This window comes from Streptomyces sp. JNUCC 63, from assembly GCF_054366325.1.
Window position 1 is genome coordinate 4324916 of sequence record NZ_CM135963.1, and the last position, 57671, is coordinate 4382586.

Here is a 57671-nt window from a genome sequence, read left to right on the forward strand (position 1 = left end):
GCGGAGTCAGGTGGTACGACGTGGCGGTCCTGGCCGACGTCCCCTGCCGTGGTGTTGCCCATTGGTTCTCTCTCAGAGGTGTGGAAGTGACTTGGAGGCGGTCCGTCCCACTGAGGCGATGCTGAGCAGGCCGATCAGTGCGACCAGGATGATCCAACCCGCGGGGCTGGTGTCGTGCCCGGTGCTCTGCACGAGGGTCTCGGCGATGAACGGCGCGGTTCCGCCGGCAATGATCGCCCCGAGGTTGTATCCCAGCGCGATGCCGGTGAAGCGGACCTTCGTCGGGAAGAGTTCGGCGACCAGCGCCCAGGTGGGCACCTGCACCCATCCGCTGATGAACATGAAGACGAAGTAGACGAGGCCGATCGCCAGCAGGCTGCTCGTGTGGGACAGGACGAGGAATGCGGGCCAGGCGATCACCATGAAAGCGAGGTAAGCGGTGATCAGGACGGGCTTTCGGTCGAACCTGTCCGAGAGCAGGCCGGGCAAGGGGAAGGTCATTGCCGCGAGCGCGATGCCTGCGGCAGCGGTCCACGAAACCGCGGTGGGCGAGACATTGCCCTTCAACTCAAGGAAGATCCCGAAGTAGGTGAGCCCGATGTAGACGGTTCCGTTCAGGGCGATCGAGAGACCGAGCACGCGCAGGACCGGAACCGGGTAGTCCCGAACCACCGACGCCAGCGGGCGCTTCTCCACGGCCGCTCCGTCGAGACGCTCCTCGAGTTCCTTGAACTTCGGGCTGTCCTCGATGCGCAGCCGCGCCCACAGGGCCAGGGCGGCGAGGACAGCCGACAGCAGGAACGGAACCCGCCAGCCCCAGGTCGCCATCTGCTCGGGACTCAAACCGAGGCGGACCGCTCCCACCACGGCCGCGGCCACGGCAAAGCCGAGAGTCGCCCCGATCGCGGTCGAGCTGCCGTACAGGCCGCGGCGGCCGGGAGGCGCGAGTTCGGCGACATAGGTAGCCGCGCCTCCGATCTCGCCGCCGGCAGCGAATCCCTGCACCAGACGGACCAGGACGATCGCCACCGTGGCCGCGATGCCGATGCCGGCGTGCGTGGGCAGCAAGCCCATGGCGACGCAGGCGGCGGACATGAGCAGGACGGTTGCCACGAGCGAGAAGCGCCGGCCCCGCTTGTCGCCGAGGATGCCGAAGAACCATCCACCGACCGGCCGCACCACGTAGGACGAGGCGAACAACGCCAGCGCCGACAACGTCGCTGTGGCCGGATCCTGCTGGGGGAAGAACAGCGGCGCCAAGGTCAGCGCGAGGAAGCCGTACACGCTGAAGTCGTAGTACTCGATGATCGTGCCGACGCCGCCGGCGACGGCGGCCCTCCGTGCCATGACCGGATCGCCGGCTTCGGTTCTGTGCTGTTCCTCGAGGGCTGAGGTGGTGGCCATGAGCTCTCCTCGTCAGTCAGTGCTGACCGCTAGATAGTTCGCTTCAATCACCTGACGGTTTTGTGGTGTGCATCACGGATGCAAGCATGCGGTCACTGATCGAGTCAATCCATTGAGCGGTTTACTTGTGCCACCTGGTGGACCTACAGTGGCAGCATGACATTGCCCTCAGCAGCCGCTGCAGCGGACGGCGGCGTGCGTAGCGTGACTCGTGCCTTCGACCTTCTGAGAGCGTTCGACGCCGAGCACAAGGTCCGCTCACTGCGTGAGCTTGTCCAGCTCACCGGGCTGCCCAAGTCGACGGTCGTCCGGCTGCTCGGCACGCTCGGCAATCACGGGATCATCACCAGCCCGAGCGAATCGACCTACAGCATCGGCCCCTCGTTCCTGCGGTGGGTCAAGCTGGCCGAGGCGATGTGGGAGGTGGGCGCCGAGGCTCGGCAGGTGATGACGGCCCTGCGCGACGACTGCGGCGAAACGGTGAACATCTACATTCGCCAGGATCTGCATCGCATCTGCGTGGCCCAGGTCGAGGGCACCACGACCGTACGGAGCGTGGTGCGGGTCGGTGAGCCCTACTCCATGACCGGGGGTGCCGCGGCCAGGGTGCTTCTCGGCGGTTGTCCGGACACCGTGCTGGAAGCCCTGTCCGCACAGGACCCGCACGTCGACGGGGCGGCCCTGCGCACCAGTGCCGCCGGCGCCCGCGAGGCAGGCTTCGCCATCACACACGGCGATCGCGAACTGGGTGCCTCCGCGGTGGCGGTTCCGATCGTGGCTGCCGACGGCCGTGTCCTCGCCGCGCTCTCCCTCAGCGGCCCCACCTCACGGTTCACCGCTGACCGATGCGCCCAGTACGTCGAAGCCGTAACCAAAGCAGCCCGGCAGATCAGCGCTGTCGGGCTCGGCACCGTGGAGGCGTTCCTGTGACCGCAGACCTGCTCAAGGGCGTTCGAGTCCTGGACATGACCAATGTGCTCGCCGGGCCGTTCGCCGGTTATCAACTCGCCCTGCTCGGCGCCGATGTGATCAAGGTGGAGACGCCCGGGAGCGGTGACCTGGCACGCCAGCTCGGCGCCGATCCCGAACTGAGCGCCGCGCGGATGGGCGTCTCCTTCCTCGCCCAGAACTCCGGGAAGCGGTCGGTGACGGTCAACCTCAAGACCGACGGCGGCCAGAAGGTGTTCGAACAGTTGCTTGTCGACGCCGACGTGCTCCTGGAGAACTTCCGTCCAGGAGTTCTCCAGCGCCTCGGCTTCGGCTGGGAGCGACTGCGGGAACTGAACCCCCGCCTGGTCTACTGCGCCGTCTCCGGATTCGGCGCCACCGGACCGATGCGTGGTCGCCCGGCCTACGACCAGGTGATCCAGGGGCTCTCCGGCATCATGAGCGTGACCGGTGACACCCAGTCCGCACCTTTGCGCGTCGGCTACCCGGTGTGCGACAGCTTCGGTGGTCTCGCCGCCGCCATGGCCGTGTGCGCTGCCGTCGTCAGGCAGCGGCAGACGGGGCAGGGCGCCTGTCTCGACACCTCCATGCTGGACGCGGCCATCACTTCCATGGGCTGGGTTGTCTCCAACCATCTGGTGACCGGCCGGGAGCCCGTACCCATGGGCAACGAGAACATGACCTCGGCGCCGTCGGGCAGTTTCAACACCGCTGACGGAATGCTCAACATCGCGGCCAACAAGCAAGAACAGTTCGAGACGTTGTGCAAGGTCCTCCACCGCGAGGAACTCATCACCGATCCGCGCTTCGTCACCCGTGAGGACCGCAAGCGCAACCGCGAACTCCTGCGCGACGAGCTCGAGATCTCGCTCAAGGAGAAGACCGCCGCCGAATGGGACGAGGTCCTGCTCGACACGGGTGTTCCGGCCGCTCCGGTGATATCGGTCCCCGAAACGCTCACCTCGGCACAGGTCGAGCACCGCGAACTGATCTCCGAGGTGCAGATGCCCGTCGCACCAGCCGGAACCGTCCAGGTCCTGGGACTGCCGACCCATGTCGACGGCCAAGCGGTGAAACCCTCCTCGCCGCCCCCCGCGCTCGGCGAGCACACCGAGGAGATCCTGCGCGAGATCGGGTTCACCCCCGAGCAGATCGAGGACTTCCGCGAGGAGGGAGCCGTATGAGAACCCGAACGGACAACACCGACAACCCGGATGCGGGACGGAACGAGCCCATGGACCACACCTCGCCGGCACGCGCCGCCGCACTTGACTCCGTGACCTCCCGCACGGTGGCCGACTGGTGGAGCACCGAGGTGTCGGACATCGAGCCCGGCGTCATTCGATTCCGCGGGTACCCGGTCCAGGACCTCATCCGCCGGGCCAGCTTCGTGGAGACCATCTGGACCATGGTCCGCGGCCGGATGCCGTCCCCTGCCCAGGCCGCTCTTCTGGAGAAGGCACTCGTGGCCGCGGTGGACCACGGACCACAAGCGCCCTCCATCGCGGCGGCCCGCATGGCCGCCACGTGCGGTGTGGGGTTGCACGGTGCGATGTCCACCGGTGTCGGGCTGCTCGGGGACGTCCACGGCGGTGCCGGACAGCAATGCGCCGAACTCCTGCAGCGACTGGTCACCGCAAGCGGAGGCGACGAGGACGCCGACAGCATCGCCTCCCCCGCCGCGGTCTCCCTGAAGGAGGCTGTTGCCGCCGAGATCGCCGCCCACCGCGAACGCCGGGCCTACATCCCCGGGTTCGGCCACCGGTTCCACTCCCACGACCCGCGCCGGGACCCACTCCTCGAGGCCGTCCAGGAAGCCGTCGACGCCGGGGTCGTCGCCGGTCGTCACCTCGCCGCAGCCCAGGAGCTGGAGGCCCAACTGTCGGTCGGCCGGGCGCGCCCCATCCCGATGAACATCGACGGCGCCACCGCGGTGATCTACGCCGAGCTCGGCTTCACCCCCGAACTCGCCCGTGGACTCTTCATCCTGTCGAGGTCCGTCGGCGTGCTGGCACACAGCTGGGAGGAGTCCCAGAGCGGCCGGCGCATCAAGGGGCCGATGCCTCCGCCGCTCCTCCCCACCTATGTCGGGCAGGCGGAACGGGCATGGACCGCCGAGACCGCGGAGACGCCATGAGTACGCCGTTCACCGCGCCGGACTCGTTCGGGTGCCTCAGGACGCTGCCGGTCGAGGGCGCGCCCGGGGTTCCCCTGCAGTACTACAGCCTGGCTGACGCCGAGGCCAACGGCGCCGGGCCCATCAGTGACCTGCCATGGTCGCTGAGGACGTTGGTGGAAGGTGTCCTGCGCCACCAGGGGCATCCGCAGGTGCTCCGCGAGCATGTACGTGCGATCACCCGACGTGACGAATCCGCGGCGGTTCCGTTCTTCCCCGGACGCGTCCTCCTGCAGGACGCGTCCGGCATTCCGGTACTGGCGGACCTGATCACCCTGCTCGAGCGTGCCGCCGCCGACGGCCTGGACAGCTCGGCGCTCGAGCCGGTGCTTCCGCTCGATCTGGTCGTGGACCACGCCCTGGAGGTGGACGAGTACGCGAGCGGGACCGCGGCGCCACGGAACATCGACCTGGAGTACGCGCGGCACCATGATCGCTACCGGTTCCTGCGCTGGGCCCAGGAACGGCTCCCCGGACTTCGGGTCGTGCCCCCTGGCGTGGGCATCTGCCATCAGCTGAACCTTGAGGTCCTCGCCCCGGTCGTGACCACCGAGGAGTCCAACGGCACGCGGATCGCCGCGCTCGATTCACTGGTCGGAACCGACTCGCACACCACGATGATCAACGCCCTGGGCGTCACCGGGTGGGGAGTGGGAGGGATCGAGGCCACCGCCGCCGCGCTCGGTCAGGCCATCATGATCCGTGTGCCGCACGTCGTCGGTGTGGAGCTCACCGGAAGGCTCGCCCCGGGTGTCTTCGCCTCCGACCTGGCACTGACCCTGGCCGAACGACTGCGCGAGTTGAATGTCGTGGGGTCCATTGTGGAGTTCCACGGCCCGGGCCTCGCCTCGTTGTCGGTGCCCGATCGCGCGACGGTCGCCAACATGGCTCCTGAGTACGGCGCGACCATGGCGTGGTTCCCGGCCGACCGCCGCACCCTCACATATCTGGCGACCACCGGTCGTCCCCCCGAGCAGGTCCACCTGGTCGAGCAGTACTTGAAGGCACAGGGCCTGCTGTACGGTTCGGCCGGCCCGGTCCCGCGCTTCGACACCGAAGTGACCGTCGAACTGGACTCGATCTCGACCACTCTCGCGGGTCCCGCGAGGCCGCACGAAGCGCTCAGTCCGGACGAGGTCCCCGCATCCCGTGGCGCCGCCCGGCCTCAGGACGGCGACGTGGCCATTGCGGCGATCACGAGTTGCACCAACACCTCCAACCCGCGCTCCCTGATCGCCGCAGGCCTCTTGGCGCGCAACGCGGTCGAGGCGGGTCTCCGACCGCCGGCGTGGACCAAGACCTCACTGACGCCGGGCTCCAGGGCGGCGGCGGACCTCCTGGCCTCGGCCGGTCTGCAGAAGTACCTCGACGACCTCGGCTTCCACGTCGCGGGATTCGGGTGCGGCACCTGTATGGGCAACTCCGGGCCCTTGAGCCCGGCACTCGACGCGACCGCGCGGGCCAAGGACACCGCCCTGGCCGCGGTCATCTCCGGAAACCGCAACTTCACCGGTCGCATCCACCCCGAGGTCGCGCACGCGTACCTCGCCTCGCCGGCCATGGTCGTGGCCTATGCGTTGGCGGGCAATGTCCGGACGAACCTGGAGGCCGAACCCCTTGGTCATGCCGCCGACGGCTCACCGGTTGTGCTCGCCGACCTCTGGCCGGACGAGCGTGAGATCGACGATCTGCTGTCCGCCCATGAGGCTGCGTCGCTCGGCCGCGGAGCCCGCCAGTCCTTGACCACTCCGCGATGGCTGGCGCTCGACCACCCACGTGACGACACATACCCGTGGGACGGCGAAGCCGGCAGCATTCGACGGCCGCCGTTCACTGACGCGGACCTGACCAGACCAGCAGTCGACGGAGAGCTGCTCGGCGCCCGTCCGTTGCTGGTGCTCGGTGACGCGGTGACCACCGACCACATCTCGCCGGTCGCACGGATTCTGCCCGACTCCGCCGCGGGCCGATGGCTGGTCGAGCGAGGAGTCGATGAGCGGGCACTGGGCACCTTCAGTTCCCGCCGCCTCAACCACGACGTCATGGTCAGGGGTGGCTTCGCGAACCCGCGCCTGTCCAACCACCTGGCTCCCGACAAGGAAGGCGGCTGGACCCGCACCGCGCCCGACCAGGTGCCTGTGCCGATCCACGTTGCGGCCGAGTACCACCGCCGCCGGGGCACCCCGCTCGTCGTCGTGGCGGGCGACATGTACGGAGCGGGCTCCGCACGCGACTGGGCGGCCAAGGTCACTCGGCTCCTCGGCGTGCGTGCGGTGCTGGCAAGGAGCTTCGAACGCATCCACCGCACCAACCTGGTCGCCCTCGGCGTCCTGCCGATCCAATGGGAGGGCCCGTCACCCGACCTGTTCGACGGAACCGAGGAGATCGACCTCCTCGGTATCGATGACCTCGCATCCTCGACGAACGCCACCGTCCGGGTCCGTCGCGACGACCACGTGCTGTGGACCGGTGCCGCCAAGTGCCGCATCGACACTCCGTTGGAACTGGATTGGCTGCGGGCCGGTGGGCTGTTCGGACACCTGCTGTCCGCCCGGGCGGACGACCAGGGCCTCTCCAGGCCCGCGGAGTGCGCGACCGACTCGAGGTGATGGGCCCGTCGGCGTACCCCCCGACCGGGTCGGCCGGGCCTCGTCGCGCCCACGATCGCCTGGCCGGGGCGTAGGTGAAGCCGATGCGGCAGCGCACCGCTGGAGTCAAGCCCAGGACGTAGGGCTGCACCACGTCGTCGGCCTGCCGGAGCGGAACGCGCGAGGGGCGGTTACAGCTTCTCGATCACGTAGTCGACGCACTTCGTCAGGGCCTCGACGTCCGCCGGGTCGATGGCCGGGAACATGGCGACGCGGAGCTGGTTGCGGCCGAGCTTGCGGTAGGGCTCGGTGTCGACGATGCCGTTGGCGCGCAGGACCTTGGCGACGGCGGCGGCGTCGATCTCGTCGGCGAAGTCGATGGTGCCGATGACCTGGGAGCGCTTGGCCGGGTCGGTGACGAACGGGGTCGCGAACTTCACGTCCTCGGCCCAGCCGTACAGGGTGCGCGCGGAGGTGGCGGTGCGGCGGACCGCCCAGTCCAGGCCGCCCTGGTCGTTGATCCACTCCAGCTGCTGGTCGAGGAGGAAGAGGGTGGCCAGCGCCGGGGTGTTGTACGTCTGGTTCTTGCGGGAGTTGTCGATCGCCGTGGGGAGCGAGAAGAACTCCGGGATGTGGCGGCCGCTCGCGTGGACGCGCTCGGCGCGCTCGAGCGCGGCCGGGGAGAACACGGCGATCCACAGGCCGCCGTCGGCGGCGAAGGACTTCTGCGGGGCGAAGTAGTAGACGTCGGTCTCGGCGATGTCGACCGGGAGGCCGCCGGCGCCGGAGGTGGCGTCGACCAGGACCAGGGCGCCCTCGTCGGCTCCCTCGACCCGTTTGATGGGCATGGCCACACCGGTCGAGGTCTCGTTGTGCGTGAAGGCGTAGACGTCGACGCCCGCCTCGGCCTGCGGCTCCGGGTGCGTGCCCGGGTCGGTGGAGATGACGGTGGGCTCGGCGAGCCACGGGGCGAGCTTGGCGGCCTTGGCGAACTTCGAGCTGAACTCGCCGAAGCTGAGGTGCTGCGACTTGTTCTGGATCAGACCGTGGGTCGCGATGTCCCAGAACGCCGTGGAGCCGCCGTTGCCGAGCACGACCTCGTAGCCGTCGGGGAGCTGGAACAGCTCACTGATGCCCTCGCGCACCTTGCCGACCAGGTTCTTGACCGGGGCCTGGCGGTGAGAGGTGCCCATGAGGGACGCGCCGGTGGCGGCGAGGGCGTCCAGCGCCTCCGTCCGCACCTTGGAGGGACCCGCGCCGAAACGTCCGTCCGCGGGCTTGATGTCAGAGGGAATCTGGATCTCAGCCACGGACGGGAGCGTAGCGGGTCGGGGAAATCCGGGTGAAACGCATTCCGTCGGATGAGACGGACTGAGACGGACTGGGACGGACCGGCACGGCCGTCCCAGCGGTCGTGGGCATGCTGGACACATGACCGATCTTTCCGGGCTTCAGGCGGAGCTGCGCCGGGCCGTGCGCGGTGACGTGGGGTTCGACGTCACCTCGCGGGCGCTGGTCACCATGGACGCGTCCAACTACCGGCGGGTCCCCCTGGGCGTGGTGGCTCCGTGGGACGCCGACGACGTGGCGGCGGTGCTGGAGATCTGCCGGGCGCACGGCGTGCCGGTGGTGGCGAGGGGCGGCGGGACGTCGATCGCGGGACAGGCGACCGGGACGGGCGTGGTGCTGGACTTCACCCGGTACATGAACCGGCTGCCGGAGATCGATGCCGAGGCGCGTACGGCCGTCGTCCAGCCGGGGCTGGTCCTCGACCGGCTGCAGGAGGCCGCCGCGCCGCACGGGCTGCGCTTCGGGCCGGACCCCTCCACGCACAGCCGGTGCACGCTCGGCGGGATGATCGGCAACAACGCGTGCGGTTCCCACTCGGTGGCCTGGGGCACGACCGCGGACAACGTGCGGGAGCTGTCGGTGGTCACCGCGCGCGGGCGGCGGCTGCGGCTCGGACAGGGATGGGCCGGGGCCCCGGAGGGGCTGCGGGAGCTGGTGGACGGCGAACTGGCCCGGCTGCGCACCGGCTTCCCGGAGCTGCCCCGCCGTATCTCCGGGTACGCGCTGGACGCCCTGCTGCCGGAGAAGGGCGCGGACGTGGCGCGGTCCTTCTGCGGCTCGGAGGGCACCCTGGGCGTGCTGACCGAGGCGGTCGTACGGCTGGTGGAGGCACCCCGCGCGCGGGCACTGGCCGTGCTGGGGTACGCCGACGAGGGCGCCGCCGCCGAGGCCGCTGCCGGGCTGTTGCCGTACCGGCCGCTGACGGTGGAGGGGATGGCGCGGGACCTGGTGCCGTCGGCGGGGGCCGGGCTGCCGCGGGGGGACGCCTGGCTGTTCGTGGAGACGGGCGGGGAGTCGGAGGCGGAGGCACGCGCGCGTGCGGAGGCGGTCGTGCGCGCGGCCGATGTCGTGGACGCGCTGGTGGTGACGGACCCGGCCGCACAGCGCACGCTGTGGCGGGTCCGGGAGGACGCGAGTGGTACGGCGACCCGGATGCCCGACGGCACCGAGGCGTGGCCGGGCTGGGAGGACTGCGCGGTGCCGCCGGCCCGGCTGGGCCCGTATCTGCGCGACTTCCGGGCCCTGCTGGCCGCCCACGGGCTGCGCGGCACGCCGTACGGGCACTTCGGGGACGGCTGCATCCACGTCCGCATCGACTTCGACCTGCTGACGGAGGCCGGGATCGGCCGCTTCCGGCGGTTCTCGGAGGAGCTGGCCGAGTTGGTGGTGGCACACGGCGGTTCGCTGTCCGGGGAGCACGGGGACGGGCAGGCGCGGGCCGAGCTGCTGCCGAGGATGTACGGCGACGAAACGGTGGCCCTGTTCGAGCGGGCCAAGGGCGTCTGGGACCCCGACGACCTGCTCAACCCCGGGATGCTGGTCCGTCCGGCCCCGCTGGACGCCGACCTCCGCTTCTCCGTGCTGCCGCGCCGCCCGGTCGACGTGGCCTTCGGCTACACGGGCGACGGCGGTGACTTCTCGGCGGCGGTGCGCCGGTGCGTGGGCGTCGCCAAGTGCCGTACGACGGCGGTGTCGGGTTCGGCGGTGATGTGCCCCTCCTTCCGGGTCACGGGCGAGGAGCGGCACTCCACGCGCGGGCGTGCCCGGCTGCTGCACGAGATGCTCGCGGGCGAGCTGGTGACCGACGGCTGGCGGTCGGCGGAGGTCCGGGACGCGCTCGATCTGTGCCTGTCGTGCAAGGGCTGCCGATCCGACTGCCCGGTCGAGGTCGACATGGCCACGTACAAGGCGGAGTTCCTGCACCACCACTACGCCGGGCGGCGCCGCCCCGCCGCCCACTACTCCATGGGGTGGCTTCCGGTGTGGCTGCGCTGGGCGGCCCGGACGCGCGCCGCGCCGCTCCTGAACGCGCTCGCCGCCGTACGCCCGCTGGCCTCGGCGGCGAAACGGCTGGGCGGAATCGCACCCGAACGGGGGATCCCGCGGGTGGCGGGGGAGCCGTTCACCCGGTGGTGGCGGAGGCGGGAAGGTGGCGAAAAGGGGCTGGGTGATCTCGTCGTCCTGTGGCCGGACACCTTCACCGAGCACCTGTCGCCCTCCGTCGGCCGCGCGGCCGTACGCGTGCTGGAGGCGGCCGGGCTGCGGGTGGCGCTCCCGCCGACGCTGTGCCTGCGCCGGCCTCCGGTGGGCGACGGACGGTCGGTGACCGTGAACCCGGTGTCCGTTCTGCGCGGCCGGAGCCGGGTGTGCTGCGGGCTGACGTACGTCTCCACCGGCCAGCTCGACCGCGCCCGCACCGTGTTGCGCCGCACCCTCGACCTGATGGAACCGGTGCTCGAGACCTCCGCCCCGGTCGTCGTCCTGGAACCGAGCTGCGCCGCCGCCCTGCGCACCGACCTGCCGGAACTGCTGCCCGACGACCCGCGCGCCCGCCGCCTGGCCGACCGCGTGCTGACCTTCGCCGAAACCCTCCGGCGCCACGCCCCCGGCTGGACCCCGCCCCGCCTGGACCGCCCGGTCGCCGGCCAGACCCACTGCCACCAGCACGCGGTCCTCGGCGACACGGCCGACCGGGACCTGCGTACGGCGGCGGGGCTGACCGGCGAGCTGTCCGGCGGCTGCTGCGGCCTGGCCGGGAACTTCGGCTTCGAGAAGGGCCACTGGGAGGTGTCGGCCGCCTGCGCCGAGGAACAGCTCCTGCCGTCGGTACGGCGGGCGCCGGACGGGACGGTGATCCTGGCGGACGGCTTCTCGTGCCGTACGCAGCTGGAGCAGCTGGCCGGGGTACGGGGGCGGCACCTTGCGGAGGTGCTGGCGGAAGGGCTGGAGGAGAAGCCGGGGGAGGGCCCGGCGGAAGGGCTGCAGGAGAGGCCTGCGGAAGGCGTGTAGGGCTGTGGGCCGAGAGCCGGTGGAGGGGACGTAGGGCTGCGGGCGAGGCGTGGTGGCCAGTGGTGTGCAGGTACACACTCCCGACTGGGTCCATTACCCTGGACCGAGTAGTACATCGCGATGCACAAACCCCGAGCTCAGCCCTGGAACCGCCCCGTGACCACCCCCAGCCCCGCCCCCTCGTCCTCGTCGGCCCCGGTCGCCCCCGCGCCGGCCGACGCGCCCGCGCCCGGAGGGCCGGGCCGTTTCGGCCCGCTCGGGCCGGTCGGCCTGGTGCTCGGCGGCTGTGTCTCGGTGCAGTTCGGCGGCGCGCTGGCCGTGACGCTGATGCCGAGGGCGGGTGCGCTCGGCGTGGTGACCCTGCGGCTGCTGGTGGCCGCGATCGTGCTGCTGGTGGTCTGCCGGCCGCGGCTGCGTGGGCACTCGCGCACCGACTGGGGCACGGTCGTCGCCTTCGGTATCGCGATGGCGGGCATGAACGGCCTCTTCTACCAGGCCGTCGCCCGTATCCCGCTCGGTCCGGCGGTCACTCTGGAGGTTCTCGGCCCGCTCGCCCTGTCGGTACTGGCCACACGCCGGGTGATCAACTTCGTATGGGCGGGCCTCGCCCTGGCCGGTGTCTTCCTGCTCGGGGGCGGTGGCTTCGGCAGTCTGGACCTCGTCGGTGTCGCCTTCGCGCTGGCGGCGGGCGGCATGTGGGCGGCGTACATCATCTTCAGCGCCCGTACGGGCCGCCGCTTCCCACAGGCCGACGGGCTGGCCCTGGCGATGACGGTGGGTGCGGTGCTGTTCCTGCCGCTGGGGATCGCCGAGTCGGGCGCGAAGCTGGTCGATCCGACGACGTTCGCGCTGGGCGCGGCGGTCGCGCTGCTGTCCTCGGTCATGCCCTACACCCTCGAACTGCTCGCCCTGCGCCGCCTGCCCGCCTCCACCTTCGCGATCCTCATGAGCCTGGAACCGGCCCTCGCCGCCACGGCCGGCTTCCTCGTCCTCGGCCAGTCCCTCACCGCGCCCCAGGCCATCGCGATCGCCCTGGTCATCGCGGCGAGCATGGGGGCGGTGCGGACGCAGGTGGGCCGGGGGAAGGCGCCGGCGCCGCGGGTGGACTCCTGACGGCGGGCTCGCCTTCGCGGTGATGGCCAGGGGGAAATCATGCAGGAAAAAATCATGCAGGCATGCTTGATTGTTTTTGCGGGCGCTGCCATGCTCCCCCCATGGCCGATCCGACGCCCGTGTTCGACGATCTGCGTGAGGAAAGCGAAGAACTCGACCGGCTGGTCGCCGGGCTGAGTGCCGGGCAGTGGGGCCTCGCCACCCCCGCGGCCGGATGGACTGTCGCCCACCAGATCGCCCATCTCGCCTGGACCGATCGGTCCGCCCTTCTCGCCGTCACCGACCCGGACGGCTTTCACGCGCTGGTCGAGCAGGCGCTCGCCGCGCCCGGGTCGTTCGTCGACCAGGGGGCGGAGGAGGGCGCCCGGTTGCCGCCGGGTGAGTTGCTGGCGCGGTGGCGGAAGGGGCGCGCGGCCCTCGACTCCGCGTTGCGTGCGGCGCCGCCCGGCGCCCGGTTCCCCTGGTACGGGCCGCCCATGTCGGGCGCGTCCATGGCGACCGGGCGGCTGATGGAGACCTGGGCGCACGGGCAGGACGTGGCGGACGCGCTGGGTGTGGTGCGCACACCCACGGACCGGCTCAAGCATGTGGTGCGCATCGGGGTGCGGGCGCGGGACTTCGCCTTCGGAGCGCGGGGGCTGCCCGTGCCCGGCGAGGAGTTCCGGGTGGAGGTGCGCGGTCCCTCCGGTGAGCTGTGGGCGTACGGCCCCGAGGGCGCCCCTCAGCGTGTCACCGGGCCCGCTCTCGACTTCTGCCTGCTGGTCACCCAGCGTGCCCACCGTGCCGACCTCGTCGTGCGCGCCGAGGGACCGGACGCCGACCGCTGGCTGGACATCGCCCAGGCCTTCGCCGGGCCCCCCGGCGCCGGGCGGGCGCCCAAAGGGGTGGCCGGGTGACGCCGCGGGCCCTGCGGATCGGCAACGCCTCCGGCTTCTACGGCGACCGTTTCGACGCCATGCGCGAGATGCTCACCGGCGGTGAGCTGGACGTCCTCACAGGGGACTACCTCGCCGAACTGACCATGCTGATCCTGGGCCGGGACCGGCTGAAGGACCCGGCGGCCGGGTACGCCCGCACCTTCCTGCGGCAGCTGGAGGAGTGCCTCGGGCTCGCGCACGAGCGGGGCGTGCGGATCGTCACCAACGCCGGCGGGCTCAATCCGGCCGGGCTCGCCGAGCGGGTGCGGGAGCTGGCCGAGCGGCTCGGTGTTGCGGTGCGGGTCGCCCACGTCGAGGGCGACGACCTCACCGCCGGCCTCCCCCAAGCTCTCGGCTCCGCTCGAGCAGGGGGAACCCCCACCGGCAGCCTCGCCGCCCACGCCTATCTCGGCGGCTTCGGGATCGCCGCGTGCCTGCGCGCGGGCGCCGACGTGGTCGTCACCGGCCGGGTCACCGACGCGGCCCTGGTGACCGGGCCCGCCGCCGCCCACTTCGGCTGGCGGCCGCAGGAGTACGACCGGCTCGCGGGCGCCGTCGTCGCCGGGCACGTGCTGGAGTGCGGCGCCCAGGCCACCGGCGGCAACTACGCGTTCTTCACCGACCACGCCCTCGAACGGCTGCGCCGCCCCGGCTTCCCGGTCGCCGAGATCCACGAGGACGGCAGCTGTGTCATCACCAAGCACCCCGGCACCGGTGGTGTCGTGGAGGTGGGCACGGTGACCGCCCAGCTGCTGTACGAGACGAGCGGTGCGCGGTATGCCGGGCCCGACGTCACGGCGCGGCTGGACACCGTACGGCTCAGCCAGGACGGGCCCGACCGGGTGCGTATCGAGGGCGTGCGCGGGGAGGCCCCGCCGCCCACCCTCAAGGTCGGGCTCAACCGCCTCGGCGGCTTCCGCAACGAGGTCACCTTCGTGCTCACCGGACTCGACATCGAGCGCAAGGCCGAGCTGGTCAGGCGGCAGACGGAGGACGCCCTCGGGGCCGCCACGTCACCTCCGGAAGAGGTGCGCTGGGATCTCGTGCGCACCGACCGGGCCGACGCCTGCACCCAGGAGACGGCGAGCGCGCTGCTCCGGCTGGTCGTACGGGACCGGGACCCCCAGGCCGTGGGCCGGGCGTTCAGCGGGGCCGCCGTGGAGCTGGCGCTCGCCGGGTATCCCGGCTTCCATGTGCTCGCGCCTCCCGGGAAGGGCGCGCCCTACGGCGTCTTCGAGGCCGCGTACATCCCCCCGGGCGCCGTCGATCATGTGGCCGTCCTCCACGACGGCCGCCGTATCGCCGTGCCGCCGGCCCAGGACACGCGCGTGCTCGAGGACGTACCGGAGCCGCCCCTGCCCGAGCCCCTTCCGGACGGTCCCACGCGGCGTGTCCCGCTCGGACTCGTCGCCGGGGCCCGCAGCGGGGACAAGGGCGGGGACGCCAACGTCGGGGTGTGGGTGCGGTCGGAGGACGGCTGGCGGTGGCTCGTGCACGAGCTGACCGTCGACCGGTTCCGGCAGCTGATCCCCGAGAGCCGTGCGCTGCCCGTCACCCGGCACGTCCTGCCCCGTCTGCGCGCCCTGAACTTCGTCGTCGAGCAGATCCTCGGCGAGGGAGTCGCCGCCCGGCACCGGTTCGACCCGCAGGCCAAGGCGCTCGGCGAATGGCTGCGCTCCCGCCACCTGGACATCCCGGAGGCCCTGCTGTGACGGTCCTTTCCTCCGCCCTGGACACCGGCTCCCCCGACTACCGGGCCAACCGCGAGGCCATGCTCGCCAAGCTCGCCGATCTGGAGGCCGAGCACGCCAAGGCGCTCGCGGGCGGCGGCGTGAAGTACGTCGAGCGGCACCGGCGGCGCGGCAAGCTGCTCGCGCGGGAGCGGATCGAGCTGCTGCTCGACCCCGACACGCCGTTCCTGGAGCTGTCGCCGCTGGCCGCCTGGGGCAGCGACCACACGGTGGGCGCCTCGCTCGTGACCGGGATCGGCGTGGTGGAGGGCGTGGAGTGCCTGATCACCGCCAACGACCCGACCGTGCGCGGCGGCGCCAGCAACCCGTGGAGCCTGAAGAAGGCGCTGCGGGCCAACGACATCGCGCTCGCCAACCGGCTGCCCTGCGTCAGCCTCGTCGAGTCGGGCGGCGCCGACCTGCCCTCCCAGAAGGAGATCTTCATCCCCGGGGGCGCCGTCTTCCGGGACCTGACCCGGCTGTCGGCGGCCGGCATCCCGACCGTCGCCGTCGTCTTCGGCAACTCCACCGCCGGGGGCGCCTACATCCCCGGCATGTCCGACCACGTGATCATGGTCAAGGAGCGCGCCAAGGTGTTCCTCGGCGGGCCGCCCCTGGTGAGGATGGCGACCGGCGAGGAGAGCGACGACGAGTCGCTGGGCGGCGCCGAGATGCACGCACGCGTGTCCGGTCTCGCCGACTACTTCGCCGTCGACGAGCGCGACGCCCTCAGGCAGGCACGCCGCGTCGTCGCCCGCCTCAACCACCGGAAAGCCCACCCCGATCCCCCCGTCGCAGAACCGCCCGAATACGACAACGAGGAGCTTCTCGGCGTCGTTCCCGGCGATCTGAAGATCCCCTTCGACCCCCGCGAGGTCATCGCCCGGATCGTCGACGCCTCCGACTTCGACGAGTTCAAGCCGCTGTACGGGACGAGCCTCGCCACCGGCTGGGCCACCCTGCACGGCTACCCCGTCGGCATCCTCGCCAACGCCCGGGGCGTGCTGTTCAGCGAGGAGTCGCAGAAGGCGGCCCAGTTCATCCAGCTCGCCAACCAGCGCGACATCCCGCTGATCTTCCTGCACAACACCACCGGCTACATGGTCGGCCGCGAATACGAGCAGGGCGGCATCATCAAGCACGGTGCCATGATGATCAACGCGGTGTCCAACTCGCGGGTGCCGCACCTCTCCGTCCTCATGGGCGCCTCCTACGGCGCCGGGCACTACGGCATGTGCGGACGGGCCTACGATCCGCGCTTCCTGTTCGCCTGGCCCAGCGCCAAGTCCGCCGTCATGGGCCCGCAGCAGCTCGCGGGCGTGCTGTCGATAGTCGCCCGGCAGTCGGCGGCGGCGAAGGGGCGGCCGTACGACGAGGAGGCCGACACGGCACTGCGGACGATGGTGGAACAGCAGATCGAGTCCGAGTCGCTGCCGATGTTCCTGTCCGGGCGGCTCTACGACGACGGCGTCATCGACCCGCGCGACACCCGCACCGTCCTCGGCCTGTGCCTCTCCGCCGTCCACACCGCACCCTACGAGGGCGCGCGCGGCGGCTTCGGCGTCTTCCGGATGTGAGGGCTCACGTGATTTCGACGGTACTTGTCGCCAACCGGGGCGAGATCGCCTGCCGCGTCTTCCGCACCTGCGGCGAACTGGGCATCCGCACGGTCGCCGTGCACTCGGACGCCGACGAGGGCGCCCTGCACGCGCGCGTGGCCGACGCGGCGGTACGACTGCCGGGGGTGACGCCCGCCGAGACGTATCTGCGCGACGACCTGATCGTGAAGGCGGCGATCGCGGCCGGCGCGGACGCCGTCCACCCCGGCTACGGCTTCCTGTCCGAGAACGCCGACTTCGCCCGTGCCGTCCTGGACGCGGGCCTGGTCTGGATCGGGCCGCCTCCGGAGGCCATCGAGGCGATGGCGTCCAAGACCCGCGCCAAGGAGCTCATGGGCATCCGGCCCCTGCGGGACGTCACCGAGGCCGACCTGCCGGTGCTGGTGAAGGCGTCCGCGGGTGGCGGCGGGCGCGGGATGCGGATCGTACGGCGCCTCGCGGACCTGGACGGCGAGCTGGCCGCCGCGCGCGCGGAGGCGACGAGCGCCTTCGGGGACGGCGAGGTCTTCGTCGAGCCGTACGTGGAGGGCGGGCGGCACGTCGAAGTTCAGATCCTCGCCGACACCCACGGCACCGTGTGGACGCTCGGCACCCGCGACTGCTCCCTCCAGCGCCGCCACCAGAAGGTCATCGAGGAGGCCCCGGCACCCGGACTCTCCGGGGAGCTCGACCGGGAGCTGCGGGAGCTGGCCGTACGGGCCGCGCGCGCCGTCGACTACATCGGGGCCGGCACCGTCGAGTTCCTGGTGGCCGACGGCCGGGCGCACTTCCTGGAGACGAACACCCGCCTCCAGGTCGAACACCCCGTGACAGAGGCCGTGTTCGGTGTCGATCTGGTCGCCCTGCAGATCCGTGTCGCCGAGGGCCACGCCCTGGACACCGATCCGCCACGCGCGCGTGGGCACGCCATCGAGGCCCGCCTGTACGCCGAGGACCCGGCCCGCGACTGGGCCCCGCAGACCGGCACCCTGCACCGCCTCGCCGTCCCCGCCGGCGTACGTCTGGACACGGGCTGCACCGACGGCGACACGATCGGCGTCCACTACGACCCGATGCTGGCCAAGGTCGTCGCCCACGCACGCACGCGCGCGGAGGCGGTCCGCAAGCTGGCCGGTGCGCTGGAGCGGGCGGCCGTGCACGGTCCGGTCACCAACCGGGACCTGCTCGTCCGCTCCCTGCGGCACCAGGAGTTCGCAAGCGGCCGTATGGACACCGGCTTCTACGACCGCCACCTCGCCGAACTCACCCGGCCCGCCCCCGACCCGTACGCCCCGCTGGCCGCCGCGCTCGCCGACGCACACGGCCGCTCCCGGTTCGGCGGGTGGCGCAACGTGCCCTCGCAGCCGCAGGTCAAGCGGTACCTGATGGCGGGCGAGGAGCACGAGGTGCGCTACCGGCACACGCGCGCGGGTCTCGCCGCCGACGCCGACGGGGTGCGCGTGGTGCACGCGGACGCGTGCCGGGTCGTACTCGAAGCGGACGGCGTGCGGCGGAAGTTCGAGGTGGCCCGCTACGGCGACCAGGTGTACGTGGGCGGCTCCGCCCTCACCGCCCTGCCCCGCTTCCCCGACCCCGCCGCCCAGCGCGCCCCCGGCTCGCTGCTCGCCCCCATGCCCGGCACCGTCGTCCGCGTCGCCGACGGGCTGGCCGTAGGAGCCGCCGTACGGGCCGGAGAGCCGCTGCTGTGGCTGGAGGCGATGAAGATGGAACACCGGATCTCCGCGCCCGTCACAGGGACGCTCAGCGCCCTGCACGCCGCCCCCGGCCGCCAGGTCGAGGTCGGTGCCCTGCTCGCCGTCGTAGAGGCACACCAGGAGGATCAGTGAGCGCCACGCTGGAAACCGACGAACACAAGGCCCTGCGCGCCGCCGTCGCCGCGCTCGGCAGGCGCTACGGGCGCGAGTACCTCACCCGGACCGTCGCCGAGGGCCGCCACCCCGCCGAACTGTGGGCCGAGGCGGGCAAACTCGGCTACCTCGGCGTCAACCTCCCCGAGGAGTACGGAGGCGGAGGCGGCGGCATCGCCGAACTCGCGATCGTCCTCGAAGAACTCGGCGCCGCCGGCTGCCCGCTGATGATGCTGGTCGTCTCACCCGCCATCTGCGGCACCGTCATCGCCCGCTTCGGCACCGAGGAGCAAAAACGCGCCTGGCTGCCCGGACTCGCCGACGGCACCCGCACCATGGCCTTCGGCATCACCGAGCCCGACGCCGGCTCCAACTCCCACCGCATCACCACCACCGCCCGCCGCGACGGCGAGAACTGGCTGCTCACCGGCCGCAAGGTGTTCATATCCGGTGTCGACATCGCCGACGCCGTACTGATCGTCGGCCGCACGGAGGACACACGCACCGGCCGCCTCAAGCCCTGCCTGTTCATCGTCCCGCCGGACGCCGAGGGCTTCCAGCGGCGGCCCATCGACATGGAACTGAACGCCGCCGAGAAGCAGTTCGAGCTCGTCCTGGACGACGTACGGCTGCCCGCCGACGCGCTCGTCGGTGGGGGTCCCTCCCCCGCTTTCGGCAGTGGGGGAGAGGACGCGGGCCTGCTGCACCTGTTCGCCGGGCTCAACCCCGAGCGCGTCATGACGGCCGCCTTCGCGATCGGCATGGGCCGCTACGCGCTCGCCCGGGCCGTGGAGTACGCGCGTGAACGCACCGTCTGGAAGACCCCCATCGGCGCCCACCAGGCCATCGCCCACCCGCTCGCCCAGGCCCACATCGACCTCGAACTCGCCCGCCTGATGACGCAGAAGGCCGCCCACCTGTACGACACCGGGGACGACGTGGGCGCGGGCGAGGCCGCCAACATGGCCAAGTACGCGGCCGGGGAGGCCTGCGTGAGGGCCGTCGACCAGGCCGTGCACACCCTGGGCGGCAACGGCCTCACGCGCGAATTCGGGCTCGCCTCGTTGATAACGGCCGCGCGCGTGACTCGTATTGCTCCGGTGAGCCGGGAGATGATTCTCAACTACGTCTCCCACCAGAGCCTGGGCCTGCCCAAGTCGTACTGAGACGCCCGCCGGCGTGCGAGGAGGAACGTGTTCCGCAGCGAGTACGCAGACGTCACGGTCGTAGAACTGCCCATCCACGAGGCCGTGCTGGGCCACGCGGCCCGATTCGGCGACGCCCCCGCGCTGATCGACGGCACGGACGGCACCACCCTCACCTACGAGCAGGTGGACCGCTTCCACCGGCGTATCGCCGCCGCGCTGGCCGAGACCGGTGTACGCAAGGGCGACGTCCTCGCCCTGCACAGCCCGAACACGGTGTCCTTCCCCGTGGCCTTCTACGCCGCCACGCGCGCGGGTGCCTCGGTCACCACCGTGCACCCGCTCGCCATGCCCGAGGAGTTCGCCAAGCAGCTGAAGGACTCCGCGGCCCGCTGGATCGTGACGGTGTCCCCGCTGCTGGAGACGGCGCGCCGGGCCGCCGAACTCGCGGGCGGGGTCGAGGAGATCCTCGTCTGCGACAGCGCACCCGGACACCGCTCGATCATCGACATGCTCGGCTCCGCCGCGCCCGAGCCGGCCGTCGGCATCGACCCGGCCGAGGACGTGGCGGCGCTGCCGTACTCCTCGGGGACCACCGGCATCCCCAAGGGCGTGATGCTCACCCACCGGCAGATCGCCACCAACCTCGCGCAGCTCGAACCCGCGATCACGGCCGGGCCCGGCGACCGGATCCTCGCCGTGCTGCCGCTTTTCCACATCTACGGGCTCACGGCCCTGATGAACGCGCCGCTGAGGCAGGGCGCCACCGTCGTCGTCCTGCCCCGCTTCGAACTGGAGACCTTCCTCGCGGCCATCCAGGACCACCGCATCACCGGCCTGTACGTGGCCCCGCCGATCGTCCTCGCCCTCGCCAAGCACCCCGCGGTGGCCCGGTACGACCTGTCGTCGCTGAAGTACATCATCAGCGCGGCGGCACCGCTGGACGCCAGGCTGGCGGCGGCCTGCTCCCAGCGGCTCGGCCTGCCGCCGGTGGGCCAGGCCTACGGCATGACGGAGCTGTCCCCGGGCACCCACGTCGTCCCCCTGGACGCCATGCGCGAGGCGCCGCCCGGCACGGTCGGCAGGCTGATCGCCGGAACCGAGATGCGCGTCGTCTCCCTCACCGACCCCGGCAAGGACCTCGGCGCCGGCGAACCCGGCGAGATCCTGATCCGCGGACCGCAGGTGATGAAGGGCTACCTCGGCCGGCCCGACGCCACCGCCGCGATGATCGACACCGACGGCTGGCTGCACACCGGCGACGTCGGACACGTCGACCGCGACGGCTGGCTGTTCGTCGTCGACCGGGTCAAGGAGCTGATCAAGTACAAGGGCTTCCAGGTGGCGCCCGCCGAACTGGAGGCCCTGCTGCTCACCCACCCGGACATCGTGGACGCCGCCGTCATCGGCGTCCACAACGACGACGGCAACGAAGTGCCGCACGCGTACGTGGTGCGCCGGACGGCCGCCGGTGACCTCTCCGGAGGGGAGGTCATGATGTACGTCGCCGAGCGCGTCGCCCCCTACAAGCGCGTCCGGCACGTCACCTTCCTCGACGCGGTGCCCCGCGCCGCCTCCGGGAAGATCCTGCGGCGGGAGCTGAGGGACCTGCGGGAGCAGCAGCGGGAACCGAAGGAGGCGCAGTGACGTCGATCGGACGCACGCGCGCGCGTGCCGTCGAAACGCTCAGCCTGGACTCGCCGGACAACCGCAACGCCCTGTCGGCGGCGCTCGTCGGCGAACTCACGGACGCGCTGGCCGACTGCGCGGAGGACGGCGAGGTCCGCGCGGTCGTCCTCACCCACACCGGCAACACCTTCAGCGCGGGCGCCGACCTGCGCGACCCTCCCGACCCGGACGCCCTGGTCGGCCTGCTGCGGCAGATCGTCGAGCTGCCCAAGCCGGTCGTCGCCCGCGTCACCGGACACGTCCGCGCGGGCGGCCTGGGCCTGCTCGCCGCCTGCGACATCGCGGCCGCCTCGCACCAGGCGACCTTTGCGTTCACCGAGGTACGCATCGGGGTCGCCCCCGCGGTCGTCTCCCTGCCGCTCCTGCCCCGCACCGACCCGCGCGCCCTGGCCCGCCACTACCTCACCGGGGAACGCTTCGACGCGACCGAGGCAGCCCGGACCGGCCTGGTGACGGTGGCGGGGGACGACGTCGACGCCGTACTGGAGCCGGTGCTCGACGGCCTGCGCCGCTCCTCCCCCCAGGCCCTGGCCGAGACGAAACGGCTGCTCACGGCTAGGGTGCTGGAAGCCTTCGACCGGGACGCGGCCGACCTGACCGCGCTCTCGGCCCGGCTGTTCTCCTCCGCGCAGGCGCGCGAGGGCATGACGGCCTTCCTCGAACGACGGGATCCGGAATGGGCGGTGTGACCACACAGGACCGCGCGGACCGCGCCGAACGCGTCCCCAAACAGGACCGCAGCCGGGTCACTCGGCAGCGGCTCCTGCAGTCCGCCGTGGACTGCCTCGCCGAACACGGCTGGGCCGGCTCCACGGTGTTCGTCGTCGCCGAACGCGCCGGAGTCTCCCGCGGGGCCGTCCAGCACCACTTCCCCACCCGCGAGGACCTGTTCACCGCCGCCGTCGAGTACGTCGCCGAGGAACGGTCCACCGCCCTGCGCGCCCTGTTCCCCCAGGGCGCGGCCGGCGACCGGCGTGCCGTGGTCGCCGCCCTCGTCGACCTCTACACCGGCCCTCTCTTCCGCGCCGCCCTCCACCTGTGGGTGGCCGCCTCCAACGAGGACCAGCTGCGCCCCCGCGTCACCGAGCTGGAGGCCCGCGTGGGCCGCGAGACCCACCGCATAGCGGTCGAGCTGCTGGGCGCGGACGAGTCCCGCCCCGGCGCGCGCGAAACCGTCCAGGGCTTCCTCGACATGGCCCGCGGCCTGGGCCTCGCCAACCTCCTCACCGACGACACCGCCCGCCGCGAGCGCGTCGTGACCCAGTGGACGGCCCTGCTGGAGCAGGCGCTGGGCTGAGCCGAGCCCCGGGATGGCCGCGAAACGACGTTCACAACGCCAAACCCCGGCGACTGCGTGCCCCTGGACACGCTGACTTACCGCCGGAGGTCATTGACCGCTTACCGTTCGGCGCATGACGGAGCGACGTGCGGTTCTCAGTGGGTCGGTGTTCGAGGAGCGGATCGGGTATGCGCGGGCCGTGGTCGACGGGGAGTGGGTGCACGTGTCGGGGACGACCGGGTACGACTACGCGACGATGACGATCTCCGAGGACGTGGTGGAGCAGGCGGAGCGGTGTCTGCGGAACATCGGGGCCGCGTTGGCGGAGGCCGGGTGCGGGTTCGAGGACGTGGTGCGGGTGCGGTATCTGCTGCCCGTGCGGGAGGACTTCGAGCCGTGCTGGCCTGTGCTGCGGCGGGTGTTCGGTGAGGTGCGGCCGGCGGCGACGATGATGGTGTGCGGGCTGGCGGACCCGAAGATGAAGATCGAGATCGAGGTGTACGCCCGTAGGCGGGCTGCCTGACCTCTCAGGTTCGCCCGTTCTCCAGCAGGCCCGCCAGGTCCAGGTCGGTCGCGATGCGCAGGGCCACGTCCTCGGCGTAGGCCGCGTCGGGGCGTTCGAAGGGCGCGCGGCCGGCGGCTCGTAGGAAGGTGACCACGCCGAGGGTGCGGCCGCGGCTGCGGAGGACCGTGCACAGGGCGTGCACGGCGTCGGGGGGCCACTGGCGGGCCTCGGCCCATTCGCGTGCCCGTTCGGATGGGGCGGTGCCGACGGTGGCCCGTACGGAGCCGATGCGGTCGATGCACTGCAGGGCGGGGTGGCCTTCGGTGTAGCGGACGGGCAGTCCGGCCCGGCCGGTGAGCAGGCTGGGGCCGAGGCCGCCGGAGGGGGTGGCCGCGATGCGTACCAGCCGGACCGGGGCCGGGGTCGCGTCGTCGGGCGGGGCGGTGCCGCCTGCCACGCGGTCGATCAGGGCGTGGTCGGCGAAGCCGGCGAGGGCGAAGTCGAGGTGGACGGTGGCGGCCTCGGCGGGATCCTCGCACTCGGCGGCGGCGCGGGCGCCCCGGTGCAGCTGGTTGGTGCGGAACCGCAGCAGGGCCGCCTCCTGTTCGGCCTGCTTGGCCTCGGTGACGTCGACGAAGAGCCAGGCGACGCCGAGCGGCACCGGTTCCTCCGCGAGCGGTGAGGCGAGCCGGACGAATCCGCTGCGCCAGCAGCGCCGCTTGTCGCCCTCCGGGGCGCGTACGCTCACCCGGATCTCGGCGGGGGCGGGCGGGGTACCCTCCGCGAGGACGTGGGTGAGCGCGCTCTCGAGTTCCTCGACGCCCTGGGAGAGCAGTTCGCCGAGGGGCCGGCCGAGGACCGCCGTGCGGCCGGTGCCGAAGGCGCGGGCGGCGTGGGCGTTGACGACGGCGGGCCGCAGGTCGGCGTCGACCAGGACGACACCCCAGGAGGCGTCCTCGAACAGGGCCTCGCTGAGTGCGATGGACCGCTCCAGGTCGATCTGCGCGTGCACCTCGCTGAAGGCGCAGTACAGGCCGGCGGGCTTGCCGTCGGGTCCGTGCACGGCCGCGGACTGGGTGCGTACGAGTACGCGGCCGCCGTCCTTGGTGAGCAGCGCGAACTCGTGCACCTGCCGTCCGGGGGCGTGCATGGCGGCCATCAGCCGCCTCTCGACCTCCTCGGCGTCCGCGCTGCGTACGGCCCATCCGGTCAGCCCGTGCCGGCCGACGGCCTCGGCCGCGGTCCAGCCGAGGATGCGCTCGGCCTCGCGGTTCCAGTGGGTGACGACGCCGTCGGCGTCGAAGGCGCACAGCGCGGCGTCCATGCCGTCGAGGAGGGCGGCGAGCAGATCGGAGCCGTCATGGCTGTCGGGGCAGTCCGGGCCCCGCGGACCGTCCCGCTCCGGCTCGGGCTCGTCCGGCCCGAGCTCGTCGGTGGCCCCACTACGCCGGGAAGCACTCACCTGGACCCCCTGCAGGCTGCGTCCGCACGTACGGCGCGTCGGTTCACTCACTGGCTGTCATTCAACTTGAACGTGACCCAGCACACACCGGGTTCCCACAACATCGAAGGAATTGTTGTCCGCGGAAATTCCGCGGACGTTTCCGTGCGCCGTCAGCGCCGGTAGAAGATCCGGTCCGCGTACTGGTCGAAGACGCGGCTGTTCCACTCGTGGCCGCCGTCGACGTTGCCGGAGCGGAGCAGCGGGGGTTCGGTGCCGCGTTCGGCGAGGGTGGTCGCGGTGGTGGCCAGGACTGCCTGGAGGAGGGCGGTGGTGACGACGGTGGAGGCGGGGGCGAAGGGGGCCGCGACGGTGTCGAGGGTGAGTTCGGCGTCGCCGACCGCGATCTTGGAGTCGAGGACGATGTCGCAGTGGTCCCTCAGGTACGTCCCCGAGGCGTGCCGGGAGGTGGTCTCGGTGACGTAGGCCACCGAGGTCACGCCGATGACGCGCACGCCGAGGGCGCGGGCGTTCATGGCCATCTCGACGGGCAGGGCGTTGCGGCCGGACAGCGAGATGACGACCAGGGCGTCGCCGGAGCGGATGGGGGAGCTGTCCAGGACGGCGGCGGCGAGGCCGTCGACGCGTTCCAGGGCGGAGCCGAGGGTGGCGGGCATGACGTCGACGCCGACGGCGCCGGGGACGGCGAGGAGGTTCATCAGGGCCAGGCCGCCGGCGCGGTAGACGACGTCCTGGGCGGCGAGGGAGGAGTGGCCGGCGCCGAAGGCGAACAGGCGGCCGCCGGCGGTCACGGTGTCGGCGAGCAGCGTCCCGGCGGCGGTGATCGCCTCGGCCTCCTCGTCGCGGACCCTCTGGAGCAGGCCGATGGCGGCGTCGATGAACTGGCCGGCCGGCGTGCGGTCGCTCATGCGCGGTCCGTCCCTTCGGGGAGGCTGTGTGTCGCGGATCACGGTGAGGTCTGGACCGCAGCGGTGTCAATACGGCGCCCGGGACCGCGTGCGTCAGGGGCTCAGCCGCTCCACGCGCCAGCCGCCGTCCGGCTCGGCGACGTACCGCAGGCGGTCGTGCAGGCGGTTCTCGCGGCCCTGCCAGAACTCCACCGACCGCGGGGCGACCCGGAAGCCGCCCCAGTGCGGCGGGACGGGGACCTGCTCGCCCTCGGGGTAGCGGGCGGCCAGTTCGGCGTAGGCGGCGTCGATCTCCGCGCGCGTGGCGATCACCGTGGACTGGGCGCTGGCCCATGCGCCGAGCTGGGAGCCGTGCGGGCGGGTGCGGAAGTACGCGGCGGTCTCGTCGCGGCCGGTGCGGCGGGCCACGCCCTGGACGATGACCTGGCGGGCCATCGGGTGCCAGGGGAAGAGCAGGGAGACGTACGGGTTCTGGGCGAGGTCGCGGGCCTTGCGGGAGTCGTAGTTGGTGTAGAAGACGAAACCCCGCTCGTCGAAGGACTTCAGCAGCACGGTGCGGGAGCTGGTCCGGCCCTCGGCGTCCGCGGTGGAGACGACCATGGCGTTGGGTTCGAACAGCCGGCCCTCGGTGGCGGCCTGCTGGAACCAGCGGGCGAACTGGGCCACGGGGGTGTCGGCCAGGTCGGCCTCGGTCAGGCCCTCCTCCCGGTAGTGCTTGCGCATGGAGGCGAGGTCGAAGGGGGCGGTTTCGCCGGCTTCTCGGTCGGTCACGCGGTCATCCTGCCGTATCGGCGGGGCATCCCCACGGGGTACCCCGGGCCAATGGGTGGCACTGAGTGCCGGTACGTCTCCCCTTCTGTGGCACTCGGGGCTATGGTGCTTCTGCCGTACCGGTGGGGTGACCGCCACCGGCACGGGGCATCACAGGGGTGACCGTCACGGACCGCGAGTCACAGGTCTCGACCGTGGACCCGACCGGCGGACGCCCGCTTCCGACATCTCTGACATCCGACACTTGGTCGTCATCCCCATCGCACCATCTGTCGCACAGACCCACGAGGAGCCGCCTGATGTCCGATTTCGTACCCGGACTCGAGGGAGTTGTCGCGTTCGAGACGGAGATCGCCGAACCGGACAAGGAGGGCGGCGCCCTGAGGTACCGGGGCGTCGACATCGAGGACCTCGTCGGTCACGTCTCCTTCGGCAACGTCTGGGGGCTGCTGGTCGACGGCGCCTTCAACCCGGGCCTGCCGCCCGCCGAGCCGTTCCCGATCCCCGTGCACTCCGGTGACATCCGCGTGGACGTCCAGTCCGCGCTGGCGATGCTCGCCCCGGTGTGGGGGCTGAAACCGCTGCTGGACATCGACGCCGAGCAGGCCCGCGAGGACCTGGCGCGGGCCGCCGTGATGGCGTTGTCGTACGTCGCCCAGTCGGCGCGCGGGCAGGGGCTGCCGATGGTGCCGCAGCGGGAGATCGACAAGGCGCACTCGATCACCGAGCGGTTCATGATCCGCTGGCGGGGCGAGCCGGACCCCAGGCATGTGGCGGCCGTCGACGCCTACTGGACGTCCGCCGCCGAGCACGGCATGAACGCCTCCACGTTCACCGCCCGTGTCATCGCCTCCACCGGCGCCGACGTGGCGGCCGCCCTGTCGGGCGCGGTGGGCGCGATGTCCGGACCGCTGCACGGCGGCGCGCCCTCCCGCGTCCTCGGCATGATCGAGGAGATCGAGCGGACCGGGGACGCCGTGGGGTACGTCAAGAAGGCCCTGGACCGCGGTGAGCGGCTGATGGGCTTCGGCCACCGGGTGTACCGGGCCGAGGACCCACGCGCGCGTGTGCTGCGCCGTACCGCCCGGGAGCTCGGCGCCCCGCGGTTCGAGGTCGCCGAGGCCCTGGAGAAGGCCGCCCTGGAGGAGCTGCACAACCGCCGCCCGGACCGGGTGCTGGCCACCAACGTCGAGTTCTGGGCGGCGATCATGCTGGACTTCGCCGAGGTGCCGGCGCACATGTTCACGTCGATGTTCACGTGCGCGCGTACGGCGGGCTGGTCGGCGCACATCCTGGAGCAGAAGCGCACCGGCCGCCTGGTCCGTCCCTCCGCCCGCTACGTGGGCCCCGGTCCGCGCAGCCCGCGGGAGATCGCGGGCCACGAGGACCTCACGCGCTGACCGGGCCACGCGCGTACGCGACGCGTCACGCGGGGCTGAGCAGCTCCGCGTGATGCCGTTCCGCGACCAGCGGATGGGCCCGCAGCTTGCCCTTCAGCTCGTTGTAGCCGTACTCCGCGAACAGCGGGTTGTCCGGGTCGTCGGTGACGCCGGGCGCGGTGGAGGCGTGCGGAAAGGGCAGCGGGGCGACGCGGGCGTCCAGGCGCGGGTTGTAGAAGAACGGCACGGAGAACCGCTCGGTGGCGCCGGACGGGGAGACGACCCGGTGGTTGGTGGCCACCAGGTAGCCGTTGGTGGCGACCTCCAGCAACTCGCCGAGGTTGACCACGAACGCGCCCGGGATCGGCGGCACATCGTGGAAGAGGCCGTCCTCGCGCTGCACCTGGAGCCCGCCGATCTCGTCCTGCAGCAGCAGGGTGAGGAACCCGTAGTCCTTGTGGGCGCCGACGCCCTGGTCGGTGCCGTCGTCGGCGCTGCCCGGGTAGCGGACGAGCTTGAGGTGGGGGTGGGCGTGCTCGCCGAAGACCGGGTCGTAGAAGTCGGCGGGCGCGCCGATGGCGGTCAGCAGCTCGTGCAGCAGCTTGCGGGCGACCCCGCTGAGCCGGTCGATCCAGTGCAGGGCGGCGGTGCGCAGCTCGGGCAGGGCGGCGGGCCACTGGTTGGGGCCCTGGAGCCACCAGTACGCGGGCTCGCCCGGCCCTGGGGCGCGGGCGGGCCGCTCGGCGCCTATGTCGAGCTGGTCGCGCCAGTCGCGGGCGCCGCCGGTGCGCTCGTCGCCGATGCGCGTGTAGCCGCGGAAGTGCGGCGAGTTGACGTTGTCCAGGGCAAGGCGGTCGGCCTCGGGCAGCCGGAAGAAGGCGTGCATGGCGCCGAGCAGCGCGTCGGTCTCGGCCTGGGTGACGCCGTGCCCGACGAGCTGGAAGAAGCCCACGTCGTGGGCGGCGCTGTGCAACTGCGCGTGCAGCAGCGCCCGGGTTTCGGGACCGCGGTCGGCCGCGGAGAGGTCGATGATGGGGAGCTGGTCGTACGACGGGTTCGTCGCCGTGTTCGTCATGGTCACATCCGCAGGGTGTACGGGTCCCTGGCCGCGGCCATGGGTGGGGGCGCGGCCCGGGTGCCGGGTGAGAGGAACCGGGTGTGGCGTGCGAGGCGATCGGGTCGCCGGGAAAGGGGCCGGATCAGGCAGAGCGCCGACAGCCCATGCTCGTGACACGCACGTAGTCCACGTGGCGGCGTCGCACGAGTGGCAGGAACATGCGCCACAGGGTACTGCCCGGGACGTGGGGAGGGCGCGGCGTATTCGGTTGCCCATCCTGTCTGCCGAGATACCGTCGCCGGAACCGAAGTCCGCGCCTGTCTGCAGGCCAAGTGGAACAGCGCTTGCGCCTACTGCGATGCCACCGGCGTCCCTCTCGACATCGACCACCTCAGGCCAAGAAGCCGGGGAGGCTCGAACCGCGTCTCGAACCTCGTCCTCGCCTGCGTCCCCTGCAACAAGGCCAAGGACAACATGCCCGTCGAGGTCTTCCTCGCCCACCGCCCCGAGCGCCTGGCGACCATCCACCAGCAGGTCAAGGCCCCATTCCACGACGCCGCTGCCATGAACGCCGCGCGGTGGCAGCTCACCGAGGCGCTGACCGACCTCGGCAAACCTGTACACGCCTGGTCGGGCGGGCGCACCAAGTGGAACCGCAGCACCATGAGCCTCGACAAGACCCACACCCTTGACGCGCTCTGCGTCGGGCCCCTGGACCACGAGAACGGCGATGCCATCGTCCGGTTCCCGGAACAGGTACTCGTCGCCAAGGCCACCGGGCGCGGCTCCTACGCCCGCACGACCCCGGACCGCTTCGGCTTCCCGCGTCTCCGGCGATTTCGTACCAAGCAGCACTTCGGGTACGTCACCGGTGACCTCGTACGGGCCACCGTGCCGTCTGGAAGGTGGGCGGGGACGTGGATCGGCCGTATCCCTGTCCGGGCCACCAGAGGGCAGCACAGCCTCACCGCATCAGTCGGCCGGTTCAATGTCTCCCACTGGAACCTGCGGCTGCTCCAGAGGGGCGACGGCTATGGCTGCAGCACTCGGCCAGAAGTGTCGCAATCAGCATCTCGGAAAAACGGTTGATTGGCTGGACCTGACTTCTTAGGGTTGCAGGTACTTCGGAAGGGAGGTGGTTCGGCAAATGTATGCAGACCGGACGGAAGAGGTGGCTGCGGGCTAGCGGCCCGTCGCCCCACCCAGTGCGGTGCCGGACCGGTGCGCGACAGATGCGTGCAGCCGGCCCAATCCCAAGCAGTCACCCGACCCGCGAGCTGCCGGTACGTCCGGCCGGCTTCTCCGTCGTCCAGGCGGAGGGACCCAGCTCGCGGGTCGTCTGCGTGTTCGGGGCCTTCGAACCGCGGTTTCGGCGGAGCGGTCCGGTTGTCGGTGGGATGGGTCAGAATTGAAGGTCAGGGCCAGCGCACGCGCCGGAGAGCCGCCGGGCTTCCGGCAGAAGTAATCGAGGGGCACGGATGTCCGGACTGATCGATACTACGGAGATGTATCTCCGCACCATCCTCGAGCTGGAGGAGGAAGGTGTCGTCCCCATGCGCGCCCGGATCGCGGAGCGGCTGGACCAGAGCGGGCCGACGGTGAGCCAGACGGTCGCGCGGATGGAGCGTGACGGTCTCGTCTCGGTCGCTCCGGACCGGCACCTGGAGCTCACGGAGGAGGGCCGTCGGCTGGCCACGCGGGTGATGCGCAAGCACCGGCTCGCGGAGTGCCTGCTGGTCGACGTGATCGGCCTGGAGTGGGAGCAGGTGCACGCCGAGGCCTGTCGCTGGGAGCACGTGATGAGCGAGGCCGTGGAGCGCCGGGTGCTGGAGCTGCTGCGGCACCCGACCGAGTCGCCGTACGGCAACCCGATCCCGGGCCTGGAGGAGCTGGGCGAGACGGACGGCGCCGACCCGTTCCTCGACGAGGGCATGGTGTCGCTGGCCGACCTGGACCCGGGGACCGACGGCAAGACGGTGGTCGTCCGCCGTATCGGCGAGCCGATCCAGACGGACGCGCAGTTGATGTACACGCTGCGCCGCGCGGGCGTGCAGCCCGGCTCGGTGGTGAGCGTGACGGAGTCGGCCGGGGGCGTGCTGGTGGGCAGCGGGGGTGAGGCCGCCGAGCTGAAGGCGGATGTCGCCTCGCACGTGTTCGTGGCCAAGCGCTGAGCCTGCCGGTCGGCATGCCTGCCGGCGGCCGCCTCTTCCTCCCTCCGGTGATTCAGCGCGTCGAAGCGCAGCGCTCGGTCGTTTCCCGTGCGAGGCTGTCGCGAGAGGCATATGACTCGAAGGGGTGGGGAGGATGTGCCGTAGACATGTGGAAGGCCCCGGTGCCGTGTGGCACCGGGGCCTGTCCTCCCCTGTGGCGACCCGGAGCCCCGAGCTCTCAGGGTCGTCCCCCTCGGACCTCTTTTCCCCGAGCGGTCCGCCTCCCGTTGTAGATCTCCCCATGGCGGCGGCGATCATTCCTTGCGGGGGGTCACTCGAACGAGGGGTGTTCGTGAAGGAGAAGACATTTTCGAATACGCATTCGATAGCCTGAGCGTCTGCGAGTGACGGGTCCCCCGGGGCCTGCGCTACAGAAATGTGCACGACGGCATACACGGTATACACGGCATACACGGCATACACGGCATGCGGAAAGCGGAACACGGTTCACAGGACCGGCCGCCCCGACCGGGAGCGAGCGGTCCGAGTGGAGCTAGGGGGGTGCCAGACCTATGGTGCGGCGCATCGACGTGACCGGGGCGGGCGGCGTACGGCTTGCCGCCTGGGAGTTCGGCGAGCCCCCGAAGGCCGGCCCGGACAGGGCCGTGCCCGGGCCGGGGAGAGCGGAGGCGGGGAGAGCCGGAGCGGGGCCCGGGCGGCCCTTCGTACCTGCCCAGGCCGAGGCGCCCGAGCCGTACGAACCACCCGACACCGGGCTGGAGCGCACCGACGGCGTGCTGTTATTGCACGGGCTCATGGGCCGTGCCTCGCACTGGGCCTCCACCGCCCGCTGGCTCGCCGGGCGGCACCGCGCCGTCGCCCTCGACCAGCGCGGCCACGGCCAGAGCGAGAAGCCCCCGCAGGCGGCCTACACCCGCGAGGCCTATGTGGAGGACGCCGAGGCCGCCCTCGAACAGCTGGGCCTCGCCCCGGCCGTCGTCATCGGGCACGCCATGGGCGCGCTGACCGCCTGGCAGCTCGCCGCCCGGCGCCCCGACCTGGTGCGCGGTGTGATCATCTGCGACATGCGGGCCTCCGCGCTCGGCGCGGCCTCCCAGCGCGAGTGGGAGGACTGGTTCAAGGCCTGGCCGGTGCCCTTCGCCACCCTCGCCGACGTACGGAAGTGGTTCGGTGAGGACGACCCGTGGGTGGAGCGCCCGAACCCGGCGCGCGGCGAGTTCTACGCCGAGGTCATGCACGAGGGCCCGGACGGCTGGCGTCCGGTCTTCGAGCCGCAGCAGATGCTCACGTCCCGGGAGACCTGGGTGTACGACGCGCACTGGGAGGAGCTCGCCCAGGTCCGCTGCCCGGCCCTCGTGGTCCGCGGCCTGGACGGTGAACTGGGCCGGGCCGAGGCCCAGGAGATGGTCCGTGTGCTGCCGCACGGCGAGTACGCGGAGGTGACCGACGCCGGCCACCTCGTGCACTACGACCAGCCGGAGGCCTGGCGCGCGGCCATCGAGCCGTTCCTCGACGCGGTGCTCGCCGGATGACCGCCCCGACGGCCGTGCAGGAGGCGTTCCTGAGGGCCTTCCACGCCGAGCACCCGGCGGTCACCGCGGACGCGTTCGCCGACGGCCGGGCCCCGGACGGGCGGTCCAGCTACGAGGTCCTGTGCGACCGGGTGGCCGGCGCCCGCCGCGTCCTCGACCTCGGCTGCGGCGACGGCGTACTGCTGGACCTGCTGGCCCGGACCGAGGGGCGGCGGCTCGCCGGCGTGGACCTCTCACCCGAGGCGCTGGTACTGGCCCGCGGCCGCCCGTCACTGCGGGCGGCCGCGCTGGCGGAGGCGAGGGCGCAGCAGCTGCCGTTCGCCGACGGCACGTTCGACGCCTGTGTCTGCCACATGGCGCTGATGCTGATGGGGGACGTGGACCGGGTCGCGGCGGAGACGGCCCGGGTGCTGTCGCCGGGCGGGGTGCTGGCCTGCGTGATCGGTGGCGGTGCCCTCGGCGGGGAGGCGTACGAGCTGTTCGGCGGCCTGCTGCGGGCCGCCGTCGAGCGGGCGCCCGCCGAGCAGCGCATCCCGCCGCTCGGGGACCGCAGGACCCGCAGCCGTACGGGGCTCGCGGAGATCCTGGAGCCGGCCGGTTTCGGCGCGCCGGACCGGGAGACGGTCCCGATCGATCTGAGCGGCCCGGTGGAGCGGGTCTGGGCGGCCCTGTCCGGGATCTACGACGTCGGACCGCTCGACCCGGCCGCCGTCCGCCGTCTGCGGGAGGCCTTCCTGACGGAGGCGGCCGGGCTCGCTGGGCCGGACGGGCGGGTTCCGTGCGGTTTCACGATCCATGTGGTGACCGCGCGCCTGCGCTGACGCGGCCCCTCGCGCACCGGAACCTCATCCCTTGCTCACCGCCGCGAGGATCTCCGGCAGCCGGGCCGCCGTGCGCGGCGCCGCCAGGCGCAGACCGAGCAGGGTGAGCCCCGCCCCGTACGCCGCGCCGGCCGGCAGCAGCAGCCAGCTCCAGCCGTCTCCGGCGGTGCTGACGCTCGACCAGATGACGAGGGCGATGACGGGGGAGCACAGCAGGGCCGCCGCGACCATGCCGCCGAAGATGGAGATCCAGGCGAGGCCTGCCTGACCGGGGGCGACGTTCTTGTAGCCCTCCTGCGGGATGGAGTACGGGAAGCGGGCCGACGTCCACGCCCCGGTCGCCAGCATCGCGCCGAGCAGCGCGAAGGACAGGCCGAGCACCTTGGGCAGCCCGGACCACTCGCCGAGCAGGCCCGCGGTCAGCACCGTGACGACAGTGGCGTACGGCAGGGTGATCACCAGCAGGGCCAGTGCCCGCCCGCGCAGCTCGACGTAGGCGTCCCGCGGGGAGGAGATCGTCAGCGCGACCATCCAGAAGGCGGAGGTGTCCTGCCCGAACTGGTTGTACATCTGGATGCCGAGCATTCCGGCGGCGAAGCAGGCGAAGTACGGCGAGCCGGTGCCCTGCAGGGCGTTGAACACCGGCACGATCAGGCCGATGGCGAGCGAGGTCGCCCAGGCCGCCTTGGTCTTGGGGTCGCGCCAGATGTACCGCATGCTGCGTTCCATGACGGTGCCGGTGCGGCCGGCCGGCAGCAGCCGGGCCAGGCCGCCGCCCGCGCGGGTGCGCTTTCGCGCGGGAGCGTCGACGGCCTGCAGGGTCGAGGCGTCGGGCGAGGTCATCAGCCGGTTCAGGCTGCGCCCCCACACCGCGAGCAGGGCGGCCAGCGCTGCCGCGGTCAGGGCGAGCTGGGCCACAGCGACGCCGTAGGAGCCCCGGCTCGCCGAGTCCACCGCGCCCACCGCCGACGCGGGCGGCACCCACCGCAGCACGTCCGCGACCGGGTCGAGCCGGCCGAGGCCGGTCGAGCCCAGCTGCTGCATGCCGAAGTTGACCACCTGCGCGCCGATCGCGACGACCAGCCCGCTGAGCACTGCCAGGTCCCGCCCCTTGCGGCTGGTCAGCAGCCGGGTGTTGGCGGTGGCCACGGCCCGCGCGAGGGCCACGCACACCAGCAGCGCGAGGACGAGCGCGAGAACCGCGACGACGAACGCGACCGTCCCGTGCGCCACCGAGATCACGCAGCCCACCAGCAGCAGCGCCGTGAACAGCGGCCCGATGCCGACCAGGGAGGCCGCCAGCAGGGCGTTGACCAGCGGCCGTGGCCGCAGCGGCAGCATCACCAGGCGGGTCGGGTCGAGGGTCTCGTCACCGCTGGGGAAGAACAGCGGCATCACGGCCCAGCCCAGCGCCAGCACGGCCACGCCGATGACGGCCACGGAGGCGATGTGCGCGTGGCCGCGCAGCACGATCAGCCCGAGCAGCTGCAGCGCGGCGAACAGCAGCGCGACGACGGCCGACGCGATGAACGCGGCACGCCGCCCGCCGGACTGCCTCAGCCCGTTGCGCAGCAGCGACAGTTTCAGGCGTACGACGACGGGGGTGATCGAGGGGGCCGGCGAGGGTGTTTCGGCGACGGCGCTCATCGGGAACCGCCGCCCAGCCAGTCCAGGTGGGAACCGGCGTCCCGGTCCTGGGCGCCGACGAGTTCCAGGAACGCCTGCTGCAGCGTGGGGGCATCGCCGCGCACCTCGGCGAGGGTGCCCTGGGCGCGGATCCGCCCGGCCGCCATCACGGCCACCCAGTCGCACAGCGACTCGACCAGTTCCATGACGTGGGAGGAGAACACGACGGTGGCGCCGGAGGCGGTGTACCGCTCCAGGACGCCCCGGATGGTCTGCGCGGACACCGGGTCGACGCCCTCGAACGGCTCGTCGAGGAACAGGACCTCCGGGTTGTGCAGCAGGGCGGACGCGAGCCCTATCTTCTTGCGCATACCGGTCGAGTAGTCGACGACGAGCTTGTGCTGGGCGCCGGCCAGATCCAGCACGTCGAGCAGCTGCGTGGCCCGCCGGTCCACCTCGTTTCCGGGCAGACCGCGCAACCGCCCCGAGTACGACAGCAGTTCCCGTCCCGACAGCCGCTCGAAGAGCCGAAGCCCCTCGGGCAGCACACCGATCCGCGCCTTCACCGCCACCGGGTCCCGCCACACGTCGTGCCCGACGATCTCGACGGTGCCCTGGTCGGGCCGCAGCAGCCCGGTCACCATGGAGAGCGTGGTGGTCTTTCCCGCCCCGTTGGGCCCGACCAGCCCGATGAACTTCCCCGCGGGCAGCTCGAGATCGATCCCGGCGACAGCGACCTGCTGCCCGAACCGCTTCCAGAGCCCTTGCACGCGTACGGCGCTTGTACCCACTACGACTGCTCCCTCCGCCAGGGTGAACCCTACGGGGGAGCACCTCGCCCAAGGGACGCGGGGCTGTGCTGATCTGCGGCTCCGCCGCGTGGGCGCGACCAGCCACGGCGTACCCGCAGTCACGGACAAAGGGGACCGGCCGGGACGATGGGCGCCCGTTACCTGTCCCTGCCGCACGCATACGCCAACGGCGGGATCAGCTCCTCGACATCCGGCAGCCACCGATTCGCCGGCGTCGGCCGGCAGGCCCACTGCACAGCTCCCCGAGACCCGTACCGGGTAGGCGGCGCAGCCACATACGCCCCCTCGCCCAGGACCACCAGGTCCAGAGACGCCGACGACCACCCCAGCTTGCGCAGCAACTCCGGCACCTTCACGCACGCTCCCGGCAGCACGAAGAACTGCATCCGCCGCTCGGGGGTGAGGATCACCGGCCCGAGGGCCGACTCCATCCGCTCCATCCGGGCCAGCGCGAGGAACCCGGACGTCTCCGGGACGGACATCGCGTCGAACGTACGGCCCGTGGGCAGCAGGATCGACGCGGTCGGCTGCTCCTGCCACATCCGGCGGACCGCGGTCGCGCTGCCGGTCGCCCGGGTCGCCCAGTCCTCGTGCGCCGGGTGCGCGCCGGGTGCCGCGCACGCGGGGGCGCCGCAGGAGCAGCGCTGCACCCCGTCGACCGCTTCCAGCCAGGTGCCGGGGAACACGTCCCAGTGGCGTTCCTCGGCGTAGCGAACGGCTGTCTCCAGCAGCGGCTCTCCGCGCTGCTGGGGAATCCGGCCGGCGGTCCGACCGGCGGTGTGTACGGCTTGGGCGCCCGGGATCGTCTCTTCCACGCCCCACTCAACTCCCGCACCCACCTGGAGTTACGGGGGTCCCGGGGGCGGGCGCGCCGGGGAGGAGCACCGGGTCCGCGCCCGGGGCGCATGGATGCATGTGCGGGGGCGCGCGGGAGGATCGTCGGCCGGCGCTGGGTAGTTCGGTGTGGGGTGGCATTCGCTTTTACCCCGGCAATCCTCGCATGTCCCGCATTTTCGTTATGTCCACGGGGCATTGATCTTCACGGCCGGAACTTCCCGCCGGGACGCGGATCGTCTCCGGCCGCGCAAGACTCGTCGACTCGGTGCGTGGGCAGGGCACCGCAGCTACAGGGGGTTACGCCATGGCCGCAAGGCCTCTCGTCGCGCGGCAGCCGAACGAACGGCTGCAGGCGCTCATCCAGGAAGCGGGCTGCTCGAACGCCGGGCTGGCCCGCCGGGTCAACATGTGCGGCGCCGAGCACGGCCTCGACCTGCGTTACGACAAGACGTCCGTGGCGCGCTGGCTGCGCGGGCAGCAGCCACGCGGGCGTGCCCCGGCGATCATCGCCGAGGCACTGGGCCGCAAGCTGGGCCGTACGGTCACGATCGACGAGATCGGCATGGCCAACGGCAAGAACCTCGCCTCGGGTGTGGGCCTCCAGTTCTCGCCGACGGTACTGGGGGCCATCGAGCAGGTCTGCGAGCTGTGGCGCAGTGACGTGGGCCGGCGGGACTTCCTGTCCGGCTCCTCCGTCGCCGCGTCCGCGCTGGTCGAGCCGAGCCGCGACTGGCTGATCTCCGCGCCGGACGGGCAGGTCGCGCGCGCGGTGGGGCCGCGGGTGGGCCAGTCCGACGTGGCGGCCGTACGGGCCATGACGCAGGCGCTGGTCGACCTGGACCACACCTACGGCAGCGGGCATGTGCGCCCGGTGGTCGTGCACTACCTCAACAGCGTCGTCTCCGGGCTGCTCGCCGGGTCGTACCGGGAGGCGGTGGGCCGCGACCTGTTCGCCGCGGTGGCCCGACTCACCGAACTCGCCGGGTACATGGCCGTCGACACCGGTCAACCGGGCCTGGCCCAGCGGTACTACATCCAGGCGCTGCGGCTTGCCCAGGCGGCCGGCGACCGCGGTTACGGCGGCTATGTGCTGGCCGCCTCCATGAGTCATCTCGCCGCGCAGCTCGGGAACCCTCGGGAGATCGCACAGTTGGCGCGGGCGGCTCAGGAGGGCGCACGCGGACGTGTGACACCGAGGGCGGAGGCGATGTTCCACGCGGCCGAGGCGCGCGGGCACGCGCTGATGGGTGACGCGCGGGCGGCCCAGGTGTCCGCCGGGCGGGCGGTGAGCGCGCTGGAGGCCGCCGAGTCGGACACGGGGGACGACCCGGCGTGGATCGCGCACTTCGACGAGGCCTACCTCGCCGACGAGTTGGCGCACTGCCACCGGGATCTGGGCCAGGGGGAGGCGGCGGCGCGGCGGGCGGAGGAGTCGCTGGCCGGGCATCCCGCGTCGCGGGCGCGGCGGCGGGCCATCGGCTATGTGCTGCTCGCCACCGCGCAGGTGCAGCAGCGGGAGGTCGAACAGGCCTGCAGCACCGGGCTGAAGGCGGTGGAGCTGTTGCGGACGCTCCGGTCCGACCGGGGGGCGGAGTACCTGGAGGACTTCCAGCAGCGGCTCGATCCGTTCCGGGACGAACCGGTGGTAAGGGAGTTCGGGGCACGGCTGGAGGTGCGGGTGGCGGCGTGAGAACGGACTCCTGAGTCGTATACAGCGCATCGCGAGCGGGTTTTGTTACTGCTGCCACAGGGAAGGAGGTCTCGTCCTGTGCTGCGTGGCATCGGGCTCCGGGGACCCGGTAGCGTGAGCCGACGATTCCGAAGGTCCCCCATTCGTAGGAGTCCCGGTGACGCAGAGTGGACAGGGCGAGGAGCCCTCGGCGCAGCCCGCGCGCGAAGGCATCGTGCTGCCCTCCGACGGAGGCGAGCCCCTGCTGCCGGGCATGACGAGCGGACCGGGCGGCCAGGCCCCGGCCGCGGCGCCCGCCGGCGGTCAGTCCTGGGGCCAGCCGTGGGGCCCCGACCAGCAGCCCCCGCAGCACGGTCAGGGCTGGCAGGCCGGCCCGCCTGCCCAGTCCTGGGACTCCCCGCAGTGGGGCGCACAGGCCTCCACCGCCCACCCGGGCGCGGGCCCCCTGCCCCCGGAGGGCGCCACGGCCCCGTCCTACGGCATCTCCGCCCCGCACGGCGGAGCCGGCGCCGACGGGTCCCTGCCGCCCGCCAACGCCACGTCCTACGGCGCCTCCACCGCCCACCCGGCGCCGCACGCGACCGGGCACGGCGCCCCCGCGCACGGTGCACCCGGTGCCGCCCCCTACGGACACCCCGCCGCGCACGGCGCACCCGGCGGTCCGGCGGCCGACGAAGGGGCCACCCAGTACCTTCCCCCGGTCCCCGGCGCCCCCGCCGGGGGAGCCACCCAGTTCCTGCCGCCCGTGAGCAATGCGGCGATGGACGAAGGGGCCACGCAGTACATCCCGCCCGTGACGCCGGGCACGTTGCCGCCCGAGGCGGGCAGGGACCCGTCGACGCAGTTTCTGGGCCACGTGCCCCAGGGCGGCGTCCCCGGGCACAACCCCGACGCCGAGGCCACGCAGTTCATCGCGCCCGTGGACGCCCAGGCGGGCGGCGGGCGGCAGACGCCCGCCGAGTTCGACAACCTCTTCCGCAGCGACTCCGGCGGCGCGGCCCCGGCCACCCAGCAGCTGCCCCACCTCCAGCAGCCCGCGTTCACCCCGCCCGCGCCCGGCGGGCACGACGGCGGCGGCCGGGGAGGCCGGCGTACCGGCTCGCGCGTGCCGCTGCTCGCGGCCGTGGGCGTCGGGATCGTCGTCCTCGGCATAGGCGCCGGCGCACTGCTCGGCGGCGGTGGCGACAGCGACAGCGACAGCGGCGACAGGAACACCACCGTCTCGGCGACCGCACCGGCCACCGACGACGCGTCCCCCTCGCCCGCCACCGACCCGGCCCGGGAGCAGGCGGTCACGCTGGACAAGCTGCTGGCCGACAGCGGCAGCAGCCGGGCCTCCGTGATCAAGGCGGTGGCCGACGTCAGGAACTGCGACAACCTCGACCAGGCCGCCTCCGACCTGCGCGCCGCGGCCGAGCAGCGCAAGGGCCTGGTCACCCGTCTCGGACAGCTGTCCGTCGACAAGCTCCCCGACAACGCCGAGCTGACCACGGCCCTCACCAACGCCTGGAAGGCGTCGGAGTCCGCCGACCTCCACTACGCGGCCTGGGCCGACCAGGCCCGCGGCAAGAAGGGCTGCAAGAAGGGCCACGCCCGGATCACCGGCGAGCGCACGGCCGGCGACCGCGAGAGCGGCACCGCCAGCGCCGAGAAGGCCAAGGCCGCCCAGCTGTGGAACGCGATCGCGAAGACGTACGGCCTCACCCAGCGCCAGCCGACCCAGCTGTGAGGGGACGCGGCTGTCAGTCGACGTCCGCGTCCTCCAGCGTCTTCGTCATGTCGACGAACCCCTTCGTGGCCGGCACCAGCCGGCCCTGCCGCACCACCTGCTGGGTCACGTCCGCGTTGACCAGCCGGGCGAAGCCGGAGGAGGCGAGCAGGTCGGAGGTGCGCCACCGCAGCGGCGGGGTCAGCCCGCCGGTGTCGACCGTCAGCCCGCGGTCGAGGGTGCGCCGTACGGTGTCGGCGCTCACCTCCCCGTCGCCGATCTTCTCCAGGACGGCCCGGAGCACGGTGTAGGCGATCCACGTGGTCTGCACTGCGGGGTCCTCGGGGTCGACCCGGTTGTCGCCGAACGCCTGCTCGTTGATGACCTTCTTCATCCCGTCCCAGCGCGGATCGCTCGCCACCGGGTACCAGCCCGTGACGTACGACCCCTCGTAGGGGCCGGACTTTCCGCCGCTGGTGTCGACCACCGACTGGTCGACGCTGCCGAGCACGGCGGCGGTGCGCACGGCCGGATAGCTCTCGCGGGCTCGGCGGAAGGAGTCCATGAAGATGTTGGTGCGCTCCCCGAGGGCGGGGACCACGCAGCCCATCCTCGCCGGGTCGGCGCTCGACTGCTTCAGCGCCTGGTCGGCCTGGCCGGAGTATTCGGTGGCGTCGTCGGCGGCCCGCTGGTCGTGGGCGGCCTCGTGGCCGCCGGCCCGCAGACCGGCGTTGAACAGGGCGGGCAGCTCGTCGCCCGCGATGGTGTCGGGGCGTACGAGCGTGACGGGACCGCACCGTGCGGCGAGCTCCCTGCCGAGACCGGCCAGCAGGGCGGGCTGGCCGCCGTTGACGGGGTAGGACAGGGCCCGGGTGAACTCGGTGGTGGTGACGCCGTAGCCGCCGATGTACGGGATGCCGGCGCCCTCCAGCGGCGGGAAGAAGGAGTCGCTGTACTGGCTGTAGGAGCCCACGACGGCGACCACGTTCTCCTTCGCGGCGCGTCGGGCGCACTTCGCCGCGGTCACGCTGTCGTTGCCGTCGTTGCAGGTCAGGACGTTCAGCTTGCGGCCGTTGATCCCGCCGTTGGCATTGACCCAGCGGGCGTAGGCCTTGGCCATGGCGGGCATGCCGGGCTTGTTGGTCGCTCTGGTGTTCTCCGGCGCCCAGGTCATCACGGTGACGGGGTCGTTCCCGGAGCCCCCCGTGGCACCAGGAACGATCCCGCACCCGGCGGCGAGCGAGGCGCACGCCGTCAGAGCGCCCGCCGACAGCAGGGCTCTTCTGACGGGCCGGGGGAGGATGGGGGGGAATGTAGTACGGGAGCGTCGCCTGCCGGTCATGCACACACACGATTCCGTCACATCGCCAACCCATGAGTGACTCCCGGTCAACGAAGAGTGACATCGAGGTGAATTACGGGGGCAGGTGAGGCGGCTGGGACGAGGAACGTACGATCGATGACCGTGCAAGGTTCGGAGAACTCTTCCCGTCGCGGCCGTCGCTCATCCACCATGGGCGGCATGCCCGTCAACGACATGCCGTGGTGGCGCTGGCGCAGCAACGTGCGCTCCGCGCTGCACATGCTCTCCGATCCGGTGTTCCAGCGGGACGTCTGGCTGGCAGGCGTCGAGGGGTACGGCGACGTCACCGACGCCGTCTACCGGCTGGTCGAGGACACCTGGCTGGACAGCTGGTCCGCCGAGAAATACGTCGGCACGATCTTCCGGGACTCCCAGGAGGCGGCGCTCGTGGACACCGCGGTCCTGCGGGTGCTGCGCATCATGCACCAGGTGGGCCCGGACGCGCCGGTGGCCGCGTACCTCGACCACCACGCCTGGCCGGAGGCGGTACGGGCGGCGCGGGACGCGCATGTGCGGCTCTCGGCGAGCGACGGCGACGACCCGGACGCGCCGCCCCGCACCCTCGAGGTGCTGCGGATCCTGACGCGGTCCGCGTGACGGACTCCGGGTCACGGACCGTGCCCGGCATGAGACCCTGTCCCGCATGAACGAGCAGTCCTCCCGAGCCGCGGCGGCTCCGGCCGACCAGTACGTCCTGACCCTCTCGTGCCCGGACAAGAAGGGCATCGTGCACGCCGTGTCCAGCTATCTGTTCATGACCGGCTGCAACATCGAGGACAGCCAGCAGTTCGGCGACCACGACACGGGACTGTTCTTCATGCGTGTCCACTTCTCGGCCGAGGCGCCGGTCACGGTGGACAAGCTGCGCGCCAGCTTCGCGGCGATCGGTGACTCCTTCTCGATGGACTGGCAGATCAACCGGGCCGACGAGAAGATGCGGATCGTGCTGATGGTCAGCAGGTTCGGGCACTGCCTGAACGACCTGCTCTTCCGCGCCCGGATCGGCGCGCTGCCGGTGGAGATCGCGGCGGTGGTGTCCAACCACACCGACTTCGCCGAGCTGGTGGGGTCGTACAACATCCCCTTCCACCACATCCCGGTGACCAAGGACACCAAGCCGGAGGCCGAGGCGCGGCTGCTGAAGATCGTGCGCGAGGAGAACGTCGAACTGGTCGTCCTCGCCCGCTACATGCAGGTCCTCTCCGACGACCTGTGCAAGCGGCTCAGCGGCCGGATCATCAACATCCACCACTCCTTCCTGCCGAGCTTCAAGGGCGCGAAGCCGTACCACCAGGCGCACGCACGGGGCGTGAAGCTGATCGGCGCGACGGCGCACTATGTGACGGCCGACCTCGACGAGGGGCCGATCATCGAGCAGGAGGTCGAGCGGGTCGGCCACGACGTCACGCCGGACCAGCTGGTCGCCGTCGGACGGGACGTGGAGTGCCAGGCGCTGGCGCGGGCGGTGAAGTGGCACGCGGAGCGCCGGATCCTGCTGAACGGGCGGCGGACTGTGGTGTTCGCCTGACCCGTCCGGCGGCGGTGTCACATGCGGCTCAGCGACGCCGCCGCGTACAGCACGTCCCTGATCGCCTCACGGTCGCCGACCTGACCGGCCGCCGCCTCGCGCGGAGCGACGTGCCCCGCCGCCAGCCGGCAGAACTCCAGGCCGTCCAGCGCCACATGGGCCACCTCGTGCTCCGCGGAGCCGACCGCTCCGGGTGAGTCGAGCGGGATCAGCCACTGGCCGCCGCCCTGGCCCTCGATCTCCAGGCGCAGGCTGCGGCCGGGTTCGCCCGCGGCCACCAGGTGCCGGGCGCGGGCGGGCGAGGCGAGCCCGGCCCGCCGCCGTGCGGCGAGCACGCCCGGCAGCAGCCGGGCCGCGAGGTCGATCATTTCGTGCAGGTGCCGCGAGGCGGGCGGCCCGTACGGGTAGTCCACGGCCTGAGCGATGTCCTCGGCGTGCACCCAGCACTCGAAGGCGCGGTCCAGCATCGCGTCGGGCAGCGGGAGCTCGAAGTCGCCGTAGGGCACGGTGGGTCCGCCCGTGCCTTCGTCGGTGAAGGACACCGTCCGCACCAGGGCGTGCGTCTGCTCCCGCCAGGGCGCCCGCACCGACCGGGTCGGCGGGAAGTGCGAGGCCCGCCAGTACGCCTCGGTGCGCGCCGCCGGGGTGGGGCGGTCGGCGCGGGCGCCGGCGTCGCCGAGCGGGTCGTCGAGTCCGAGCGCCACCGCGACCAGCCCGTCGACGCTCATCAGATGCGCGATGACCCCGGCGACGGTCGTACGGCGGCTGGTGGCGTCCTCGCCCGCGAACCACCGCAGGCGTACCGGCGTGTGCCACTCGGAGTCGCCCATGTCCCGCAGCAGCGCGTCCAGGCGGGCGGCCTCGGCGTCGTAGGGAGCCGCCCACCCGGGCACGGGGATGCGTGGTGGCCGCCGCTCCAGGCAGCCGTCCAGCACGCGCGTGCGCAGCCCCGGGTCCAGGTCCAGGCTCTCGGGCCGGTGCAGCAGCCCGACCGCCTCCCGCAGCCGCAGCGCCTCCTCCGCGCAGTCGCCGCACTCCCCGAGGTGCTCCTCGACCGCCGCCGCCTCCTCCGGCGCACAGGCGGCCAACGCCCACGCCCCGAGAAGCGACTTCAGAACATGATGCTCCATCACACTCCGGCCCTTCACCTCCACCGACTCCTCCAACACGGGCAGCGCCCGCCCACCGTCCTCGACGGACACACGGGGCACGGGTATGCGCGGCGACCGACCGGGCCCGGGAGCACCCTGAGGACCGACGGGGGAGCCGGGTCCGCCCGGAACGCCGGGGCCGCGGGGAACGCCGGGGCCGCGGGGAGCGTCCGTGCCGGCGGGGCTGTCCGGCCCTGTGGGGCCGTCCGGGCCACCGGGGCCGCCCGGAGTGCCGGAGCGGCTCGGGGCCACGGAGCCGGCGGGGTCGTGCGGAGTACCGGGGCCGTCCGCAGTACCGGGGTCGCCTGAGTCCCGGAGACCCCTCGGGCCGGTGGGGCCGTCCAGGCTGCCGGAGCCGTCCGGCCTGCCCGGCCCATCGGGTCGCGGGGGCCACCGGAGCCGCCAGGGCCGTCCGGGCTACCAAGGCCCCCCGGGCCGGCGGGGCCGTGCGGGCCCTCCGGACGAGCCGGCTCGTCCGGAGCGCCGGGGCTGCCGGGATTGCCCGGGTCACCAAGGCCGTCCGGGGCGCCCGGTCCGCCGGGGCCGTCCGGCTCGGCGGAGCCGTACGGCCCGTCAGGGGCGCGGTGGCCGCCAGGGGCACCGGGGCCGTCCGGGTCGCCGGGGTGTCCCGGCTTCGGCGGGTTCATGCCGCACCCCCGTAGCCGGGTGGTGTGCCGGGGGAGTTCGTGTCGTGGGCGGTGGAGAGGAGTTGGAGGCCGAGGCGGAGGCGGCGGCGGGCCTCGTCCTCGGGGATGCCGAGGTCGGCGGCGGTCTGCCGGTAGTCGCGGCGCTGGAAGTAGGCCAGTTCCAGAGCGGCGCGCAGGGGGGCCGGCATGGAGTGGACGATGTAGTCGGCGCGGGCGGCGGCCGAGGCGCGGCGCACCCTGAGTTCCGACTCCTCGGGGGAGTCCCGCTCGTCGAGGGCCGGCGCGGCGGCCTCGGTGCCGCGCAGCCGCTGCACGGCGAGCCGGTGGGTCAGCGCGGCCACCCAGGAGCGCAGCGGGCCCTGCTGGGGGTCGTAGGCGTCGGGGTGCTCCCAGACGTGCACGAAGACCTCGCGGGTGATGTGGTCGGCGGCCCGCTCGTCCCCGAGCACCCGGTGGGCGAGGCCGTGCACGAGGGAGGCGAAACGGTCGTAGAGCTCACCGAGGGCGGCCGCCTCCCCGCGCGCGAGCCGCTGTTGCATCCTGCGGTCCCAGCGGGGCGGTGCGTCCTTCTTCGCCATACAACCCCTCCAAAACCCGGCTGCGCCCTGCCCAGCGTGTCTGTGCGGTCACCTCGAATGTAGTCGGCACGTCCGACAACGCACGCCCCCTTGTGCCAATGCGCGCCCCGTCGCCGCAAGACCAACTCTGATCGAACGCGATCGAAAGCGACTGAAACAAGTCCCTGAAGGAACGGTCTCGGTTTGAGTTATGGCGTTTGGGGGAACGGCCGCTGGGCAGCCGCGCGGAAAGAAGCGTAGGAACTGCTTCCGTTTCCGAGCGGTTCCGGGGAAGATCCGGCGAGCGGAGGGCGGGCCGTGACGTTCAAGGTGACCGACGACCAACAGGGCGAGTGGAGCGTGCTCCGGGTCGCCGGCGAACTGGACCTGGTGACCTCGCCGGTGCTGCGGCAGCGGGTGCACGAGGCGGTGGCGCAGGGCCACCACCATCTCGTCCTGGACCTCTCGGACGTCTTCTTCTGCGACTCCAGCGGCGTCGGCGTCCTCATAGCCGCCCGCCGCCTGATCCGCTCCTGCCAGGGCCGGCTCCGCCTGATCCTGCCGGCCCGCGGCGCGGTCGACGGCTCGCACGTCAACCGTGTGCTCGGTGCGCTCGGAGTGCGCCGCCTCTTCGACGTCTACGCGGACCTCGCGGCGGCGGTGGACGAGGAACCGCTGACCGCGTAGCGCCGCGGACGGGCGCCGTCCGTCCGGGCCGGCCGCCGGCCGATGTCATGGATCGTGGCACAGGAGCATCACGGAGCGTCGCCACCGTACCGGTGTCCCCGCGCGTGACTCGTCACGTCCCGGAGTCGCCGCCGTGCTCGGGTACCTTGTGCGGGATGCGAGTGGTTCCGGGCACGAGCCATGTCATGACGGGCGTCGCACAGTATGCCGCACGGGTACTCCTTCGCGCGGGAATATGCCCGAAGCGCTTGTTGTGGTGACGGTACGTCAACCATGCTGTCTCCCAAGAGAGTCACGTTCCGTGACTCCTGCTCTGGCCGTTGTTCTGGCCATGCAGAAAATGGCTACGATCGTGGCCCTCGCGTGCGCGAGGCTATGTGTCCGCCGGTTCGGATGGTGTGAGCGGTGCAGGTGCTTCAAGTGCAGCTGGAGATCCGGCCCGACCCCGCGGAGGTGGGGCGAGCCCGGAGGTGGGCCCGCTCGCGGCTCGCCGGTTCGGGGATACAGGCCGACGAGCCGCTCGCCGAGACGTTGATCCTGCTCGTCTCCGAACTGGTCACCAACGCCGTGGTGCACACCGGCTGTCCCGCCGTACTGCGGCTGTCCCTGCCCGGCGTGCCGGCCGAAGCGACCACCGTCCGCCTGGAAGTGGCCGACGCCAGCACCAGGGCCCCCGTGCCGCGCTGCGTGGGCGACGAGGCCACGAGCGGCCGCGGCCTCGCCCTCGTCGACGGCCTCGCCGACCGGTGGGGCTGGAGCCCGGAGGGCACGGGCAAGCGCATCTGGTGCGAACTGGACCGCTGCGCCACACCGGTTGACGCGGCGGAGACCGCGGCGCCGGCGGTGTACGAGGGACTGGCCTGCGAGGGGCTGGCGTACGAGGCGGTGTAGGGCCACCCTTCCCCTGTGGGGCCCCTTGAGCCGGCGCACAAGGTGGACGGCACCCCCGCGCGGTTGCCGGCGCGCCGTCCCACCCCTCGGGGCGGTCAAGTCGTGCGCCGGGAGATGCTTCTGTGCGCGCCCCGTTGCGATCGGGCATAACGGGTAAACCACCTGGGCGGTGTTGACGTGTCCTGTCCGTTTGATCACGCTTGTGGTCAGCGATTCGCCGCGAGGGGACGTCGAGGGCTCGGGCGCCGGAAGTCCTCGACGAGTGTGGGTCGTGATGTCGGCGCCGGCCGGTCCCCGCAGGGTCCGAGGGGGGTGGGACCGGTGCGCCGCGGTCGGAGGGCGGCGCGCACTGCCGTGCTCGGGGCGGGCAGGCGCGCGCCGCCAGCCGACTCACCCTCCCGTGCCCAACTTGTCCACAGGCTGTGGACAATTCTCCGCCCTCGTTCCCGGAGCGGTCCGGAACGTGCGCCGGTAGGCCGTCGGCGTCACTCCGAGCGCCGTCTGCAGATGCTGCCGCATGGACTGGGCCGTACCGAAGCCGGCGTCGCGGGCCACCCGGTCCACGGACAGGTCCGTGGACTCCAGCAGGTGCCGGGCGCGTTCGACGCGCTGCTGCGTGAGCCACTGCCCCGGACTGGCCCCGACCTCCTCGCGGAAGCGCCGGGTGAAGGTCCGTACGGACATGGCCTCCCGCGCGGCCATGTCCCGCAACTGGATCGGCTCGTGCAGACGCCCCAGCGCCCACGCGCGCGCGGTGGTCGTGGTGGCCAGCTGCGGGTCCGGCACCGGCCGGTGGACGTACTGCGCCTGCCCGCCGTCCCGGTGCGGCGGTACGACGGTCCGCCGGGCCACCTCGTTGGCGATCGCGGTGCCGTGGTCGCGGCGCACCATGTGCAGGCACAGGTCGATCCCGGCCGCGACGCCCGCCGAGGTCAGCACGTCGCCGTCGTCGATGAACAGCACGTCCGCGTCCACCTCGACCCGTGGGAACAGCCGCTGGAAGCGGTCGGCGTCGGCCCAGTGCGTCGTGGCGGGCCGCCCGTCCAGGAGACCGGCCGCGGCCAGCACGTACACGCCCGTGCAGATCGAGGCGAGCCGGGTGCCGGGCCGGATCAGCGCGAGGGCGGCGGCCAGCTCCTCGGTCAGCACGCCCTCCTCGTGGACGGGGCCCAGCTCGTACGACGCCGGGACGATCACCGTGTCGGCGGTGGCCAGGGCCTGGGGCCCGTGCGCCACGTTGATCGAGAAGTCGGCTTCCGTCCGCACCGGCCCCGGCGGCCGGACCGAGCAGGTGACGACCTCGTACAGATGCCGCCCGGCGGCGTCCTTGGGCCGCCCGAAGATCCGGTGCGGAATGCCCAGTTCGAAGGGCAGCAGCCCGTCGAGGGCGAGGACGACGACGCGGTGCGCGCGGAAATCCGTGGCCGTATCCATGGCCTGATCCTAGCGAACACTGTCCTTCGGGCCAGTGGAGAGCCGTGGCCCCGTACCGGAAGCTCATGGCGTGACCCAGACAGCAGAGCCCGCAGCCGCCGCAGAGGAAAAGCCGTCCGACCGCCGGGCCCGCTCCCGCTCCCGCGTTCATTTCGCGTGGTTCGTCGCCGCCGTCACCTTCGTCACGATCATCGGCGCGGCGGCCTTCCGCTCACTGCCCGGCCTGCTCATCGACCCGCTGCACCAGGAGTTCGGCTGGTCACGCGGCACGATCGGCGCGGCGGTCTCGATCAACCTCGCCCTGTACGGCCTCACCGCGCCCTTCGCCGCCGCGCTCATGGACCGCTTCGGCATCCGCCGCGTGGTCGCCGTCGCGCTGAGCGTGGTCGCCCTCGGCTCCGGTCTGACCGTGTGGATGACGGCGGCCTGGCAGCTGTGGCTGTGCTGGGGCCTGCTGGTCGGCCTCGGCTCCGGCGCGATGGCGCTCGCCTTCGCCGCGACCGTCACCGAGCGCTGGTTCACCGAGCGCCGCGGCCTGGTCAGCGGCATCCTCACCGCCGCCGCGGCCTCCGGCCAGCTGATCTTCCTGCCGATCCTGTCCTGGACGGTCCAGTCGCACGGCTGGCGCCCGGCGGCCGTCACGGTCGCGCTGGCGGCCCTCGCCGTCGTCCCCTTCGTCTGGCTGCTGCTGCGCGACCACCCGGCGGACGTGGGTGCACGCCCGTACGGCGCACGGGAGTTCGTCGCCAAGCCGGAACCGGTGCCCGGGGCCGCCCGCCGGACCCTGACCGTCCTGTCCTCGGCGGTGCGCACCGCCCCCTTCTGGCTGCTGGCCGGCACCTTCGCCATCTGCGGCGCCTCCACCAACGGCCTGATCCAGACCCACTTCGTGCCCGCCGCCCACGACCACGGCATGCCGATCACGGTGGCGGCCTCGCTGCTCGCGGTCATCGGCGTGTTCGACGTGATCGGTACGATCGCCTCCGGCTGGTTCACCGACCGCTTCGAACCGCGCCGCCTGCTCGCCGTGTACTACGCCCTGCGCGGTGTCTCCCTGCTGTTCCTTCCGATGCTGCTGGCGCCGGGCGTGCGTCCGCCGATGGTCTTCTTCATCGTCTTCTACGGCCTCGACTGGGTCGCCACCGTCCCGCCCACCCTCGCCCTGTGCCGGGAGCAGTACGGCGAGGACAGCGCGATCGTGTTCGGCTGGGTCCTCGCCTCCCACCAGGTCGGTGCCGCCCTCGTCGCCTACCTCGGCGGGGCCGCGCGGGACGTCTTCGGCTCGTACGACGTCGTCTGGTACGCCTCGGGCGCGCTGTGCGCGGCGGCGGCCCTGATGGCGCTGGTGATCAGGCGGCGGCCGCGGACCCGGGTCGGGGGCGGGTGACGGCCGGGATCAGACCGGCAGTCGGGAGACCCGTCGGCCGTCCTTGCGGGCGGCGGCCTTCGCGTCGGCCTTCGTGATGGCCCTGGCGATCTTCTCCGCGTCGATGGCCAGCTCGCGGAGCATGCCGCTGATGGGGTTGGTGAAGCCGGTGAAGTACAGGCCGGGCGCGTTCTTCGGGGCGCGGGCGCCGTGGACGACGGGCCGGCCGCGGGAGTCGAGTACGTCGAGGTGGCCGACCAGCCCCTCCAGGGCGCGGACGTAACCGGTGGCGGCGATGACGGCGTCCGGCCGGATGCGGGTGCCGTCGGCGAGGACGGCCTTGCCGTTCTCGAAGCCGTCGACGGCGGCCACGACCTCGACCGTGCCCTTGCGGACGGCGTCGACGAGACCGACGTCCTGGACGGGGATCGCGCCCTCGCGCACCCGCGAGTACAGGCCCGTGCCGGGGCGGGGCAGGCCGTGCGCCGACAGGTCCGGCACGCTCAGTCTCGCCAGCGGTCCGGCGAGCCTGTCGACCAGCCCCACCGGCAGCCGTCGTACGACGATGCCCGTGTACTGGGCGGCCCACCCGGCGGTCGACCGGCGCACGATGTGCGGGGCGGTGCGCACCGACAGCCGTACGCGCGAGGCGCCGCCCTCCACCAGGTCCACCGCGATCTCGGCGCCGGTGTTGCCGACGCCGACGACGAGGACGTCACGGCCGGCGTAGGGCTTGGCGTTGCGGTACTCGGAGGCGTGCAGGAGCTCGCCGGACACGTCCGTGTACGACTCACGGCCGGGCCAGTCGGGCAGGCGGGGCGTGTGGTTGTGGCCGGTGGCGACGACCACCGCGCCGCCGGTCAGCTCCCGCCCGCCGGTGGCGTGCAGCAGCCAGCCAGTGCCGTCCGGCGCGCGCTCGACGCGGGAGACCTCGACCCCGGTCACGACCTCCAGCCGGTGGTGTTCGGCGTACCCCTCCAGATACCGCACCACGTCGTCGCGCGAGACCCATCTGCCGAACCGGCGCGGCATCGGCAGACCGGGCAGGCCGGACAGGCGCCGGGTGGTGTGCAGGTGCAGCCGGTCGTAGTGGCGCCGCCAGGAGGCTCCGACGCGGTCGGACTTCTCCAGGACGACGGCCCGTATCCCCCGCGCGCGCAGCGCATGGGCGGCGGCCAGCCCGCCCGGACCGCCGCCGATGACGTACACGGGACGGTCGGTGGGCTGCGCGGTCGGAGCGGGGGTGGAGTCGGACATGAGCGCGAGAGTAATCGCGTGACCGGTTGATGGGTCTCGGTCAAGACCGGAATTGGTTGCGGATTGATCACGACTGCACGGTTCCGGCTGTGTGTTGTTCAATGAGCCGGTGGCCGCCAACCTCCATGACTCCAAGAACCTTTCGACGGTACGCATAGAAGGGCACGGGCTGCTCCTGCGCCCGTGGGACCCGGAGTCCGACGCGGACGTGGCAGCGTGGCTGCGCGGTGTCACCGATCCGGAGTTCCGCCGCTGGAACACACCGCTCGTCCCCGTCACGGACACCGCCGGCGCCCGTGACTCCCTGCGGGCCCGGACCGCCCGCGCCCGGGAGGGTTCGGCGGTGTCCTTCCTGATCGCGGACGCGGAGAGCGGCGGTGGTACGGCACTGGGCCACATCGGCGTCAACGACATCCGCCAACTCCTCGGCGTCGCCAGGGTCGGCTACTGGGTACTGCCCGAGGCACGTGGACGCAAGGTCGCCACCCGGGCGCTGGGTCTGGTGGCGAGCTGGGCCTTCCGCGAGGTGGGGCTCCACCGCCTCGAACTGGACCACGCCGTCGGCCACGAGGCCTCCTGCCGCGTCGCGGAACACTGCGGCTTCCGCTACGAGGGAACCCTGCGCGGCGCGCTCTTCGAGGCGGAGCGCCGGGACGCGTTCCGCGACGCCCACCTGCACGCACGGCTCGCCACGGACCCGGAGCCGGGGGCCTCTTGACCGGGGCGGACTTGATTCGGGGGCGTAGGACGGCCGTGGACAGGACCATGGAGCATGCCTTCCGAAGATGACCGGAACGACTGGTACCTGACCGAGGACGTCGAGCAATTCCTGGCGCGCGCCGGGGAGTTCCTCCGCTCGCGGCCCGCACCGCACACGATCCACCTGACCGTGACGGAGACCCTGCGCTTGCGCGGCCCGCGCGTCTACGGGGACGCCGATCCCGAGTTCGGCGTGCTGGCGGGGGAGGGAGAGGGGGCCGCGGGCGTGCGGGGGGCCTTCTTCCGTACGCCGCCGCACCCCATCTCCCTCACCTCCCTGACCGAGGAGGAGGCCGACGCACTGGCGGCCCGGCTGGCCGGTCCGGAGCGCCGTCTGTCCGGCGTCTCGGCGGACCGTGACACCGCCGCCGCGTTTGCCGAGGCCTGGCGCCGCCACACGGGCGCCGAGGTCGCCCTCCGGCAGCGGATGCGGCTCTACCGGCTGGGCGAGCTGACCGTTTTGCGGCCGGCTCCGCCCGGGCGGGCGAGGGTGGCGGGCGAGGCGGACCGGAAGCTGCTGGCCCAGTGGTACGAGGAGTTCTGCGCGGCCGTCGGTGAGCCGGCCGTCCGGGACGCCGAGGACTGGGCGGACGACCGCGTCGAGCGCGGGAACGTCATGTTCTGGGAGGCACCGGACGGGACGCCCGTCGCCATGGCAGGGGCGGCTCCGAAGGTCGCCGGGCAGGTGCGCGTGGCCGGGGTCTACACGCCGGCGCACCTACGGGGGCGTGGATACGCGGGAGCCGTCACCGTCGAGGTCGGCCGGGCCGCGCTGGAGTCGGGAGCGGAGGAGGTGCTGCTGTTCACCGACCTCGCCAATCCCACCAGCAACGGCCTGTACCAGCGGATCGGCTACCGCCCGGTGTCCGACTTCGCGGTGTACGACTTCGGGTGAGCCCCGTCAGGGCCACAGCAGCTCACGGGCCCAGCCGTCCCGCGTACGGCGGTAGCGGAGACGTACGTGGCGGCGGAGGGCTTCGCCCTGGAAGAACTCGACCTCGGCCGGCCGGAGGCGGTAGAGCGTCCAGGAGGGGACCGCGGTGTCCGGCTCGCGCCGGGCCCGCTCCCAGGCCGACTCCGAAGCCCGGGTCAGCTCGTCCAGGCTGGTCAGGACCTCGCTCTGGTGGCCGGTGAGCGCGGCGGCCAGGGCTCCCGTCGAGCGGGCGTGCAGGTCGGACCGCGCCTCCTCGGGCGCGGCGGTCGTGACCGGCCCCCGGATGCGGACCTGGCGGCCCTGGACCGGCCAGTAGAAGGCCAGGGCGGCGTGGGGGTGGGCGGCCAGCTGCCGCCCCTTGCGGCTGCCGGCGTGGGTCCCGAAGGACCAGCCCCTCTCGTCCGCGTCGTGCAGCATCACGATACGGACGTCGGGTCGGCCCTCCTCATCCGTCGTCGCCAGCGACATCGTGTGCGGCTCCGGCTGCCCGGCCGCCGCTGCCTGGGCCAGCCACCTGGCGAAGAGAGGGAGGGGAGTGGAGGGTGCCGTCGTGGGTTCGAACGCCGGTAGTTCGGTGAACTCCGGGTCCCAGACGCGCAGTGACTTCAGCAGCTTGTGAAGATCCGGTTCCATGCCCCGAGTATCACCGCACGCGGCGAGCAGAGCCGCTGGTTTGCTCGGGCGGGTGCCCATCCTTCGCGCATCGCCGCGCCGCCGTGCGGAAGAAGGCGCTTGTTAGAGGTCGCGCGGATAGGTGCGGTTGGGGACACCGGCAACAGGACGGGCACAGGTTCTGGTGATCATGGAGTTGCGACGCTCTGTGATCACTGAGGAGACCTGTGCCCGCGCTGCCATCATGGCTCGCCGAACCGCTCTGGGACCAATTCGCGGCCCTGCTGCCCGAGCGGCCGGAGTACCACCCGGACCATCCACTTGGCTGCCACCGCCGACGTATCAGCGACCGGATCGTCTTCGACAAGATGCTGCAGCTCCTGCGCTTCGGCTGCTCCTACCAGGCGATCGCCGACACAACCTGCTCGGCCACCACGATCCGCAACCGCCGCGACGAGTGGATACAACTGGGCGTCTTCACCCGGCTCAAGCAGATCGCGCTGGAGTCCTACGACCGGATCGTGGGACTCGTCCTCGACCAGATCGCCGTGGACGGCTCTATCACCAAGGCTCCCGGAGGCGGCGAGGTGGCCGGGCGTTCCCCGGTCGACCGCGGCAAACAGGGCTTGAAACGCTCGGGCATGACGGACGGATACGGCATTCCGCTGGGCCGGGTCCTGGCCGGCGCCAACCGCCACGACTCCCCGCTGCTCGCCCCGACCCTGGACCGCCTGGACGACCTCGGACCGCTGCCCGACGACATCACCGTCCATCTGGACGCCGGCTACGACTCGGACAAGACCCGCGCTGTGCTCGACGATCGCGGCTTCCACGGCCGTATCGCGCACAAAGGCGAGAAGGCACCCATCCAGGCCAGTCGGCGGTGGCACGTGGAACGTACCCACGCCTGGCAGAACGCCTTCCACCGGCTCGCCCGCTGCTACGAGCGGCGCGCCACCGTCGTCGACGCCTTCTTCGACCTCGCCGACGCGGTTATCACCGTGCGCAGCCTGATCCGGCAGGCATGGGCGACTCACCGCTGGGACGAACGCCCAAACCGCCGACCATGACAGCACCCTCATCCGCGCCGCATCTAAACGTCGCGCACCGCGAGCAGTTCGACCGCTGCCCCAGACGACTCCAGCAGTGGTGCAGCGGCAGAACGCCGGGGATCCGCCCGGTAGGCAGCGAGATCCTCGCTGGTGGGAAAGGCTATGAGGTGGGCCTCGACCTGATCGTCCAGAGTGCGCAGTCGGCGCTCAAGACGCCCTCCATACTCGGCAAGGAGGGGCAGGACAGCGCTCTCATAAGCGTCGAAGGTGCCCAAGCCGCCTTCAGGTAGCCGCGCGAGCATCAAGTAGGTGACGGCCATGGCTCCCTCATAGCGGTCTGTAACCGGTGATCTTCTGAGCCTAGCTGGCGTACACGCCTTCAACGCCGCCCCAGCGGCCGTCTATCTGCGCGACCTCTTAGTCTGAAGAAGATCGCATCGGGCGTGGGACTTCGACGGAACTCATGGGGGACGAGTGAGCAGTCGGCCAAGCGAGCAGATACCGATGACCGCAGGGGACGGTGCGTCGACCGCGATGCGGCTCAACCAGATCCCGGCCGACCCGTCCTCACCCCCCGTGTACGGCCCCTTCGTGCCCGGCAGCATCGATCTGGTGTCCACCCCGGAGCAGAAGCGCGCCGCTGCCAACGCCATAGAGCAGCATCTCGAACCTGAAACCAAGGAATCGGGTGGCTGGGCGCGCGAGGAGACCTCGGCCGCAGTCAAGGCGCTCGCCGCCAAGGACGGCGAGGGGTGGATCACTTCACGCGCCCTGAAGAACGCGCACAAGACCTGGGGCGACCAGGTGCAGAACCTGATGAACCGGCTCGGCGCGGAGAAGCGTGCCCTGCGCGAAACCCATACGATTTTCCGGAACACCGATGTGTCGACCGGGATGCAGATCCGCTCGACCTCGGTGTTCGACGGTTACTGACGGCTGCGGCACGGGAAGACCGACGCGGCATGTGCACGCGACGCTCCGGCACCGGTCGTGCTCCCCGTACCGGCCAGGACGCCCGTGGAGCGCGTGTTCATCGACAGCCGCAGTCCATACGCGCGCTGATGCGGGGCTGTCTCCGTAGACGCAACATCATCAGGCATACCGGACAACGGGGATAAGGGCATGCCCACCTACCACGAGATCATGAGTACGGACCTGGCTTGTCTGACCACTGCCGCAGACAAGTGGACGGATATGGCGGGTGAGTTCCACAAGCGCGAGGAACAGTACGACAGGGACGTCCACGGCATCACCATGGGGCCGACCTGGATCGGCCTGAGCGCCACCGCGGCCAAAACGATGTTCGACACCACGCTCAACGAGTACAAGGCCGCCCAGGCCGAGGCGAAGGCGATCGCCTCGCTGCTACGGGACGCGCACGCCCAGTTCACGGAACCGAAGGGCAAGTTGCAGGCGGCGAAAGACGGTGCCGTGGAGGCCGGGATGGCGGTCTCGGACACCGGCAGGGTCACCTTCGACATGGCGAGACTGAGCGAAGGCGTGCGGAGCGCCTATCACCACGACCCGGACTATCAGAAGTCGGTGCGTGAGGCGGTCGGCTCGTGGCAGCAGCAGATCGACCACCTGGTCGCAGCAATGACGGACGCGGACACCGGTGTGGAGATCGCGCTGAAGGCGGTGGCGCAGGACACCGACGTCATGGACGGCACGACGAACGGCTTCAACGGCAAGCCCCTCGGCGACATCGAGGAGTACGAGGCGCGCAACGCCGAGGACATCGCGAAGCGCCTGGCCGCCGGCGAGAAGGTCTCCGACGCCGACATCGCGGAGCTGCGACGGGCGATGCGGGACAACGCCGACGACGAGGTCTTCGCCAAGTCCTTCCTGGGCAGGCTGGGTCCCGAAGGCACCATCAGGCTGAGTGACGTCCTGTGCGACCGCGAGCAGGGCGCGAAAGCCTCCGACACCCAGTACACGGAGCTGCTGAGCGGACTGGCCAACACGGTTGCGACGGCGACCCAGGTCCCCGGCTCGATGACGGACGCGGCACCGGGCTCCGAGAAGTTCCAGACGTGGCTGAACAGTGACGACGGCGCGTTCTACCGAAAGTTCACGGCAGGGCTCAAGGAGGCCGGGGCCAAGAACTACGACTCGAACTCCAACCCGCTGTACGGATACCGCCCGTTCGTCGAGATGATGACGCACGCCGACGTGCCGTTCGACGACCAGTTCCTGAACCAGCTCGGCGACGACATGATCGCCGCCGAGAAGAAGAACGTCACCATTTTTGAGCAGTGGGGTGGCAACCACACCGAGGGCCGGGCCGACGCGCTCGACAGCCTTCTCGGCGTGATGAGCAAGAACCCCGACGCGGCCACCGCCTTCTTCGACCCGGACATGGACAAGGGGCAGTCGCACCTGGACTACCTGGTGGGCAAGGGGGACGGGGCGCGGGAGTGGCCGAAGATGGCTGTCCCGGCCGGTATGACGGTGGTGGTTCAGGACGACCCGCTCAGCCGTCATGGCCTGGGGGCCGCGCTGGAGGCCGGAACGACGGGGCACGAGCCCGGCACGCCTCTGGGCAAGCCCGGGCCCCACAGCGAGGGCCAGGCCCGCGTCATGCAGGCGGTCATCGCGGTGCTGGACAAGGACAGCAAAGGCGACGACGACTTTCCGGAAGCTCTCAAGGTGCCTCTCGGCCGCGCGCTGAACGACTACACGGCGGACAAGCACGCCATTCTGGGCGGCTACGCGCCGGACAGCCCGGTCGGCCGGGACCACATCGCCGGATCGGGCGACAGCGCCTCGATCACGAACAGCAAGGAGAGTGTGCTGCGGGTGATGCGCGGTGTGTCCGACGGTGAGATCGGCACGGATGCGAAGGGGAAGCCCGTACGGGTCTTCGACGCCCTGTACGAGGGGCAGCGTCGCTATGCGGTGGAATATCTGGACACCGGTGAGCACGTACCCCAGAGCGGCCTGACAAGGAATGTGACCGACTGGGACATCAAGGCGCGTGATGTGGGTGAGGCCTTCGGCGGTATGAACGCAATCGCCACAGACATGGTGCTCGACGTCCGGGATGCTGAGATCGGGAAGATCAACGACCAGGCACGTTACGCGTACCACGGCGTGGGGGGGGCTGGTCGGCATGATCCCGGAGGTCGGCGACATCGCCCAACGCGCCGTGGACGCCGCCACATACGAGTGGTCCAAGGGCGTCATGGATGACGCGGAGAACGTCGCGCGCGGCGACGTCAGTAGGGAGACGGCGAAGGGCATCCTCGGCACGCACAACCTCATCGATTCCTGGGCCGAAACCCGCGATGCCGGGGAGAACAGCAACGCCGTCAGGAATGCCAAGGACGAGGCCACGCAG

50 protein-coding genes and 1 pseudogene (2 of these 51 running past the window's edge) are annotated in these 57671 nt (G+C 72.0%); 34 read left to right on the plus strand and 17 right to left on the minus strand.

Annotated elements, in window-relative coordinates; translation table 11 throughout:
• Together ACX25U_RS20005 and ACX25U_RS20010 are read right to left on the minus strand one after the other, a co-directional pair.
• On the minus strand, nucleotides 1-62 hold the 5' portion of the coding sequence (locus ACX25U_RS20005; protein ID WP_454393999.1) for an MmgE/PrpD family protein. 1384 nt of this gene lie to the left of the window's left edge; 62 of the gene's 1446 nt are visible here — the first part of the coding sequence; the start codon lies at nucleotides 60-62; its stop codon lies off the left edge, out of view.
• 10 nt (nucleotides 63-72) lie between these two features.
• Nucleotides 73-1404, minus strand: coding sequence for an MFS transporter (locus ACX25U_RS20010; RefSeq protein WP_454394001.1), 1332 nt, complete (start codon nucleotides 1402-1404; stop codon nucleotides 73-75).
• Between the two features lie 195 nt (nucleotides 1405-1599).
• Here ACX25U_RS20010 and ACX25U_RS20015 point away from each other — a divergent pair, with 195 nt between their 5' ends.
• From ACX25U_RS20015 to acnA, 4 genes are read left to right on the plus strand one after another with little or no spacing between them, the layout of a single operon-like run.
• Nucleotides 1600-2334 carry an IclR family transcriptional regulator gene (locus ACX25U_RS20015; RefSeq protein WP_454394003.1) on the plus strand — a complete coding sequence of 245 codons (735 nt, stop codon included), beginning with the start codon at nucleotides 1600-1602 and terminating at the stop codon, nucleotides 2332-2334.
• Entirely contained in the window at nucleotides 2331-3536 is a 1206-nt protein-coding gene (locus ACX25U_RS20020; RefSeq protein WP_454394005.1) for a CaiB/BaiF CoA transferase family protein, read from the plus strand. Before ACX25U_RS20015 ends, ACX25U_RS20020 begins: the two co-directional genes overlap by 4 nt.
• Nucleotides 3533-4489: a citryl-CoA lyase gene (locus tag ACX25U_RS20025; RefSeq protein ID WP_454394007.1), complete on the plus strand. Its 957-nt coding sequence runs from the start codon at nucleotides 3533-3535 to the stop codon at nucleotides 4487-4489. Before ACX25U_RS20020 ends, ACX25U_RS20025 begins: the two co-directional genes overlap by 4 nt.
• A complete protein-coding gene (gene acnA / locus ACX25U_RS20030) occupies nucleotides 4486-7137 on the plus strand; it encodes an aconitate hydratase AcnA (RefSeq protein ID WP_454394008.1) in 2652 nt (883 codons plus the stop codon). Before ACX25U_RS20025 ends, acnA begins: the two co-directional genes overlap by 4 nt.
• 170 nt (nucleotides 7138-7307) lie before the next feature.
• Here the strand turns inward: acnA and serC are convergent, their stop codons facing one another.
• On the minus strand, nucleotides 7308-8426 hold the full coding sequence (gene serC, locus ACX25U_RS20035; RefSeq protein ID WP_454394010.1) for a phosphoserine transaminase: 1119 nt from the start codon (nucleotides 8424-8426) through the stop codon (nucleotides 7308-7310).
• A gap of 121 nt (nucleotides 8427-8547) precedes the next feature.
• On the opposite strand from serC, the gene ACX25U_RS20040 reads away from it, so the two are divergent.
• From ACX25U_RS20040 to ACX25U_RS20090, 11 genes are all read left to right on the plus strand, one after another.
• Nucleotides 8548-11475: an FAD-binding and (Fe-S)-binding domain-containing protein gene (locus ACX25U_RS20040; protein WP_454394012.1), complete on the plus strand. Its 2928-nt coding sequence runs from the start codon at nucleotides 8548-8550 to the stop codon at nucleotides 11473-11475.
• 156 nt (nucleotides 11476-11631) lie between these two features.
• On the plus strand, nucleotides 11632-12588 hold the full coding sequence (locus ACX25U_RS20045; protein ID WP_454394014.1) for an EamA family transporter: 957 nt from the start codon (nucleotides 11632-11634) through the stop codon (nucleotides 12586-12588).
• 101 nt (nucleotides 12589-12689) lie between these two features.
• On the plus strand, nucleotides 12690-13484 hold the full coding sequence (locus ACX25U_RS20050) for a TIGR03084 family metal-binding protein (protein WP_454394015.1): 795 nt from the start codon (nucleotides 12690-12692) through the stop codon (nucleotides 13482-13484).
• Between the two features lie 59 nt (nucleotides 13485-13543).
• A complete protein-coding gene (locus ACX25U_RS20055) occupies nucleotides 13544-15217 on the plus strand; it encodes an acyclic terpene utilization AtuA family protein (RefSeq protein WP_454394376.1) in 1674 nt (557 codons plus the stop codon).
• Nucleotides 15214-16812: an acyl-CoA carboxylase subunit beta gene (locus ACX25U_RS20060; RefSeq protein ID WP_454394017.1), complete on the plus strand. Its 1599-nt coding sequence runs from the start codon at nucleotides 15214-15216 to the stop codon at nucleotides 16810-16812. Before ACX25U_RS20055 ends, ACX25U_RS20060 begins: the two co-directional genes overlap by 4 nt.
• 8 nt (nucleotides 16813-16820) lie before the next feature.
• A complete protein-coding gene (locus tag ACX25U_RS20065; RefSeq protein ID WP_454394019.1) occupies nucleotides 16821-18680 on the plus strand; it encodes an ATP-binding protein in 1860 nt (619 codons plus the stop codon).
• Nucleotides 18677-19867, plus strand: a complete 1191-nt coding sequence (locus tag ACX25U_RS20070; protein WP_454394021.1) for an acyl-CoA dehydrogenase family protein — start codon at nucleotides 18677-18679, stop codon at nucleotides 19865-19867. Before ACX25U_RS20065 ends, ACX25U_RS20070 begins: the two co-directional genes overlap by 4 nt.
• 27 nt (nucleotides 19868-19894) lie before the next feature.
• Nucleotides 19895-21493, plus strand: a complete 1599-nt coding sequence (locus ACX25U_RS20075; protein ID WP_454394023.1) for a 4-coumarate--CoA ligase family protein — start codon at nucleotides 19895-19897, stop codon at nucleotides 21491-21493.
• Nucleotides 21490-22224, plus strand: coding sequence for an enoyl-CoA hydratase family protein (locus tag ACX25U_RS20080; RefSeq protein ID WP_454394025.1), 735 nt, complete (start codon nucleotides 21490-21492; stop codon nucleotides 22222-22224). The genes ACX25U_RS20075 and ACX25U_RS20080 overlap by 4 nt, the downstream gene beginning before the upstream one ends.
• Entirely contained in the window at nucleotides 22212-22832 is a 621-nt protein-coding gene (locus ACX25U_RS20085; protein WP_454394027.1) for a TetR/AcrR family transcriptional regulator, read from the plus strand. The genes ACX25U_RS20080 and ACX25U_RS20085 overlap by 13 nt, the downstream gene beginning before the upstream one ends.
• A gap of 115 nt (nucleotides 22833-22947) precedes the next feature.
• Nucleotides 22948-23337, plus strand: coding sequence for a RidA family protein (locus ACX25U_RS20090; protein WP_454394029.1), 390 nt, complete (start codon nucleotides 22948-22950; stop codon nucleotides 23335-23337).
• Nucleotides 23338-23341: 4 nt separating this feature from the next.
• On the opposite strand, the gene ACX25U_RS20095 is transcribed toward ACX25U_RS20090, so the two are convergent.
• From ACX25U_RS20095 to pdxH, 3 genes are all read right to left on the minus strand, one after another.
• Nucleotides 23342-24781, minus strand: coding sequence for a PAS domain-containing protein (locus ACX25U_RS20095; protein WP_454394031.1), 1440 nt, complete (start codon nucleotides 24779-24781; stop codon nucleotides 23342-23344).
• Between the two features lie 152 nt (nucleotides 24782-24933).
• Nucleotides 24934-25689 (minus strand): SIS domain-containing protein, encoded by a 756-nt coding sequence (locus ACX25U_RS20100; RefSeq protein WP_454394033.1) that lies wholly within the window; start codon nucleotides 25687-25689, stop codon nucleotides 24934-24936.
• Between the two features lie 93 nt (nucleotides 25690-25782).
• The gene (gene pdxH / locus ACX25U_RS20105) at nucleotides 25783-26412 is read right to left on the minus strand and encodes a pyridoxamine 5'-phosphate oxidase (protein WP_454394378.1); all 630 of its coding nucleotides are present in this window, start codon (nucleotides 26410-26412) and stop codon (nucleotides 25783-25785) included.
• A gap of 347 nt (nucleotides 26413-26759) precedes the next feature.
• On the opposite strand from pdxH, the gene ACX25U_RS20110 reads away from it, so the two are divergent.
• Nucleotides 26760-27860, plus strand: a complete 1101-nt coding sequence (locus tag ACX25U_RS20110) for a citrate synthase 2 (protein WP_454394035.1) — start codon at nucleotides 26760-26762, stop codon at nucleotides 27858-27860.
• 25 nt (nucleotides 27861-27885) lie between these two features.
• On the opposite strand, the gene ACX25U_RS20115 is transcribed toward ACX25U_RS20110, so the two are convergent.
• Entirely contained in the window at nucleotides 27886-28914 is a 1029-nt protein-coding gene (locus ACX25U_RS20115; protein ID WP_454394380.1) for an isopenicillin N synthase family dioxygenase, read from the minus strand.
• Nucleotides 28915-29103: 189 nt separating this feature from the next.
• Between ACX25U_RS20115 and ACX25U_RS20120 the strand changes: the two are divergent.
• The 5 genes and pseudogenes from ACX25U_RS20120 to ACX25U_RS20140 form a co-directional block, all read left to right on the plus strand.
• A pseudogene (locus ACX25U_RS20120) lies at nucleotides 29104-29358 on the plus strand (HNH endonuclease); the annotation flags it as partial.
• 12 nt (nucleotides 29359-29370) lie between these two features.
• Entirely contained in the window at nucleotides 29371-29985 is a 615-nt protein-coding gene (locus ACX25U_RS20125; protein WP_454394888.1) for a hypothetical protein, read from the plus strand.
• 389 nt (nucleotides 29986-30374) lie between these two features.
• Nucleotides 30375-31067 carry a metal-dependent transcriptional regulator gene (locus ACX25U_RS20130; RefSeq protein ID WP_073946117.1) on the plus strand — a complete coding sequence of 231 codons (693 nt, stop codon included), beginning with the start codon at nucleotides 30375-30377 and terminating at the stop codon, nucleotides 31065-31067.
• 551 nt (nucleotides 31068-31618) lie between these two features.
• A complete protein-coding gene (locus tag ACX25U_RS20135) occupies nucleotides 31619-32599 on the plus strand; it encodes an alpha/beta fold hydrolase (protein WP_454394037.1) in 981 nt (326 codons plus the stop codon).
• Nucleotides 32596-33420 (plus strand): class I SAM-dependent methyltransferase, encoded by an 825-nt coding sequence (locus ACX25U_RS20140; RefSeq protein WP_454394039.1) that lies wholly within the window; start codon nucleotides 32596-32598, stop codon nucleotides 33418-33420. The genes ACX25U_RS20135 and ACX25U_RS20140 overlap by 4 nt, the downstream gene beginning before the upstream one ends.
• Nucleotides 33421-33444: 24 nt before the next feature.
• Here ACX25U_RS20140 and ACX25U_RS20145 read toward each other — a convergent pair whose 3' ends face one another.
• The 3 genes from ACX25U_RS20145 to ACX25U_RS20155 all read right to left on the minus strand — a co-directional run bounded on the left by ACX25U_RS20145 (nucleotide 33445) and on the right by ACX25U_RS20155 (nucleotide 36673).
• Entirely contained in the window at nucleotides 33445-35067 is a 1623-nt protein-coding gene (locus ACX25U_RS20145; RefSeq protein WP_454394041.1) for a transporter, read from the minus strand.
• A complete protein-coding gene (locus ACX25U_RS20150) occupies nucleotides 35064-35858 on the minus strand; it encodes an ABC transporter ATP-binding protein (protein WP_454394382.1) in 795 nt (264 codons plus the stop codon). The genes ACX25U_RS20145 and ACX25U_RS20150 overlap by 4 nt, the downstream gene beginning before the upstream one ends.
• Nucleotides 35859-35995: 137 nt before the next feature.
• The gene (locus ACX25U_RS20155) at nucleotides 35996-36673 is read right to left on the minus strand and encodes a bifunctional DNA primase/polymerase (RefSeq protein ID WP_454394042.1); all 678 of its coding nucleotides are present in this window, start codon (nucleotides 36671-36673) and stop codon (nucleotides 35996-35998) included.
• Nucleotides 36674-36999: 326 nt separating this feature from the next.
• On the opposite strand from ACX25U_RS20155, the gene ACX25U_RS20160 reads away from it, so the two are divergent.
• Nucleotides 37000-38385 carry a transcriptional regulator gene (locus tag ACX25U_RS20160; protein WP_454394044.1) on the plus strand — a complete coding sequence of 462 codons (1386 nt, stop codon included), beginning with the start codon at nucleotides 37000-37002 and terminating at the stop codon, nucleotides 38383-38385.
• Nucleotides 38386-38542: 157 nt separating this feature from the next.
• Nucleotides 38543-40114: a hypothetical protein gene (locus ACX25U_RS20165; RefSeq protein WP_454394046.1), complete on the plus strand. Its 1572-nt coding sequence runs from the start codon at nucleotides 38543-38545 to the stop codon at nucleotides 40112-40114.
• Between the two features lie 13 nt (nucleotides 40115-40127).
• On the opposite strand, the gene ACX25U_RS20170 is transcribed toward ACX25U_RS20165, so the two are convergent.
• Nucleotides 40128-41435 (minus strand): ABC transporter substrate-binding protein, encoded by a 1308-nt coding sequence (locus ACX25U_RS20170; RefSeq protein ID WP_454394048.1) that lies wholly within the window; start codon nucleotides 41433-41435, stop codon nucleotides 40128-40130.
• 117 nt (nucleotides 41436-41552) lie between these two features.
• On the opposite strand from ACX25U_RS20170, the gene ACX25U_RS20175 reads away from it, so the two are divergent.
• Nucleotides 41553-42053 (plus strand): SCO4402 family protein, encoded by a 501-nt coding sequence (locus ACX25U_RS20175; protein ID WP_454394050.1) that lies wholly within the window; start codon nucleotides 41553-41555, stop codon nucleotides 42051-42053.
• Nucleotides 42054-42099: 46 nt separating this feature from the next.
• Entirely contained in the window at nucleotides 42100-42984 is an 885-nt protein-coding gene (gene purU, locus ACX25U_RS20180; protein ID WP_454394052.1) for a formyltetrahydrofolate deformylase, read from the plus strand.
• A gap of 17 nt (nucleotides 42985-43001) precedes the next feature.
• Here purU and ACX25U_RS20185 read toward each other — a convergent pair whose 3' ends face one another.
• Nucleotides 43002-44480, minus strand: coding sequence for a maleylpyruvate isomerase N-terminal domain-containing protein (locus ACX25U_RS20185; protein WP_454394384.1), 1479 nt, complete (start codon nucleotides 44478-44480; stop codon nucleotides 43002-43004).
• Between the two features lie 298 nt (nucleotides 44481-44778).
• Nucleotides 44779-45360, minus strand: coding sequence for a sigma-70 family RNA polymerase sigma factor (locus tag ACX25U_RS20190; RefSeq protein WP_454394054.1), 582 nt, complete (start codon nucleotides 45358-45360; stop codon nucleotides 44779-44781).
• A 297-nt stretch (nucleotides 45361-45657) separates the two neighbouring features.
• Between ACX25U_RS20190 and ACX25U_RS20195 the strand changes: the two genes are divergently transcribed.
• Both ACX25U_RS20195 and ACX25U_RS20200 read left to right on the plus strand, forming a co-directional pair.
• Nucleotides 45658-46026, plus strand: coding sequence for an STAS domain-containing protein (locus tag ACX25U_RS20195; protein ID WP_454394056.1), 369 nt, complete (start codon nucleotides 45658-45660; stop codon nucleotides 46024-46026).
• 405 nt (nucleotides 46027-46431) lie between these two features.
• A complete protein-coding gene (locus tag ACX25U_RS20200; protein ID WP_454394058.1) occupies nucleotides 46432-46917 on the plus strand; it encodes an ATP-binding protein in 486 nt (161 codons plus the stop codon).
• 390 nt (nucleotides 46918-47307) lie between these two features.
• On the opposite strand, the gene ACX25U_RS20205 is transcribed toward ACX25U_RS20200, so the two are convergent.
• The gene (locus tag ACX25U_RS20205) at nucleotides 47308-48351 is read right to left on the minus strand and encodes a GlxA family transcriptional regulator (protein WP_454394060.1); all 1044 of its coding nucleotides are present in this window, start codon (nucleotides 48349-48351) and stop codon (nucleotides 47308-47310) included.
• A 70-nt stretch (nucleotides 48352-48421) separates the two neighbouring features.
• Here ACX25U_RS20205 and ACX25U_RS20210 point away from each other — a divergent pair, with 70 nt between their 5' ends.
• A complete protein-coding gene (locus ACX25U_RS20210; protein ID WP_454394062.1) occupies nucleotides 48422-49738 on the plus strand; it encodes an MFS transporter in 1317 nt (438 codons plus the stop codon).
• Between the two features lie 9 nt (nucleotides 49739-49747).
• Here the strand turns inward: ACX25U_RS20210 and ACX25U_RS20215 are convergent, their stop codons facing one another.
• Nucleotides 49748-50974, minus strand: a complete 1227-nt coding sequence (locus tag ACX25U_RS20215) for a flavin-containing monooxygenase (protein WP_454394064.1) — start codon at nucleotides 50972-50974, stop codon at nucleotides 49748-49750.
• A 109-nt stretch (nucleotides 50975-51083) separates the two neighbouring features.
• On the opposite strand from ACX25U_RS20215, the gene ACX25U_RS20220 reads away from it, so the two are divergent.
• Both ACX25U_RS20220 and ACX25U_RS20225 read left to right on the plus strand, forming a co-directional pair.
• Nucleotides 51084-51692, plus strand: coding sequence for a GNAT family N-acetyltransferase (locus ACX25U_RS20220; RefSeq protein ID WP_454394066.1), 609 nt, complete (start codon nucleotides 51084-51086; stop codon nucleotides 51690-51692).
• A gap of 54 nt (nucleotides 51693-51746) precedes the next feature.
• The gene (locus tag ACX25U_RS20225; protein ID WP_454394068.1) at nucleotides 51747-52628 is read left to right on the plus strand and encodes a GNAT family N-acetyltransferase; all 882 of its coding nucleotides are present in this window, start codon (nucleotides 51747-51749) and stop codon (nucleotides 52626-52628) included.
• A 6-nt stretch (nucleotides 52629-52634) separates the two neighbouring features.
• Here ACX25U_RS20225 and ACX25U_RS20230 read toward each other — a convergent pair whose 3' ends face one another.
• Nucleotides 52635-53300, minus strand: a complete 666-nt coding sequence (locus ACX25U_RS20230; protein ID WP_454394070.1) for a pyridoxine/pyridoxamine 5'-phosphate oxidase — start codon at nucleotides 53298-53300, stop codon at nucleotides 52635-52637.
• Between the two features lie 206 nt (nucleotides 53301-53506).
• Between ACX25U_RS20230 and ACX25U_RS20235 the strand changes: the two genes are divergently transcribed.
• The gene (locus ACX25U_RS20235; protein ID WP_454391042.1) at nucleotides 53507-54349 is read left to right on the plus strand and encodes an IS5 family transposase; all 843 of its coding nucleotides are present in this window, start codon (nucleotides 53507-53509) and stop codon (nucleotides 54347-54349) included.
• A gap of 23 nt (nucleotides 54350-54372) precedes the next feature.
• Here the strand turns inward: ACX25U_RS20235 and ACX25U_RS20240 are convergent, their stop codons facing one another.
• Entirely contained in the window at nucleotides 54373-54651 is a 279-nt protein-coding gene (locus tag ACX25U_RS20240) for a hypothetical protein (protein ID WP_454387120.1), read from the minus strand.
• A gap of 184 nt (nucleotides 54652-54835) precedes the next feature.
• Between ACX25U_RS20240 and ACX25U_RS20245 the strand changes: the two genes are divergently transcribed.
• From ACX25U_RS20245 to ACX25U_RS20255, 3 genes are all read left to right on the plus strand, one after another.
• Entirely contained in the window at nucleotides 54836-55264 is a 429-nt protein-coding gene (locus tag ACX25U_RS20245; RefSeq protein WP_454394072.1) for a hypothetical protein, read from the plus strand.
• A 189-nt stretch (nucleotides 55265-55453) separates the two neighbouring features.
• Nucleotides 55454-57523, plus strand: a complete 2070-nt coding sequence (locus tag ACX25U_RS20250) for a hypothetical protein (RefSeq protein ID WP_454394073.1) — start codon at nucleotides 55454-55456, stop codon at nucleotides 57521-57523.
• Nucleotides 57516-57671 carry the 5' portion of a hypothetical protein gene (locus tag ACX25U_RS20255; protein ID WP_454394075.1) on the plus strand. The gene runs 54 nt beyond the window's last position, so only the first 156 of its 210 coding nucleotides appear in the window; the start codon lies at nucleotides 57516-57518; its stop codon lies beyond the right edge, outside the window. The genes ACX25U_RS20250 and ACX25U_RS20255 overlap by 8 nt, the downstream gene beginning before the upstream one ends.

Excerpts from the sequence above, each read along its gene's own strand:
- ACX25U_RS20010 (WP_454394001.1), bottom strand. The coding sequence starts at position 1,404 with ATGGCCACCACCTCAGCCCTCGAGGAACAGCACAGAACCGAAGCCGGC.
- ACX25U_RS20025 (WP_454394007.1), top strand. The coding sequence starts at position 3,533 with ATGAGAACCCGAACGGACAACACCGACAACCCGGATGCGGGACGGAAC.
- acnA (WP_454394008.1), top strand. The coding sequence starts at position 4,486 with ATGAGTACGCCGTTCACCGCGCCGGACTCGTTCGGGTGCCTCAGGACG.
- ACX25U_RS20040 (WP_454394012.1), top strand. The coding sequence starts at position 8,548 with ATGACCGATCTTTCCGGGCTTCAGGCGGAGCTGCGCCGGGCCGTGCGC.
- ACX25U_RS20050 (WP_454394015.1), top strand. The coding sequence starts at position 12,690 with ATGGCCGATCCGACGCCCGTGTTCGACGATCTGCGTGAGGAAAGCGAA.
- ACX25U_RS20055 (WP_454394376.1), top strand. The coding sequence starts at position 13,544 with ATGCGCGAGATGCTCACCGGCGGTGAGCTGGACGTCCTCACAGGGGAC.
- ACX25U_RS20085 (WP_454394027.1), top strand. The coding sequence starts at position 22,212 with ATGGGCGGTGTGACCACACAGGACCGCGCGGACCGCGCCGAACGCGTC.
- ACX25U_RS20090 (WP_454394029.1), top strand. The coding sequence starts at position 22,948 with ATGACGGAGCGACGTGCGGTTCTCAGTGGGTCGGTGTTCGAGGAGCGG.
- ACX25U_RS20100 (WP_454394033.1), bottom strand. The coding sequence starts at position 25,689 with ATGAGCGACCGCACGCCGGCCGGCCAGTTCATCGACGCCGCCATCGGC.
- pdxH (WP_454394378.1), bottom strand. The coding sequence starts at position 26,412 with ATGCGCAAGCACTACCGGGAGGAGGGCCTGACCGAGGCCGACCTGGCC.
- ACX25U_RS20110 (WP_454394035.1), top strand. The coding sequence starts at position 26,760 with ATGTCCGATTTCGTACCCGGACTCGAGGGAGTTGTCGCGTTCGAGACG.
- ACX25U_RS20115 (WP_454394380.1), bottom strand. The coding sequence starts at position 28,914 with ATGACGAACACGGCGACGAACCCGTCGTACGACCAGCTCCCCATCATC.
- ACX25U_RS20125 (WP_454394888.1), top strand. The coding sequence starts at position 29,371 with ATGCCCGTCGAGGTCTTCCTCGCCCACCGCCCCGAGCGCCTGGCGACC.
- ACX25U_RS20130 (WP_073946117.1), top strand. The coding sequence starts at position 30,375 with ATGTCCGGACTGATCGATACTACGGAGATGTATCTCCGCACCATCCTC.
- ACX25U_RS20135 (WP_454394037.1), top strand. The coding sequence starts at position 31,619 with ATGGTGCGGCGCATCGACGTGACCGGGGCGGGCGGCGTACGGCTTGCC.
- ACX25U_RS20140 (WP_454394039.1), top strand. The coding sequence starts at position 32,596 with ATGACCGCCCCGACGGCCGTGCAGGAGGCGTTCCTGAGGGCCTTCCAC.
- ACX25U_RS20145 (WP_454394041.1), bottom strand. The coding sequence starts at position 35,067 with ATGAGCGCCGTCGCCGAAACACCCTCGCCGGCCCCCTCGATCACCCCC.
- ACX25U_RS20160 (WP_454394044.1), top strand. The coding sequence starts at position 37,000 with ATGGCCGCAAGGCCTCTCGTCGCGCGGCAGCCGAACGAACGGCTGCAG.
- ACX25U_RS20170 (WP_454394048.1), bottom strand. The coding sequence starts at position 41,435 with ATGACCGGCAGGCGACGCTCCCGTACTACATTCCCCCCCATCCTCCCC.
- ACX25U_RS20175 (WP_454394050.1), top strand. The coding sequence starts at position 41,553 with ATGACCGTGCAAGGTTCGGAGAACTCTTCCCGTCGCGGCCGTCGCTCA.
- purU (WP_454394052.1), top strand. The coding sequence starts at position 42,100 with ATGAACGAGCAGTCCTCCCGAGCCGCGGCGGCTCCGGCCGACCAGTAC.
- ACX25U_RS20190 (WP_454394054.1), bottom strand. The coding sequence starts at position 45,360 with ATGGCGAAGAAGGACGCACCGCCCCGCTGGGACCGCAGGATGCAACAG.
- ACX25U_RS20205 (WP_454394060.1), bottom strand. The coding sequence starts at position 48,351 with ATGGATACGGCCACGGATTTCCGCGCGCACCGCGTCGTCGTCCTCGCC.
- ACX25U_RS20215 (WP_454394064.1), bottom strand. The coding sequence starts at position 50,974 with ATGTCCGACTCCACCCCCGCTCCGACCGCGCAGCCCACCGACCGTCCC.
- ACX25U_RS20225 (WP_454394068.1), top strand. The coding sequence starts at position 51,747 with ATGCCTTCCGAAGATGACCGGAACGACTGGTACCTGACCGAGGACGTC.
- ACX25U_RS20230 (WP_454394070.1), bottom strand. The coding sequence starts at position 53,300 with ATGGAACCGGATCTTCACAAGCTGCTGAAGTCACTGCGCGTCTGGGAC.
- ACX25U_RS20240 (WP_454387120.1), bottom strand. The coding sequence starts at position 54,651 with ATGGCCGTCACCTACTTGATGCTCGCGCGGCTACCTGAAGGCGGCTTG.
- ACX25U_RS20245 (WP_454394072.1), top strand. The coding sequence starts at position 54,836 with ATGACCGCAGGGGACGGTGCGTCGACCGCGATGCGGCTCAACCAGATC.
- ACX25U_RS20250 (WP_454394073.1), top strand. The coding sequence starts at position 55,454 with ATGCCCACCTACCACGAGATCATGAGTACGGACCTGGCTTGTCTGACC.